Here is a 56,564-nt window from a genome sequence, read left to right as displayed (position 1 = left end):
GTGCTCCTTGGTCTGCGGCATCGGGCCGTCGGTGGCGGCGACCACCAGGATCGCGCCGTCCATCTGCGCGGCACCGGTGATCATGTTCTTGATGTAGTCGGCGTGGCCGGGGCAGTCCACGTGCGCGTAGTGGCGCGACGCGGTCTGGTACTCGACGTGTGCGATCGAGATCGTGATGCCGCGGGCCTTCTCCTCCGGCGCCTTGTCGATCTCGTCGAACGGGGTGTACGGGTTCAGGTCCGGGTATTCGTCGTGCAGGACCTTAGTGATGGCCGCAGTCAGCGTCGTCTTACCGTGGTCGATGTGACCAATGGTGCCGATGTTGACGTGCGGCTTAGTCCGCTCGAACTTAGCCTTCGCCACTGGTGTCCTCCTGTGGACTTGGTTTCTTCTCGCCCGGCACGCCCGGTCAGGCGATGGGGACTCTGTCGACTGCTCGTGCGCGTGCGGCCCTCGACGGACCGCACGCGCCTCACCGCATCAGGCGCCAGTGGCCTTCGCGATGATCTCCTTCGCCACGTTCGCGGGAACCTCGGCGTAGGAGTCGAACTGCATGCTGTAGCTCGCCCGGCCCTGAGTCTTCGACCGCAGGTCGCCGACGTAGCCGAACATCTCCGACAGCGGTACCGAAGCCTTGACGACGCGAGCGCCGGAGCGCTCCTCCATCGACTGGATCAGACCACGGCGGGAGTTCAGGTCGCCGATCACGTCGCCCATGTTGTCCTCGGGCGTCGTCACCTCGACCGCCATCATCGGCTCGAGCAGCGCGGGGTCGGCCTTGCGGGCCGCCTCCTTCATCACCATCGAGCCGGCGATCTTGAACGCCATCTCGGACGAGTCGACCTCGTGGTACTGGCCGTCCACCAGGGTCAGCTTGACGCCGACCAGCGGGTAGCCGGCCAGCACGCCGTACTGCAGGGCGTCCTGGGCGCCCGCGTCCACCGAGGGGATGAACTCCTTGGGGATGCGGCCACCGCTGACGGCGTTGACGAACTCGTAGGTCGGGCCGTCGGCCTCGAGCGGCAGCGGCTCGACCGTGACGACGACCTTCGCGTACTGGCCCGAGCCACCGGTCTGCTTCTTGTGCACGAACGTGAGCTTCTCGACCGTGCCGCGAATGGTCTCGCGGTACGCGACCTGAGGCTTACCGATGTTCGCCTCGACGTTGAACTCACGCCGCATGCGGTCGACGAGGATGTCGAGGTGGAGCTCGCCCATGCCGGCGATGACGGTCTGACCGGTCTCCTCGTCGTTCCAGACGCGGAAGGTCGGGTCCTCCTCGGCCAGCCGCTGGATCGCGACACCGAGCTTCTCCTGGTCGGACTTGGTCTTCGGCTCGATGGCGACCTGGATGACCGGCTCCGGGAACGTCATCGACTCCAGGACGACCGGGTTCTGCGGGTCGCAGAGCGTGTCGCCGGTGGTGGTCTGCTTCAGACCCTGCACCGCGATGATGTCGCCGGCCTGCGCCGACGAGCGCTCCTCACGCTTGTTCGCGTGCATCTGGTAGATCTTGCCGATCCGCTCCTTGCGGTCCTTGGTGGAGTTGACCACCTGGGACCCGGTCTCCACCGTTCCGGAGTAGACCCGGAAGTAGGTGAGCTTACCGAGGTGCTTGTCGGTCTGGATCTTGAAGGCCAGGCCGGAGAACGGCTCCGAGTTCGACGGCTTGCGCAGCAGCGGCGTCTCGCCGTCGGTCGCGAGGCCCTCGATGGCCGGGATGTCCAGCGGCGACGGCAGGAACTCGACCACCGCGTCGAGCATGGGCTGAACGCCCTTGTTCTTGAACGCCGAACCGCACAGCACCGGGTTGGCCTTGCTGGCGATCGTGGAACGCCGGATGGCGGCCCTGATCTCGGCCTCGCTGAGCGTCTCACCGTCGAGGTACTTGACCATGACCTCGTCGTCGACGTCGGCCAGGGTCTCGATCAGCTTCTCGCGCCACTCGGTCGCGGAGTCGACCAGCTCGGCCGGGATCTCCTCGATCGCGTAGTCGTCACCCTTCTGGGTCTCCCCACGCCAGGTGAGCGCGCGCATGCCGATCAGGTCGACGACGCCGATGTGGTCGCCCTCGAGGCCGATCGGGATCTGCAGCACGAGCGGCGTCGCGTTCAGCCGGTCGATCATCATCTGCACGCAGCGGAAGAAGTCCGCGCCGGTGCGGTCCAGCTTGTTGACGAAGCACATGCGCGGGACGTTGTACTTGTCGGCCTGCCGCCAGACGTTCTCGGTCTGCGGCTCGACGCCGGCCACACCGTCGTACACCGCGACGGCACCATCCAGAACACGCAGCGACCGCTCCACCTCGACCGTGAAGTCGACGTGGCCCGGCGTGTCGATGATCTGGATCGTGTGACCCTTCCACTCGCACTTGGTGGCGGCGGAGGTGATCGTGATCCCGCGTTCCTGCTCCTGCTCCATCCAGTCCATGACGGCAGCGCCCTCGTGGACCTCACCGATCTTGTACGTGATGCCGGTGTAGAACAGGATGCGCTCGGTCGTCGTGGTCTTACCAGCGTCGATGTGCGCCATGATGCCGATGTTGCGTACGTTGGCGAGCGCGTCTGCGGCGGCCACTTCAATCCCTCTTCGTCTTCGTCGTCGTCAGGTGGTGGTTGACTACCACCGGTAGTGCGCGAAGGCCTTGTTGGACTCCGCCATCTTGTGGGTGTCCTCGCGACGCTTCACCGCGGCGCCGAGGCCGTTGCTGGCGTCCAGCAGCTCGTTCTGCAGCCGCTCGATCATGGTCTTCTCGCGGCGGGCCTTGGAGTACTGAACCAGCCAGCGCAGGCCCAGGGTGGTCTGCCGAGGGGTACGAACCTCGACCGGCACCTGGTAGGTCGCGCCACCGACGCGGCGGCTGCGGACCTCGAGGGTCGGCTTGACGTTGTCCATGGCGCGCTTGAGCGTCACCACGGGGTCGGTGCCGTTCTTCTCCCGGCAGCCCTCGAGAGCGCCGTAGACGATGCGCTCGGCGAGCGCACGCTTGCCGGCGACCAGGATCTTGTTCACCAGCTGGGTGACCAACGGCGAGTTGTACACCGGGTCAGCGACCACCGGGTGGCGCGGAGCGGGGCCCTTACGAGGCATGTCAGCTCTTCTCCTTCTTCGCGCCGTAACGGCTGCGGGCCTGCTTGCGGTTGCGGACACCCTGGGTGTCCAGCGAACCACGGACGATCTTGTAGCGGACGCCCGGGAGGTCCTTCACACGACCGCCACGCACGAGCACGATCGAGTGCTCCTGCAGGTTGTGGCCGACGCCCGGGATGTACGCCGTCACCTCGATCTGGCTGCTCAGCTTCACACGAGCGACCTTGCGCAGCGCAGAGTTGGGCTTCTTGGGGGTGGTGGTGTAGACGCGCGTGCACACGCCGCGCCGCTGAGGGCTCCCCTTCAGCGCCGGCGTCTTGGTCTTGCTCGTCTTAGCCTGGCGGCCCTTTCGGACCAGCTGCTGGATCGTGGGCACCGGGTTTCTCCGCTCCCTTCGGCCGCATTCCTCACGGCCGCACCGTCTTCGTATGCGTTATGTGTCGAACGACCCAGGGGGATCGTCCGACACCCGCGGTCGGGCGTGTCGTCCGGCTCACGGTCCCGCCGCGCGTTGCGATAACGCGCGGCGAGTCTTGTTCTTGTTCGGGCGCCTGGCCCGAGCCGTGCTGCTGCCCCGGTCTTGCCTACGACTCTGGGCGCACGCACGACTTGCCCGGGCAAGCCCAGGCACGAGGAGGAAGATTACCCACCTCAGGCTCAGCGGTCAAAACGAACCCCGCCAGCCATGATGGATATCTCCGCACGGTCAAGTGTACCGGGTGTCCTGATTCCGCGAGCGGGCACCGTCAGGAGACTTGCACCAAGAGGGAGAACCCCAGGGCGAGCAGGGCTATTCCCACGCCCGTGGCGCCACAGGAAATGCCCGCGATGGCCTGGCCACGGCCGGTGAAACGAAGCATGCCATCGCGCCCTGACCTGTGGATCTGTCGGCTGGCGACCAGTCCGACGGCCACCGCGCCGCCGCCGATCAGCACGGCCAGCAGGGTGAACGCCCCGGCCACCAGCCCGCCCCAGCCCGCGGACGCGCCGGCCGAGCCGAAGCAGAAGACCAGCAGCGAGACGACGATCGAACCGATGCCGGCGATCATCGCGCCGGTCGCCTGCCCGGAGACCACCGGGGGCACCTGGATCTGAACCAGTCCGTACTCGGTGCCGCCGACCGGATCGATGCGGGCCGGCTGCCAGCGACCGTCCTCAGGCGGAGGCGGCGGGCCCGGCGGCCCCTGCGGCGGCCCAGCTTGAGGGTAAGGATGGCCCGGGTACGTCATACCCCAAGCTTGTCACCCGAACGTGAGAGGGCGCAGCCCGCCTCAGTCGGTCGTGGTGTCGAAGTCTTGCCCGCCCGGACCGGCCAGGTGGAGCAGGCCGGCGATGACCGCCACGACCAGGGCCGTGAGGGCCAGCACGATGCCCGCCCAGGCCAGTCCGCGGCCGCGGCGCACCCACTTGTTGCCGGTCAGGTAGCCCGCCGCGGCGAACTGCTGGCGATGCGTCTGCCGGGCCATCACGAGCGCGATCGTGGCCGGGATCACCCCACCGACCAGCGGACCGGTGATCAGCGCGGTCAGGCCGAGCGCGAAGACCGCGCGGGCCTTGGTGGACGACGCCGGTTCCGGGTCCATCGGGTGCCGGGTGGGCACGGCGGCGGGAAGTGTCACGTACCCATTAAAGCCCGGAGGGCGGCCACGCTCACACGTGGCCGCCCTCCGGTATCGATCAGACCTAGCGGTACGACCCGAAATCGAAGTCGTCCAGCGGCACAGCCTGCCCGCTGGCCGGCCCGAAGCCGTAGTCGGTCTCCGGGTACCCGGTCATCGAGTACACCTTGGCCTTGGCCTCCTCGGTCGGCTCGACCCGGATGTTGCGGTACTTGCTGATGCCCGTACCGGCCGGGATGAGCTTGCCGATGATGACGTTCTCCTTGAGGCCCACCAGCGAGTCGCTGCGCGAGTTGATCGCAGCGTCGGTGAGCACCCGGGTGGTCTCCTGGAAGGAGGCCGCCGAGAGCCAGGAGTCGGTCGCCAGCGAGGCCTTGGTGATACCCATGAGCACCGGACGACCGGCGGCGGGCTCGCCACCCTCGCCGACGATCCGGCGGTTCTCCGACTCGAAGAGCGCCCGGTCGACCAGGATGCCCGGCAGGAACTCCGCGGCGCCCGAGTCGATGACCGTGACCCGCTTGAGCATCTGGCGGATGATGATCTCGATGTGCTTGTCATGGATGAGCACACCCTGCGAGCGGTAGACCTCCTGGACCTCCTGGGTCAGGTGGACCTGGACCGCCCGCGGACCCATGATCCGCAGAAGCTCGTGCGGGTCGATGGTGCCCTCGGTCAGCTTCTCGCCGACGCCGACGTGCTCGCCGTCGTGGTACCGCAGCTTGACGCGCTTCGAGATCTTGTCGTACACGATCTCTTCGCTGCCGTCGTCCGGGACAACCACGATCTTGCGGGACCGCTCGCCGTCCTCGATCCGCACGCGGCCCGGGGTGTCGGCGATGGGCGCCTTGCCCTTGGGCACACGGGCCTCGAAGATCTCCTGGACCCGCGGCAGACCCTGGGTGATGTCCTCACCCGCGACACCACCGGTGTGGAAGGTACGCATCGTCAGCTGCGTGCCCGGCTCACCGATGGACTGGGCCGCGATGATGCCGACCGCCTCGCCGATGTCGACCGCCTTGCCGGTCGGCAGCGAACGGCCGTAGCAGGCCGCGCAGACGCCCAGCTTGGACTCGCAGGTCAGGACGCTGCGTACCCGCACCGTCTCGGTACCCACCGCCACCAGCTTGTCGACCAGGATCGAGTTGAGATCCTCGCCCCGGGCTACCACCACGTTGCCGTCGGCATCGGTGATGTCGTCGGCGATGGTCCGCGCGTGGATGCCGGTCTCGGCGTGCGTGTCGAGCTCGAGCTCGCCCGCCTGGTTCCGGCTCAGCACCGTCATCGGGATCGCCCGGTCGGTGCCGCAGTCCTCCTCGCGGATGATGACGTCCTGCGACACGTCCACCAGACGCCGGGTCAGGTAACCCGAGTCGGCGGTACGCAGCGCGGTGTCGGCCAGACCCTTCCGTGCGCCGTGCGTGGAGATGAAGTACTCCAGCACGGTCAGACCCTCGCGGTACGACGACGTGATCGGCCGCGGGATGATCTCGCCCTTGGGGTTGGCCACCAGACCACGGATCGCGGCGATCTGCCGGAGCTGGAGGAGGTTACCGCGGGCGCCGGAGTTGATCATCACCCAGAGCGGGTTCTCCTGCGGCAGCGCGGTCTCCATCTCCTTGGAGATCTCGTTGGTCGCCTTGGTCCAGATCTCGATGAGCTCGCCGCGACGCTCCTCGGCGGTCATCAGGCCACGCTGGTACTGCTTGTCGATCCGGTCGGCCTCGGTCTGGTACTTGGCCAGGATCTCCGGCTTGCGCGGGGGCCCGATGACGTCGCCCATGCCGATCGTCACGCCGGACCAGGTGGCCCAGTGGAAGCCGGCCTCCTTGAGCGCGTCCAGGGTCGCGGCCAGCGCGACCTTGGGGAAGCGCTCGGCGAGGTCGTTGACGATCGCCGACAGCTGACCCTTGCGGATCTCGTAGTTGACGTACCGGTAGCCCGGCGGCAGGGTCTCGTTGAAGATCACCCGGCCCAGCGTGGTCTCGACCAGCACCTGGTCGCCCGGCTGCCAGCCTTCCGGCTGCTCCCAGGCGGCGCCCTTGCCGTTGTCGACGCCGGCGACCTCCTGAAGGCGGATCTTCACCGGGGCCTGCAGGTGGAGCTCGCCGTTGTCGAACGCCATCCGCGCCTCGGCGTCCGAGCTGAACACCCGGCCCTCGCCCACGCCGCCCGGCGTGAGGTGGGTCAGGTAGTACAGCCCGATGATCATGTCCTGGGTGGGCATGGTCACCGGCTTGCCGTCGGCCGGCTTGAGGATGTTGTTCGACGAGAGCATCAGGATCCGGGCCTCGGCCTGCGCCTCGGCGGACAGCGGCACGTGCACCGCCATCTGGTCGCCGTCGAAGTCCGCGTTGAACGCGGTGCAGACCAGCGGGTGGATCTGGATCGCCTTGCCCTCGACCAGCTGCGGCTCGAAGGCCTGGATGCCCAGGCGGTGCAGGGTCGGCGCGCGGTTCAGCAGCACCGGGTGCTCGCTGATGACCTCTTCGAGGACGTCCCACACGACCGGACGCTGGCGCTCCACCATCCGCTTGGCCGACTTGATGTTCTGCGCGTGGTTCAGGTCGACCAGGCGCTTCATCACGAACGGCTTGAACAGCTCCAGGGCCATCTGCTTGGGCAGACCGCACTGGTGCAGCTTGAGCCGCGGGCCGACGACGATGACCGAACGGCCGGAGTAGTCGACGCGCTTGCCCAGCAGGTTCTGCCGGAACCGGCCCTGCTTGCCCTTGAGCATGTCGGACAGCGACTTCAGCGGACGGTTACCCGGGCCGGTGACCGGCCGGCCGCGGCGGCCGTTGTCGAACAGCGCGTCGACGGCCTCCTGCAGCATCCGCTTCTCGTTGTTCACGATGATCTCGGGCGCGCCCAGGTCGATCAGGCGCTTGAGCCGGTTGTTCCGGTTGATCACCCGGCGGTACAGGTCGTTCAGGTCGCTGGTCGCGAAGCGGCCACCGTCGAGCTGCACCATCGGGCGCAGGTCCGGCGGGATGACCGGGACGCAGTCGAGCACCATGCCCAGCGGCGAGTTGCGGGTGTTCAGGAACGCGGCGACGACCTTGAGCCGCTTCAGCGCACGGATCTTGCGCTGGCCCTTGCCGGTGCGGATGGTCTCCCGCAGCGACTCGGCCTCGGCGTCCAGGTCCATGTTCTGCAGCAGCGCCTTGATCGCCTCGGCGCCCATGCCGCCCTCGAAGTACTCGCCGAAGCGGTCCCGGAGCTCGCGGTAGAGCAGCTCGTCGGTGACCAGCTGCTTGGCGTCGAGCTTGCGGAAGGTGTCGAGCACCTCGTCGAGCCGGTCGATCTCACGCTGCGCCTTGTCACGGATCTGGCGCATCTCCCGCTCGCCGGCCTCCTTGACCTTGCGGCGGACGTCGGCCTTGGCGCCTTCGGCCTCCAGCTCGGACAGGTCCTGCTCGAGCTTGGCGGCGCGACCCTCGATCGTCGAGTCGCGGCTGTTCTCGGACTGCCGCTTCTCGGCGAAGATCTCGTTCTCGATCGTCGACAGATCGCGGTGACGCGCCTCGGCATCGACCTTGGTGACCACGTACGACGCGAAGTAGATGATCTTCTCGAGGTCCTTGGGCGCCAGGTCGAGCAGGTAGCCCAGCCGGCTCGGCACACCCTTGAAGTACCAGATGTGCGTGACCGACGCGGCCAGCTCGATGTGACCCATGCGCTCACGGCGGACCTTGGACCGGGTCACCTCGACGCCGCAGCGCTCACAGATGATGCCCTTGAACCGGACCCGCTTGTACTTGCCGCAGTAGCACTCCCAGTCCCGCTGCGGACCGAAGATCTTCTCGCAGAAGAGTCCGTCCTTCTCGGGCTTGAGCGTGCGGTAGTTGATCGTCTCGGGCTTCTTGACCTCGCCGTGCGACCACTGGCGGATGTCGTCAGCGGTAGCAAGGCCGATGCGCAACTCGTCGAAGAAGTTGACGTCGAGCACTTGGACTATCCCTCGTGTTTCGTTGCTCGGATAAATTCCAGGCCGGCGGGGCGGCGTCCGGCGGCCTCAGGCCACCGGACGCCGCACTCCGTCAGATCTCTTCGACGCTGCTGACGCCCTCGTTCGGGCGGCGGGACAGGTCGATGCCGAGTTCCTCCGCGGCCCGGAAGACCTCGTCGTCGGTCTCGCGCATCTCCAGGGCAACACCGTCGCTGGACAGCACCTCGACGTTGAGGCACAGCGACTGCAGCTCCTTGAGCAGCACCTTGAACGACTCCGGGATTCCCGGCTCCGGGATGTTCTCGCCCTTGACGATGGCCTCGTAGACCTTCACGCGGCCGAGCACGTCATCGGACTTGATGGTGAGCAGTTCCTGAAGCGCGTACGCCGCGCCGTAGGCCTGCATCGCCCAGCACTCCATCTCGCCGAACCGCTGTCCACCGAACTGCGCCTTACCACCCAGCGGCTGCTGCGTGATCATCGAGTACGGGCCGGTCGAGCGAGCGTGGATCTTGTCGTCGACCAGGTGGTTCAGCTTCAGGATGTACACGTAGCCGACCGCGATCGGGTCGGGCAGCGGCTCGCCGGAACGACCGTCGAACAGCTGCGCCTTGCCGTCGCCGTTGACCAGCCGCTTACCGTCGCGGTTGACCAGGGTCGACTCGAGGAGACCCTTGATCTCCTCCTCCTGGGCGCCGTCGAAGACCGGGGTGGCGACATTGCTGTCCTTCGGCGACTCGTGGGCCTCGATGGCCCGGAGCTGCCGCTTCCACTCCTCGTCCTCGCCCTCGACCGACCAGCCGGTCTTGGCGATCCACCCGAGGTGGGTCTCCAGGACCTGGCCGATGTTCATCCGGCTCGGCACGCCGAGCGGGTTGAGCACGATGTCGACCGGGGTGCCGTCCTCGAGGAACGGCATGTCCTCGACCGGCAGGATCTTCGAGATGACGCCCTTGTTGCCGTGGCGGCCGGCGAGCTTGTCGCCGTCCTGGATCTTGCGCTTCTGGGCCACGTAGACGCGGACCAGCTCGTTCACGCCCGGGGGCAGCTCGTCGCCGTCCTCGCGGGAGAACGTGCGGACGCCGATCACCGTGCCGGTCTCGCCGTGCGGAACCTTCAGCGAGGTGTCCCGGACCTCCCGGGCCTTCTCACCGAAGATGGCGCGCAGCAGCCGCTCCTCCGGGGTCAGCTCGGTCTCGCCCTTGGGCGTGACCTTGCCGACCAGGATGTCGCCGGGCACGACCTCGGCGCCGATCCGGATGATGCCGCGCTCGTCCAGGTCGGCGAGCATCTCCTCGCTGACGTTGGGGATGTCGCGGGTGATCTCCTCCGGACCCAGCTTGGTGTCGCGGGCGTCGACCTCGTGCTCCTCGATGTGGATCGAGGTGAGCACGTCCTGCTGCACGAGGCGCTGCGACAGGATGATCGCGTCCTCGTAGTTGTGGCCCTCCCAGCACATGAACGCGACGAGCAGGTTGCGGCCGAGGGCCATCTCCCCCTCGTCGGTGCACGGTCCGTCGGCGACGACCTGGCCGGCCTCGACCCGGTCACCCTCGAACACGACCGGCTTCTGGTTGACGCAGGAGCCGGCGTTGCTGCGGCGGAACTTGTGCAGCAGGTAGGTGCGGCGGTGGCCGTCGTCCTGGTGCACCGTCACGTAGTCGGCGCACAGGTCTTCCACCACGCCGCCGACCTCGGCGACGACCACGTCACCGGCGTCGACCGCCGCGCGGTACTCCATGCCCGTACCCACCAGCGGCGACTCCGCCTTGACCAGCGGGACCGCCTGACGCTGCATGTTCGCACCCATCAGGGCGCGGTTGGCGTCGTCGTGCTCGAGGAACGGGATCATCGCGGTGGCGACCGAGGTCATCTGCCGCGGCGACACGTCCATGTAGTCGACCTCCGTGCCCGGCACGTAGTCGACCTCACCGCCCTTCCGGCGGACCAGGACGCGGTCGTCGGCGAAGGTGCCGTCGCTCTTCAGCGTGGCGTTCGCCTGCGCCTTGATGAACCGGTCTTCCTCGTCGGCGGTGAGGTAGTCGACGTGGTCGGTGACCGTTCCGCCGTCCACCCGCCGGTACGGGGTCTCGATGAATCCGAACGGGTTCACCCGCGCGAACGTCGAGAGCGCACCGATCAGGCCGATGTTCGGGCCTTCCGGGGTCTCGATCGGGCACATCCGGCCATAGTGGGACGGGTGGACGTCACGGACCTCGAAGCCCGCCCGCTCACGGGACAGACCGCCCGGGCCGAGCGCGCTCAGCCGGCGCCGGTGGGTCAGGCCCGCCAGCGGGTTGGTCTGGTCCATGAACTGCGAGAGCTGCGACGTGCCGAAGAACTCCTTGATCGCCGCCACGACCGGGCGGATGTTGATCAGGGTCTGCGGCGTGATCGCCTCGACGTCCTGGGTGGTCATCCGCTCACGGACGACGCGCTCCATCCGGGACAGGCCCACGCGGACCTGGTTCTGGATGAGCTCGCCGACGGTGCGCAGGCGACGGTTGCCGAAGTGGTCGATGTCGTCGGCCTCGTAGCCCTCCTCACCGGCGTGCAGCCGGCAGAGGTAGTCCACGGTCTTGACGATGTCTTCCTCGGACAGCGTGCCCCGGACGATCGGGACGTCGATCTCGAGCTTCTTGTTGAACTTGTAACGGCCGACCTTGGCGACGTCGTACCTCTTCGGGTTGAAGAAGAGGTTGTCGAGCAGGGTCTGCGCGTTCTCCCTGGTCGGGGGCTCGCCAGGGCGGAGCTTGCGGTAGATGTCGAGCAGAGCCTCGTCCTGCCCGGCGATGTGGTCCTTCTCCAGCGTCGTCATGAGCAGCTCGGACCAGCCGAACCGCTCGCGGATCTGCTCCGCGGACCAACCGATCGCCTTGAGCAGGACGGTGACGGCCTGCCGGCGCTTGCGGTCGATCCGGACGCCGACCGTGTCGCGCTTGTCGATGTCGAACTCGAGCCAGGCACCCCGGCTCGGGATGACCTTCACGCTCGACAGGTCGCGGTCGGAGGTCTTGTCCGGCTCCTTGGTGAAGTAGACACCGGGAGAACGGACGAGCTGACTCACCACGACGCGCTCGGTGCCGTTGATGACGAACGTCCCCTTGGGGGTCATCATCGGGAAGTCACCCATGAACACCGTCTGGCTCTTGATCTCGCCAGTGGTGTTGTTGGTGAACTCCGCGGTCACGAACAGTGGCGCGCAGTAGGTCAGGTCCTTCTCCTTGCACTCCTCGATAGAGGCCTTGACCTCGTCGAAGCGGGGCGCCGAGAAGGACAGCGACATGGTGCCGGAGAAGTCCTCAATGGGACTGATCTCTTCAAGGATCTCTGCGAGGCCCGAGTGGGCGTGCGGGTCGTCCGTCGATCGGGCCTGCCAGGCCTCGTTGCCCACCAGCCAGTCGAATGACTCGGTCTGGATGGCCAGGAGGTTGGGAACCTCAAGTTGCTCGGTGATCCTGCCGAAAGAGATACGGCGGGGAGCGTAGGCGCTCGACGTACGGCTGGTCTTCGCAGGGCGGGAAGCTGCCAAGATGCGTCCTTCCGAGGACCGGTGCTGCTGATGCGGCTTTGAGCTGCGGGTGTCTGCGTGCACTCCAATGGACCCCCCGGCAACTATCCAGATGGATATGCCGGCAGGGATCCAGGCAGAAGGCAGCGCAAACTAGCAGTGTAGCCGCTCGGCCAACCGCTGTCCAGCCCCAACCTCAGGACGCTGCGGAGCGTGCCTCCCGGGGCCTCCGACCTGCGGTTCTTTGGTCGGTGCCACTCCAGGGGCCGCTCGGAACGCGAGCGTTTGTCCCTCGGTGCCCGGATGGAACCCGTTGTCTCCGAGTTACCCATCGGTGGGCGGTCGCAAGCGCGGAACTTGCTGATAGTCAGCGTGCCCGTCGTCGGACACTCAGTCAAGGGTTGCGCCGCGTGCCGTCGTCCATCGGACGCGGCATAGCGACCATAGCGCACGATTGGCGGATCTTGCGGTGGTTTGCCACAGCCCTGTCGGCCAGGGCTTTCACCTGGGAAAAGACGGTGGCGGAGACCCCTGAGGGTCCCCGCCACCGCGAGCCTGGGGCTCAGATCACTTGAGGGTGACCTTGGCGCCCTCGCCCTCGAGCTTGGCCTTGGCCTCCTCGGCCTTCTCCTTGTTGACGCCCTCGAGGATCGCCTTGGGGGCGGCCTCGACGGTGTCCTTCGCCTCCTTGAGGCCCAGGCCGGTCAGCTCGCGCACGACCTTGATGACCTGGATCTTCTTGCCGCCGTCGGCCTCGAGGACGACGTCGAAGGAGTCCTTCTCGGCCTCGGCCTCGGGGGCCGCACCGGCCGGGCCGGCCGCCGCGATGGCAACCGGCGCCGCGGCGGTGACCTCGAAGGTCGTCTCGAACTGCTTGACGAACTCGGACAGCTCGATCAGCGTCATCTCCTTGAACGCGTCGAGCAGCTCGTCGGTGCTGAGCTTCGCCATGTCTGGCAACCTTTCGTTGTTTCTGGTCTGTGGTGGTCTGTCCGCGCGACGGGCCTAGCCCTCGGCGGAACCGTCCTTCTCGCGCTTCTCCTGCAGGGCCGCGGCAAGCCGCGCGACCTGCGACAACGGCGCCTGGAACAGGCCCGCCGCCTTGGTCAGGTTGCCCAACATGGCGCCGGCCAGCTTGGCCAGCAGCACCTCACGGGACTCGAGGTCGGCGATCTTGCTGACCTCGTCGGCCGAGATGGCCTTGCCCTCGAAGACGCCGCCCTTGATCACCATGGCGGGGTGGGTCTTGGCGAAAGCCCGGAGGCCCTTGGCCGCCTCGACCGGGTCACCCTCCACGAAGGCGAGCGCGGTAGGACCGGTGAACAGCGCGTCAAGGCCCTCGATGCCCGCGTCTGAAGCGGCACGCTTCGCGAGCGTGTTCTTCGACACGGAGTACTTGGTCTGCGTGCCGAGCGAGCGCCGCAGCTCCGTCAGCTCCGCGACGGTGAGGCCGCGGTACTCGGTCAGCAGCGTCGCCGACGAGCTCCGGAACTGCTCCGTGAGCTCAGCGACAGCGGTGGCCTTGTCGGCCCGGACCGGCTTGTCCGCCATGTCCCTCCTCTCAATGCTCGAAACGCTGATCGGTTCCGAACATGAGAAACGCCCCGGGCGCAGGGCCACGGGGCGGTATCGGGCGCTTTTCACGGCGGCCGGGCGCATCCGTTCGCTCCCTGCGCGGGCCGCCCGCATGTGCGGGACTTTCGACCGCGGCGTCCGTCGTCAAACGGGCACTGCGGCGACCAGCGGTCTTTGGGTGGAACTTCGCAGGCAACAGTACGCGTCCCGCCCGTCACGTCCAAATCGCGACCTCCCGCCCGGCCCGCGACCTACGTCACGGTGCCGGCCGGGTGCCGCGCCCACCTCGGTGGTGGGTGGGTTGCGCGCGCCGACGTGCCGCCGCCTCCCCCACCCCGGCACTGGGTGGGTCGGACGGTAGCGGGCCGAGGCGGTGATCTTGGCGGGTTGTCCACAGGGAGCGGGACTGTGGATAACCGGGGATCAGGCGCGGCGGGATCTCAGGCGCGAATAGCCGGCGAGGACGACCAGGCACCAGGTCAGGGACCAGGCCGCGAGGAAGGCGTAGCGGCCGGCGCCGGGGAGGGTGTCGGCGTTGAGGGCGCGGGCCACGGCCATGACCGGCGGGACCAGCCAGGGCGCGATCGAGTGGGACAGACCGAAGATGATCGTCAGGATGGCCCCGCCGACCAGGATCAGGAGGCCCTTGGCCAGGCTGCCGGCCACCACCCGGCTGGACAGGGCGCCGAGGGCCAGGGCGGCGGCCAGGGCGAGCAGATGCGCTACGACGCCGAGCAGGATGCCGCCCAGCAGGTCCGGGCCCTGGATGGCGCCGACCAGCAGCGGAGCGGCCATCGCGAAGAGGCAGAGGACGAGGCCGCACAGGGCGGCGGCGAGCAGGCCGGCCAGGGCCTCACGGCGGGCGCCGACGACGATGCGGGCCAGGCGGCGCTGCACGTCGGGCTCGGTGTCCAGGACCAGCTTGACCATCCACGCCAGCACCGGGAAGAAGACCGTGGCGGAGTAGCCGTAGGCGGGGGCGGCCTCGGACGCGCCGCCGCCGTAGAGCACGCCGAGGACGGCCAGGGCGAGGATCGCCGGCGCCGCGATGCGGCCGCTGCCGAGGAAGGCGGTCACGCGCATGCGTACCAGTGCGGTCATCGCTTTCCTTCCGCGCGTACCCCCAGCACACGGTGACCGGAATCGCGCAGCTCAGCCATGGTCTGGTCGGCGTGCGCGCGGCGGGCGACGACCTCGATGACCACCTCGTCATCGTCGTCGTCCGGCTCGGGGTCGGGCTCGCCGGGCCGCACCCGGCCCTCGGCGACCGTCCAGCGGATCGCGTCGGGCAGCCGGGCGATCTCGCCGCGGTGGTCGCTGACCAGCACCGCTCCCCCGGCCGCGGTCACCTCGGCGACGATCTCGGGGATCAGCTCGCGGGCCACCGCGTCGAGGCCCTCCCACGGCTCGTCCAGAACGAGCAGACCGGGTCGCAGCAGCAGCGCCTGGACGACGCCGACCTTCTGCGCGGTGCCCTTGGAGAGGTCGGCGAGCCGGGTGTGCCGGTGCTCGGCGAACCTCAGGCGCTCGAACCACTCGTCGACGCCGGAGCCGCCGCGGATCTCGGCCATCCGGCGCAGGTACTGCTCGGCGGTGAACGGCTGGTCGGCGGGGAACCGCTCGGGCACCCAGCCGACCACGGCGGGACGGTCGGTCACCCGGCCCTGGACCGGGCTCAGCACACCGGCCGCGAGCTGGAGCAACGTGGACTTGCCCGCGCCGTTGCGGCCCAGGACGACGACCGTCTCACCGGGATTGATCACCGCGTCGACCTCGGCCAGCGTCCACTCGGCCCGCTGGCCGTACCGGAACCACACCCCGTCGAAACGCACGGCCGGAAGCCTGCCACAACAGAAAGACCCCCGGGAATCCCCGGGGGTCTTTTCTCAGACGATCGTCAGGCGGCCGCGTTCTCGCGGAGGCCCTTGACCACCTTCGGGTCGACCGGGACGCCCGGGCCCATGGTGGTGGCGACGGTGACCTTCCGGAGGTAGGTGCCCTTGGCCGCGGACGGCTTGGCCCGCAGGACCTCCTCGAGCACCGCACCGTAGTTCTCGACCAGCTGCTCGGCGCTGAACGACGCCTTGCCGATGATCAGGTGCAGGTTCGAGTGCTTGTCGACCCGGAAGGTGATCTTGCCGCCCTTGATGTCGGAGACGGCCTTGGTCACGTCCATGGTGACGGTGCCGGTCTTCGGGTTCGGCATCAGGCCACGCGGGCCGAGGATGCGGGCGATACGGCCGATCTTGGCCATCTGGTCCGGCGTCGCGATCGCGGCGTCGAAGTCGAGCCAGCCACCCTGGATCCGGGCGACGAGTTCGTCGGTGCCGACCTCGTCGGCGCCGGCCGCGACGGCCTCCTCGGCCTTGGCGCCCTGGGCGAAGACGATCACCCGGGCGGTCTTGCCGGTGCCGTGCGGCAGGTTGACGACGCCGCGGACCATCTGGTCGGCCTTACGCGGGTCGACACCGAGGCGCATGGCGACCTCGACGGTGGCGTCGAACTTGGTGGACGTGCCCTCCTTGGCCAGGGCGATGGCCTCGGCGGGCTCGTAGAGCTTGGAGAGGTCGATCTTCTCGGCCGCCTTGCGGTAGCCCTTGCTGCGCTGCATTTCCGTTAACTCCTGTGGTAGTTGGCGGGGCGGCGCCGTTCGCCGCCCCTCCCACGCGAACTCAGATCTTGGCGACCTGGTTGAAGTTCAGCTCGACCGGCGTCTCCCGGCCGAAGATGGAGACCAGCACCTTGAGCTTCTGCTGGTCGGCGTTGATCTCGCTGATCGAGGCCGGCAGGGAGGCGAACGCGCCGTCGGTCACCGTGACCGAGTCGCCCACCTCGAAGTCGAGCACCTTGATCTCGGGCTTCGCCTTCTTCTCCTCCTGCTCGACGGCCGGTGCGAGCCACTTGAGCACCTCGTCGAGCGAGAGCGGCGCCGGCCGGTCGACCCGGTCGGTGGCGCCCACGAAGCCGGTGACCCCGGGGGTGTTGCGCACGCAGGAGTAGGACTCCGGCGTCAGGTCCATGCGGACCAGGATGTAGCCGGGGAACACCTTGTTCTGCACCTGGAGGCGCTTGCCGTTCTTGACCTCGACCTCTTCGCGGGTCGGCACCTCGACCTGGAAGATGAAATCCTCCATGTCGAGGCTGGTGATGCGGGTCTCGAGGTTGGTCTTGACCTTGTTCTCGTAACCGGCGTACGAGTGCACCACATACCAGTCGCCGGGCGCGTACCGCAGCTTCTGCCGCAGTTCCGCGACCGGGTCGAAGTCTTCGTCGTCTTCCGTCGGGGCGGGGTCGTCGCCCGTCGAGGCTTCGGCGTCCGCCGGGACGTCATCGCCCGCCGGGACGTCATCGCCCGTCGAGGCGTCGTCGCCCGCCGGAGCGTCATCGCCCGTCGAGGCATCTTCGTCCGCCGTGGCGGCAGGGGCGGCGCTGGCGGCCTCGACCGACTCGTCGCTCGCCGCCGTTGCCACCGCGGACTGCTTGCCCGTGGTCTCGGCGGTCTCGTCGTCGTACTCAGGCACGCTCGCTCACTTCCACTAAGTGCTAGTTGCCGAAGGCGAAGAGGATGCCCTTGGCGAACAGAAAGTCCAGTCCGGCGACGATCGCGGTCATCACGACGACGAAAGCGATCACGACGCCCGTATAGGTCAGCAGCTCCTTGCGCGTCGGCCAGATGACCTTACGCAGCTCGCTGACGACCTCGCGGAAGAAACCACCGATGCGGCCGAAGAAGCCGCCGCGGCGGACATCCTTCTTCTTCGAGGTCGGGCTGTCCGAGTTGGCCTTGCGCTCCTTGACGGCGGTGCCGCCACGGGAGACCGGCTCGTCATCGATCTCATCGTCCTCGACGTCGTCGTCGACGATCTCGTCCCGGAGTTCGTCCTCGGGGCGGTCGTCGGCCGGATCGTCGCCGGGTCGCTTCCTCTCGGCCACTTCGCCCTCTTCCGTCGGTTGGTGGGGTGGGCTACGCGCTGACCACCGGTGCCGACGGTCGGCGCGTCGCTCGGGTTGTCGCAGGGGTGACAGGACTTGAACCTGCAGCCTGCGGTTTTGGAGACCGCTGCTCTGCCAATTGAGCTACACCCCTGTGCGGGTCCTGCAAACCCGCCCGCCGGACAGGCGCACGAGAGAAGCAGGGGTCACTTACCCCACGGCGCACCAGTGTACGGGTACCCCGCCTGGTTGCCCAACCCGCCCCTACTTCTTACGGATCGTGGCCTGCGCCAGTTTGAGCACCGTCTCGCCGTTGCAGGTGGCAGTGACGGCGATCGTGGTGCGGCCCTCGTCGTCGGTGCTCTTGACCCGGCCGGTGAATACCACCTCGGCGCCCTCGTCGTCATCGGGCACCGGGACCGGGCGGCTGAACCGGACGCTGAAGTCCTCGACCGCGTCGGCCGCGCCCGCCCAGGCGGTCACCGCCCGGCCGGCCAGGGCCATCGTGAACATCCCGTGGGCGATCACCCCGGGCAGACCCACGTGGCGGGCCAGCCGGTCACTCCAGTGGATCACGTTGAAGTCGCCCGAGGCGCCGCAGTAGCGGACCAGGTCGGCCCGGGTGATCCGGAACGTCTGGGGCGGGAACTGGTCGCTCACTGCTCGGCCCCTCGCTGCACCAGCTTGGACCAGCCGGTGACGACGGGCTCGCCGGCCTCGGTGGTGACGTCGGTGCGGGTGGTGATGAAGTGGTGGCCGCCGCGCTCGAGGATCTCTTCGACCGTGTTGACGCAGACCAGGGTGTCGCCGGCCACGATCGGGCGGGCGAACGCGAAGCGCTGGTCGCCGTGCACCACACGGGAGTAGTCGAGCCCGAGGTCGGGGTCGTCGATGATCTGGCGGCTGGCCTTCATCGTCACCACGGTCGGGAAGGTCGGCGGGGCGACCACGTCGGCGTAGCCGGCCGTGCGCGCAGCCTCGGGATCATGGTGCAACGCGTCGGTCGCGCCGATCGCCGTGGCGAACTCGCGGATCTTCTCGCGGCCGACGAGGTAGACATCGGTGGGCGGCCACGAGCGGCCGATAAAGGAAGTATTTATTCGTTTGTTGGGTGGTGGTGGGGCTGCGGATGGTTGATCCAAGGGCATGCCTAGAAACTACTCTGCGGCGGCCCGCTGAACCGGACCGCCGCAGGGCGTTGAAGCTGGATGCTGAAGGTCAGCGGGTTTCGCGGTGCAGGGTGTGCTTACCGTCCCGGGGGCAGAACTTCTTCAGCTCGATGCGGTCCGGGTCGTTGCGGCGGTTCTTACGGGTGATGTAGTTCCGCTCCTTGCACTCCGTACACGCCAAAGTGATCTTCGGACGGACGTCGGTCGCCTTGGCCACGGCGGGGTGCCTTCCTGCTAAAAGCTGAATTTAACGACGCTCCAGCGTAACGGCTGGGGTCGCCAACATGCAAAACCGTGCAGTAGCGGTGGCCGGACTTGAACCGGCGACACAGCGATTATGAGCCGCTTGCTCTGCCATCTGAGCTACACCGCCGAGCCAGGCTCATAGCCCGTGAGAGCTGGGCCCGGTTGGAGCCCCCTTACGGAATCGAACCGTAGACCTTCTCCTTACCATGGAGACGCTCTGCCGACTGAGCTAAGGGGGCGCGCACGAACTCTCTTGTTGCGCAGGGAGTAGCTTACACGGCCGCCACGCCTCGGTGAAACCGGATACCCGATCGAGCATCCGCCCAGGTCAGGGCCTCGTCAGATGACTGCCCGGAGGCGACGAACCTCACCGGTCGGCGTGGACTCGGGCTCGGTCTGGGCGCTGAACCAGGCCTCGAGACGCTCGTACGGCAGCGGCCGGCTGAAGAGGTAACCCTGGCCGATCTCGCACCCCATCTCTTCCAGCAGATCGAGGGTCAGCTCGCTCTCCACGCCCTCGGCGACCACGGTGAGGCGGAACTCACGCGCGAGGCTGATCACGGCCCGCACGATGGCCAGATCGCCGCTGTCGGTCGCCATTCCCTGCACGAAGGAGTCGTCGATCTTCACCTCGTGCACGGGCAGCTGACGGAGATAGGACAGCGAGGACGCGCCGGTGCCGAAATCGTCGACGGAGAGGCGTACCCCCAGATCTCGCAGTTGATAGAGGACCGGCAGGGTGCGCTCGATGTCGCCCAGCATGCCCGGCTCGGAGATCTCGAAGGTGACCTGCTCGGCCGCCACGTGATGGTGCTTGAGCAGCTCGTGGACGGAGTTGGGGAAGCGCGGGTCGAGCAGGGTACGGGCCGAGAGGTTGACCGCGATGGCCAGCGGCCGATCGGCGTCCTGCCACTGCCGGCAGCGCCGCAGGCCCTCGGTGAGCACCACCTCGGTGAGCCGGGACAGCTGTCCGGTGTGTTCGGCCACCGCGATGAAGTCTTCCGGCGCCACCTCGCCGTGGGCCGGATGGTTCCAGCGGGCCAGACACTCCACACCGACCAGATGGCGGTCGCCGATCGTGACCTTGGGCTGGAAGTAGACCTCGAGCTCGCCGTCCTCCAGCGCCTTGCGCAGCTCGCCGGCCAGGCCGAGGCGGCGGACCGCCCGCGACTCCAGGGCCGGGTGGAACAGCTGGACGCCGTACGGAACCAGCTTGGCCGCGTTGGCCGCCAGCTCGGCCCGGCGCAGCAGGGCCTCGGGGTCGTCGCCGTGGTCGGGCTGCACCGCGACCCCGACCGCGGTGTCCACGTCGAGCGTGAGCGTGCCCACGACCATCGGGCCGCGCAGCTGCTCACGCATCTGGGTGGCCAGCTGGACGGTCGCCTCGGTGCTCTCCGAGCGCATCGTCACCACGAACTCGTCGCCGCCGATCCGGCCGACCAGCGAGCCCGGCCCGGCGATGGCGAGCAGCCGCTTGGCCACCTCGGTCAGCAGCTTGTCGCCGGCGGCGTGGCCCATCGACTCGTTGACGTCACGCAGACCGTCCACGTCGAACGCGAGGACCGCGACCACCTCGCCGGGCGCCCGCACCTTGACCGACTCGGCCAGCGCGTCGGTCAGCCGGCGGCGGTTGGGCAGCGAGGTCAGCCGGTCGTGGTAGGCGTCGTAGCGCAGCCGGTCGACCAGGCGGCTGTTCTCGACCGCCACCGCGACATGCGCGGCCACCGTCTCCATCACCCGGACGTCGGCGGCGCGGTAGGTGAGCTGGCTGCCCAGCCGGTTGACCACCTCGAGCGTGCCGATCGTCACCTGGCCGGAACGCAGCGGCACGATCAGCAGGTCTTTCAGCCCGGCCTCGCGGGCCAGCAGGCGAAGGTCCTCGGACTCGCCGAACCGGTCGCCGACCCCCACCGCGTGTTGCGTGGCGATCGCCCGGTCGCGCACCTCGGCCGGGGTCGGTGAGATGTCCAGCAGACCGGCGTCGTCCACCCGGGCGGTGAGCAGCACCTCGGGGTGCCGGCCCTGGGCGGGCAGCCAGAGGGTCGCGTACTCCGATCGCATGAGCCCGCGCACCCGGTCGAGCAGCACGTCTTCCAGGCCGTCGCCGGCGCCGCGCTCGCGGACGGCCAGGGTCAGCTCGTAGACGTCGGCGAGCGTGCGGTGCTGCCGGAAGAACTCGGCGAACGAGCGCAGCACCACGAACAGCGCCGCGATCAGCGCCGCCAGCAGGACGGCCGCCCACGGCGAGGCGTTCAGCACGATCAGGAAGATCAGGCCGACCACGGTGTTGGCCGCGGTGGTGATCAGCATGGCGGTGCCGGTGCTCAGCGTCTCTTGCGCCGACCGCCGGCCCTGCAGGATGGAGATCACCCCGCCGAGGGCGAGCAGGCTGAGGACGGCGCTGGCCAGCACGGCCGCGAACAGCGTGCCCCAGGTGCCCGGGCCCGCGTCGGTGATCGGCGGCAGCACCTCGATGACCAGCACCGCCGCCGACGTGGCGGCGGCGGCCTTGGCCACGTTGAAACACAGCTTGATCGGGTCGAGTCGCTGGTAGAGCAGCACGGCCAGGGTGGCCAGCGCGCTGACCAGGATCACCATCACCGGCGGCAGGAAGAACAGCGAGAGCACCAAGGGGATCTCGGTGACCACGACCGTGACGCCCTGCCGGTGGACGACCACCGTGAAGACGCTGAAGTTGGCGATCGTCAGGAAGACGAACGCGATCAGCCCGCCCAACCAGGAATGGAACCAGCCTGGCTCTTTCACCCAGTAGGCGACGACAACCAGCAAGGCGAAGAAGGCGAGAGGATTGGTTATCAGCCACGCGTATTGCGGCGATCGCCGCGGCGCGGGTCGACCGGCCATCTCACCCCCTCAATCTGTTCCACCGCTGAGGTCCACAGGTGAGGCTGGGACCTCAGGTCCAGATGACCTCGCCCTGGGTGGAGAGAACCGTGACTGTCGGTTCGGGGGCCGCGCTGGCGGCCGACGCGCTTGCCGCGCCGATGCCCCCGAACACGGCGGCGAGCACGAACGCGAAGCCGGCGAGGCGGCTCAGCTTCCTTGCGGACATCTAGGACTCCCGGGCGAAGAGTTGGTTCCGTTGGGGGGTGTGATGATGGTGCCACACACGATGTGCGTCGAACATCGTCCTTCGGTGGGTCAGGACCGCACATACCGAAATCCTGGCTGAACGGCTGAGTTACTTACGAAACTCACGCCCGCAGTATTGAGAGCTTTGAGTCCGATTTAACGGGATACGTGAGGCCAATTCACACGCCTGCGTCAGGTCTTCTTGACGTCAGGACGCCTTGACGCTTGAGTGGTCCCATGAGTACTCCCGACGAACTCGAACGCGGTCACACGCTCTCCACCGCCACAACGCGTTACGACGAGCTGAGGATGCGGGAAGCGCTCGCCGCAATGGACAACGACGGCGAGTCGCCACTGTCCAAGGACGAGTCACTGGAGCTGCTCGCGCTCAGCGAGGTCGTCATTCGCAAGGCCGGGTACGGGCGGCAGGCCATGGTGCGCAGTGCCCGCGCGGCCGGCGCCACCTGGACGCAGATCGGCGCCGCGCTCGGCAGCAGCAAACAGGCGGCGTGGGAGGCGCACAACCGCTGGATCGAGGAGCAGACCCGCCAGCACGAGCTCTCCGGGTACGAAGGGTTCGACCCGGGCGAGGCCCAGACGGCCCGCGGCCTGGCCGGCGAACCCGACTAGGGCAGGTCCTACACGGTCGCGGCCGGGCGCCCGGTGTTGCTGTAGGCGCTCCACGAACCCGGGTAGAGCCGGCCGACGCCCAGGCCGGCGTGCTCCATCGCGATCAGGTTGTGGCAGGCCGTCACGCCGGAACCGCAGTAGGAGATGACACCGGCGCCGGCCTCGATCCCGGCCGCGGCGAAATTGCCACGGATCTCGTCCGCGCTCCGGAACCGGCCGTCCGCGCCGACATGGTCACGGCAGGGGACATTCCGGGCGCCCGGGATGTGGCCGGCGCGGGGGTCGATCGGCTCGCTCTCGCCCCGGAACCGCTCGGGCGCACGCGCGTCGACCACCACGTTGCCGGTGTCGGCGGCCTCGTCGATCGTCGCCAGGCGATCGGCCGGCCAGGGCCGCGGAGCGAAGACCGCCGGGGCCCGGCCAGACGGTTCGGTCTCCAGACTCCCCTGGTACGCCGCCAGCCCGCCGTCGAGCAGCGCGGCCTCGTGGCCGGTGGCCCGGAGCATCCAGACCAGTCGGGCGGCCATCACGCCGCCGCTGTCGTCGTACGCGACAACCAGATCTTGATCGCCGACCCCGAGGGCGGACATCCGCGCGGCGAACACCTCCGGATCGGGCAGCGGATGGCGGCCCTCGGTCGGCGGCGCCCCGTGCGCGGCCAGGTCGTCGTCCACGTCCACGAAGATCGCGCCCGGCAGATGACCCCGGTCGTAGGCGTCCCGGCCCCGGCGGCCGTCCAGGTAGTAGCGGACGTCGGCGAACACCACCCGCTGGCCTTCTTGCTGGGCCGCCGCGAGATCGAGCACGGGAGGGATCATCGGGGCTCGTCGACCTCTTTCCGCTTCTTGGGGCGGTACTTCAGGATCGCCCACATCGCGAGGACCACCGCGAGAACCGCGGTGACGATGCCGGTCCGCTCCCCCGGCAACCTGGTGCCCGCCACGAGCAGGATCAGCGCCACCCCGAAGAGCAGGTGGTAGAGCCCCGCCTCACGGACGTTGCGGAAGGCGCGCGAGGTGCTGGCCGGAGCGCGCCCGGTGACCAGCACCTTCACCCCGAAGACGGCCAGGGCCAGACCGATCGCGCCACCGATGACGAGCGTCCACGTACTCGTGTCCATGGTCCGATTTTGCGGCCCCCGGCACCGATTTACCGGTAGTTGGTGAACTGGAGCGCGACGCCGAAGTCTTCCTGCTTGAGCAGGGCGATGACCGCCTGCAGATCGTCACGCTTCTTGCCGGTCACCCGGAGCTGATCACCCTGGATCTGCGCCTGGACACCCTTCGGCCCCTCGTCGCGGATCTTCTTGCTGATCAGCTTGGCCTTGTCCGACTCGATGCCCTCGATCACCTTGCAGTCGATCTTGTAGGTCTTCCCCGACTGCCGCGGCTCGCCGGCCTCCAGCGACTTCAGCGAGATGTTCCGCTTGACCAGCTTCTCCTTGAAGACGTCCAGGGCGGCATTGGCCCGCTCCTCGGTCTCGGAGGTGATCGTCACGCCGTTATCACCCGTCTGGGCGACCTCGGTGCCGGTCCCCCGGAAGTCGAAGCGGGTGCTCAGCTCCTTCTCGGCCTGATGGAACGCGTTGTCGACCTCCTGCCGGTCGACCTTGCTGACGATGTCGAACGACGGGCTGGCTGCCATGATCAAACTCCGTGGGGTCTTGTCTCGCGGGCGCGGTCGGCGCGTCGGTTGCGGCTGTCCGACATGCCGACCGTACCCGGTTGTGGACCGCCCTTCGAGGTTGGCTATCCTGTTCTCCGCTGCTGCCGCTGAGTGCGTCAACAGCAAGGCGGGTTGCCCGAGCGGCCAATGGGAGCGGACTGTAAATCCGTCGCGAAAGCTTCAGAGGTTCGAATCCTCTACCCGCCACGAGCGTCGGTGGCCTCTGTCTGCGGAATGCGCAGACCGGGGCCGCTCGTCATTTTGCTCCGGGGGCCGAGCCCCCGGAAGCCCCGCGCTGTAATCGTTGCGCTTCGCCTTATTCGTGCGCCCGTTCGTGACGGTTCAGCGGCGCTTCGCGCGCTGGGCGGTTGAGGACCTTTCGCCAATGCCATCTCGTCACTGGGCGCGTGGTGATTCCGGCGACATCGGCCGGATTTGCGCGTGAGTTCGACGACCCCTGCCGGTTAGGGTCAGATCGTCGTCTGCTCGTTACCCCGTAACAACCGGCCCGGGGGGTGTGTCCGTGACCGCGCTGCGCCAATATCTGGTGGTGTGGGGGCTGCCGGGCGCGCGGACCCTGTGGATCGTCGGCATCCTCGCCCGCCTGGGTATCGGCATGACGCCGCTCGCTCTGCTGCTTCTGGTGCAGAACGCCACCGGGCGGTACGCCGCGGCGGGGCTGGCCGGCGCCGTCTACGCCATCGCGGGGGCCGCGCTCAGCCCGTTCGCCGGTCGGCTGGCCGACCGCGCCGGCTCGCGGCCGGTGCTGATCGTGACGGCCGTTCTGCATCCGCTGGCGCTGGCCGGTCTGCTGGTCGCCTGTCGTGGCGGAGGGGATGCCCTTCCGCTGATCGTGGTCGCCTCGGGCGTGGCCGGGGCCACCTTCCCGCCGGCCACCGCCGCGATCCGGCGCGCCTGGACCGACATGACCGAGGTCGGCTCCGGGCAGCATGAGCTCCGGCAGGCCGCGCTGGCCGCCGAGACCTCGCTGTTCGAGCTGGTGTTCGTGCTCGGGCCGACGCTGGTGTCCGCGTTCATCGTGGTCACCGGCGGGCCGGCCGCGGCCATCGTCGCCGCGGGAACCGCGACGCTGATCGGCACGCTGCTGATCGCCCGTCTGCCGGTGATGCGGCGCGGGCACAAGCGTGGCTCCGGCGATCAGACCCGTGGGCTCGGTCCGCTGCGTACCCGGGGCTTTCCGGCCTTGCTGGCCTGTGTTTTCGCGCTGGGCATCGCGTTCGGCGCCGGTGGGGTGGTCGTTCCGGCGTACGCCGAGCAGATCGGCGGCGGTGACAGCCTGGGCGGCATCCTGCTCGGCATCTGGGGGCTGGGCAGCGCCATCGGGGGCTTCTGGTTCGGCACGCGGCGCCCGGCGATGGCCCTGCCGAAGCAGTTCGCCGGCCTGCTCGCCCTGGTCGGCGTGAGCTTCGCCGGGCTGGCGGTGCTGTCGCTGTGGTCCAATCCGGTGGCGCTCGGCTTCGCCATGGTGATCGCCGGCACCACCATCGCACCCGCGCTGACCGTGGAGAACAACCTGGTCGGCCGGATCGCCCCGGCGTCGATGCTGAACGAGGCCTTCACCTGGATCGTCACCGTCTCGGTGGCGGGCAGCGCGGCCGGCGGCGCCCTCTCCGGCGTGATCGTCGACCTGCCGGGGGGCCTGCCGTGGGCCTTCGTGATGGCCGCCGTCTCGCTGTTCGTGGGCGCCGCGATCGCCGGCTTCCCGGCCGGCCCGATGGCCCGCGCCGACGAGCGGGCCGCCGCCCGGCTGCGAGAGGCTCTGGGCCAGGAGGAAGCGGTAGCCTGATTCCCGATTCGGGGGTGGGGAAGATGGCGAAGGAAGTCGCCCGGTCCGGCGGGCACGATCCGGCCCGGATGCGTGCCTCTGACGCCGACCGGCAGGTGGTCGTCGAACGCCTCAAGGCCGCCCTCGACGAGGGCCGGCTGTCGCTTCACGAGTACGACGACCGGGTGAAGCAGACCTACGTCGCCGCCACCTACGCCGATCTTCAGCCGCTGGTGTCCGACCTGCCGGCGCCGGGACTGAGCGCGGCCGATGTCGAGGGCCGCCGCCGCGCCGACCTCCGCCGCCAGGCCCGCCGCCTGCCCACCGCGCTGTCGGTGCTGTGGATCATCTGGGGTTCGCTGATGGCGGTGAACCTGGTGGCCTGGGTTCTGGTCGCTGCCCGGGCCGACGAAGACGTGTACCCATGGCCGGTCTGGCTGCTCCTGCCGGGTGTTGCGTTGCTGGTCACGACCCTTGGCGTGCAGGCGGTGCGCCGAGGCAAGATGCAGGAATGACGCGCGTACCGCTGAGTGTCCTTGATCTTGCCACCGTCCGCGCCGGCCATTCGAGTGGCGACGCGCTGCGAGGCACCGTCGAGATCGCCAAGACCGCTGACGAGCATGGGTACGCCCGGTTCTGGGTCGCCGAGCACCACAACATGCCGGCCGTCGCCTCGACCAGCCCGGCGACGCTGATCGGGGCGGTGGCCGCGCAGACCAGCCACATCCGGGTCGGCTCGGGCGGGGTGATGTTGCCCAACCACATGCCGTTCGTCGTGGCCGAGCAGTTCGCGCTGCTGGAGGCGCTCTTCCCGGACCGCATCGACCTGGGCATCGGCCGCGCCCCGGGCACCGACCAGGCCACCGCCGCCGCGCTGCGTGGCGTCTCGCCGTACCTCACCGTCGAGCAGTTCCCCGAGCACCTTCGCACCGTGCTGGCCCTGCTCAGCGACGAGAACACCACCCACCTGAAGGCGACGCCGGCACCGGCCTCGTACCCGGAGGTCTGGATGTTGGGGTCGAGCACCTTCGGCGCGCAGATGGCCGCGGCGCTGGGTCTGCCGTTCTGCTACGCCTACCACTTCGCGATGACCTCCGATGTGGACAACGCGCTGCGGCTCTACCACGACGGTTTCCGGCCGGGCGTGCTGGCCGAGCCGCACGCGATGGTCAGCGCCTCGGTGATCGTGGCCGAGACTACTGAGGAGGCGCGGTTCCTGGCCGGGCCGAGCCGGATGATGGCGCTCAGTCTGCGTACTGGTCGTCTCGGGCCGATCGTCTCGCCGGAGACCGCCGCGACCGCCGCCGACGACCTCACCGAGCTCGACCTCAAGGTGCTCGACCAGTTGCCGGGCACCCAGTACGCGGGCACGGCCGAGGAGGTCGTGGCCGATCTGGACGCGCTGGTCGAGCGCACCGGCGCCGACGAGCTGATGATCGCCGGCACGGTCTTCGAGGCGGCCACCCGGCAGGACTCGCTAATCCGCTTGGCAAAGGCCTGGCGCGGATAACAGGCTGTCCGGATGAGCTGGCACATTTCCGGCGCCGTGGAAGACTTCATCGACCGGGCCGGGCCGTTCCTCCGGTCCCACCCGGTCGAGAACACGGTGCCGCTGACCATCGCCGGGGCGCTGAAGAGCCGCGGTCCACACATCTACGGCCCGGCGGACCCGATCTTCGGCTGGTGGACCGACGCCGGCGGCCAGGTCACCGGCGCTTTCCTGCGTACGCCGCCGCACCCGCTGCTGCTGACGTCGACGCCGCCGGATTCGGTCGTCGCGCTCGCGAACGAGCTCGAGACCCCGCTGCCGGGCATCAACGCCCGGGCCGGCGACGCCGACCGGTTCGCCGCCGCGTGGCAGGAACGCACCGGCGCGACCCTGACGGTCGGCCGCCGCGCCCGCCTCTTCCGGTTGGACGCGCTCACGCCGCCGACGCCACCGCCCGGGGCCGCACGAGTGGCCGGCCGGGCCGACCGTGACCTGTTGATCGACTGGTTCGGCGGATTCCACCGCGAGATCGGTGAGGCGGTGAACGCCGATCTGGTCGACGACAAGCTGGCCTACGGCGGCCTCACGCTGTGGGAGGTCGACGGGGAGCCGGTGTCGATGGCCGGCGTCACCCGCCCCGACTCCGGGATGGTCCGGGTGGTGGCGGTCTACACCCCACGCCGGCACCGTGCGAAGGGCTACGGCGGCGCGGTCACCACGGCCGTGACCCGGGCGGCACTGGACGCGGGCGCCACCGACGTGGTGCTCTTCACTGATCTGACCAACCCGACCAGCAACGCGCTCTACCAGCGACTGGGCTACCGCCCGGTGGAGGACCGGAAGGTGGTGCAGTTCCAGTGAGCAGGGTGCTCTCCGTGAATGTCGCCGTGCCGATGCGCAGCACGGCGAAGAGTGTCGGCATCACCGGCATCAACAAGGTCCCGGTCGACCACCCGGTGGCGGTGCGCGCGCCCGGCCCCAAGCGGACCGGTCTGCACAGCGGTCTCGTCGGCGACCAGATCTTCGACGTGAGAAGCCACGGCGGCGACGACCAGGCGGTCTACGCGTACGCCCGGGAGGACTACGCCTGGTGGGAGCGCGAGCTCGGCCGCGAGTTGCCGGGCGGCCTGTTCGGCGAGAACCTCACCACCGAGGGCGTGGCGGCCAGCACCGCGGTGGTGGGCGAGCTGTGGCACGTCGGCGAGGGTGGCCTGGTCCTCGCGCCGACCTATCCACGCGTCCCGTGTGCCACGTTCCAGGCCCGGATGGGCGAGAAGCAGTGGACGAAGCGCTTCACCCAGGCCAACCGCACCGGCGCGTACCTCCGGGTGGTCGCTCCGGGCGAGGTGCGGGCGGGTGACGCGATCGTGGTGACCGACGTCCCCGCGCACGGCGTGACGGTGGCCGACGCGTTCCACGCCTACATGACCGAGCACATCGAGGTCGAAGAGCTGATCGCGCGGCGCATGACATCGGCCTAGTTTTGTCATATGACAAGACATCTGATCCGCTACTCCGGGGCGGGCAGCTTCTCGCCCGAGATCATCGCCCGCGCCGAGGGCAGCTACCTCTGGACCGAGAGCGGCCGCCGGCTGCTCGACTTCACCTCGGGCCAGATGAGCGCCATCCTCGGCCACAGCCACCCCGAGGTGGTGGCGACCGTGCGGCGGCAGGTGGCGGAACTGGACCACCTGTTCAGCGGCATGCTCAGCCGTCCCGTGCTCGACCTGGCCCGCCGGCTGGCCGAGTCGCTGCCCGACCCGCTGGACAAGGTGCTGCTGCTGACCACCGGGGCCGAGTCCAACGAGGCGGCGATCCGGATGGCCAAGCTGGTCACCGGCAAGCACGAGATCGTCTCGTTCGCGCGCAGCTGGCACGGCATGACCCAGGCTGCCGCCAACGCCACGTACAGCTCCGGCCGGAAGGGCTACGGCCCCACCGCGCCCGGCAACTTCGCCATCCCGACGCCCAACCCGTTCCGTCCGGATTTCGTCGACGCGACCGGTACGTTCGACTGGCAGCGCCAGCTCGACTACGCCTTCGACCTGATCGACGCCCAGTCGGTGGGCAGCCTGGCCGCGTGCATCGTCGAGCCGATCCTCAGCTCGGGCGGCGTGATCGAGCCGCCCCTGGGCTACCTGGCCGCCCTCCAGCAGAAGTGCCGCGAGCGCGAGATGTTGCTGATCCTGGACGAGGCCCAGACCGGTCTGTGCCGCACCGGCCAGTGGTACGCGTTCGAGCGCGACGGCGTGGTCCCCGACATCCTCACCCTCTCCAAGACGCTCGGCGCCGGCCTCCCGCTGGCCGCGGTGATCACCAGCGCCGAGATCGAGGCCGAGGCCCACGCGCGCGGTTTCCTCTTCTTCACCACGCACGTCTCCGATCCGCTGGTCGCTGCGGTCGGCAACACGGTCCTCGACATCCTCGAGCGCGAGAAGCTCGACCGGGTCGCGGCCGAGTCGGGCGCCTTCCTCCAGGACGGTCTCCGAGAGCTCGCGGCCAAGCACGAGACCATTGCCGATGTACGGGGCAGAGGACTCCTCGTCGGCCTGGAGCTGGTCTCCGACGAGCTGGGGGCCGAGGTCACCCGCCGCTGCCTCGAACTGGGCCTGCACATAAACGTCGTCCAGCTCCCCGGCATGGGCGGCGTCTTCCGGATCGCGCCGCCGCTGACCGCCACCCGCGAGGAGCTGGCCGAAGGCCTCGACATCCTGGCCCAGAGTATTAGCTCTAGCGAATATTAGCCTTCGCTTGTATTGTGGCGGCGTGAGAGACCTCATCGCCGAACTTGCCGAAGTCCACCGTTCCGTCGGCCGCGAGCCGGCCGACGACGGGGAGATCGTCCGCGTGGTCATGAAGCGGACCTACGCCACCACTCCCGCCGACCTGTGGGCGGCGATCACCGAACCCGACCGCGTCCGCCGCTGGTTCATGCCGATCACCGGCGAGCTCAAGGAGGGCGGTCACTTCCAGCTCGAGGGCAACGCCGGCGGCGACATCCTGGGCTGCGACCCGCCCCACCGCCTGCGCACCACGTTCGGCGGCCCCGAGAGCCTCCTCCAGCTGACCCTGGCCGAGCAGGCGACCGGCCAGACCGAGCTGACCCTCGACCACACCGTTCCGGTGGCCATGGCCGGCAGCGTGGCCGGCGCCCTGTTCGTCGGCCCCGGCTGGGACGGCGCCTTCCTCGGCCTGGCCCAGTACGTGGCCGGCGACGCCATCGGCGACCCCCAGGAGGCGGCCCTCTCGCCCGAGCTGCTGCCCTTCACCCGCGCGTCGATCAGCCGCTGGACCGAGGTCGTCCGCGCGGCCGGCGCCACCCCCGAAGAACTGGAGGGCGCCCTGGCCGCGGCCAACGCCCAGTTCGACCCGCAGCCGGAGTAGCCCTTTCAGCCGGCCGGCCCCGTCAGCCGGCCGGCGGGCGGCCGGCCGCGCCCGCCCCAGTGGCTCAGCCGACGAAGCGATCCGCCGCGGCGCCGGTAAGCCGCCCCGCCGGCAGCCGCCGGCCACACACCGCCAGCAAGAGATCCTGCGCGGTTCCGTCGACCGGCTGCCCGTCCCCGAACCGCCAGTCCAGATCGGTGGCCCGCAACTCCACGCCGGTCAGATCGACCCCGAAGAACGCCACGTTCCGCGGTCGCAGCCCGCTCAGCACCAGACCGACCCGCTCCACCGCGTTCGAGAGCCACGACGTGACGGGCCTGGTGGCCCTGCTCCACGAGGACGCCACCATGACCATGCCGCCGTTCCGCTGGTGGCTACGCGGCCGCGACAACCTGGCCGCCGCCTTCGCCGCGGGCGGCTGCGAGGGCGCGACCCTGATCCCCACCGAGATGAACGGTTCCCCAGCCTTCTGGCAACACCGCAACGGCGAGCCTTTCGGCCTGGTGATCCTCACCATCCACGAGTCCCGGATCACCAGCGTGACAACGTTCCTGAGGACGGATGGCAGATGACCGATACCGCTGCGGCGTGGGCCACGACCGTTTGTGCCAGTTATCGCTTGTTCGGGCTGCAGGACCCCAACTGCGAGGAGAGCCAGAACCGCGCCGAGGCCTTTCCCAACGTGAACCGGAATGCGTGGGCTGGCTCTCCTGGTGGAGTCGGCGACCGACCTGGTGGCGTTCGAGGTGCGGGTGGAGGTCGTTCGAACCGTGCGGGGGCGGCCCGGCACGCGAAAGGCGCGTTCACGGCCTTGACCCTCGCTCTGCTCGCGGAGTGGGGACGGGAGCTCGGTGTTGCGGTTGGGGACCTTTGTTGGGCGTACCTCAGCATCGGTTGTGACCGACTACCTTCAGCGACTTCACAGCTACTACCGGATGAATTCCACGGTTGGCGATGTTCCATCGGAGTGCGAGCCCACCCCGCTCGCATGTCGAAGGAGTGTCTGTGCACCGCCATCACAACGGCCTCAAGACGGCCGCGCTGCTGGGTCTGCTCACCGCGCTGATTCTTGGCCTGGGCTACTGGCTCGGTGGCAGCGGCGGACTGGTGTTCGCCGTCGTCCTCTCGCTGGCCATCAACGCCGGTAGTTACTTCTTCTCGGACAGGCTGGCGCTGCGGGCCATGCGCGCCCGGCCGGTGACCGAGGCGGAGTTCCCCGCCCTTCATCAGGTCGTGCGCGAACTGTCGGCCGACGCCGGGCAGCCGATGCCGCGCCTCTACGTGTCGCCGTCGCCGCAGCCGAACGCGTTCGCCACCGGGCGCAACCCGGAGCATGCCGCGGTCGCGGTGACGGTCGGGATCACCCAGATCCTGGACCGCCGCGAACTCCGCGGTGTGATCGGGCACGAGCTGTCACACGTCTACAACCGCGACATCCTGATCTCCAGCGTCGCGGCCGCCCTGGCCGGCATCGTCACCATGGTCGCGCAGCTGGCGATCTTCCTGCCGCTCGGCGGAGGCGACGACGAGGACTCGCCGAACCCGGTGAGCCTGCTGCTCATGCTGATCCTGGGCCCGCTGGCCGCGACCATCATCCAGCTTGCCATCAGCCGCAACCGCGAGTTCCAGGCCGACGCGTCCGGCGCGACGTTGACCCGCGACCCGCTGGCCCTGGCCAGTGCCCTGGAGAAGATCCACTATGGCGCCCAGCGTCTGCCGCTGCCCGCTCAGGGTCAGCTGACCAGCGCCGCCCACCTGATGATCGCCAACCCGTTCACGGCCCGCGGGCTGGCCGGCCTGTTCTCCACCCATCCGCCGATGGGCGAGCGCATCGCCCGCCTCCACCAGCAGGCCGCCCTCATCGGGCCCCGCTGACGCCGCGCTCCCCCGACAAACGAACTACCGCAAGATCGAATGCTGGGGTACGCGCGACAACGTCCCCAACCGCAACACCGGCTCCCGTTCCCGCTCCGCGGCGCCGGCCGCGGGTCAAGGCCGTGAACGCGACTCTCGCGTGAGTGGGCGGCGCAGAGCCGCGGCCGGGGTACCCGGTTGCCACTCGTGCCCGCCGTTCGAGACCGGCGTCGGCGGAGGTCTGCGCTGACGCTCTTCCAGCCGGCATCGCTCGCGCCGGTCCTGAGTGGAGCTTTGGGGAGCACCAAGCGCCCGAGCTGCTCTCTCGCTTTCGCCGCCGCCACTCACGCCCGCTGCCGGGCGTGAGTGGCGGCGATCGGCGTGCCGTCTGGATCTACCACGTCGCGAACAGCGGTAGAGCAACACGGCAAAGCGGCCCGGAATACCGTCCGGACCTACCACTGCCACGACCAGTGGTGGGGCAGCACGGCATCGCCCGCCCGGACACCGCCACGACCCACCACCGCCGCGAACAGTGGTGGCGCAGCACGGCATCGCCCGCCCGGGCACCGTCAGGACCTACCACTGCCGCGGGGCCGCTAGCGTGAGGGGCGGCAGCAAGGGTGAGTGGGCAGCCGGGCGCCTGGCAACCCAGCTCTGCCGACAACCAGCGCGAGGGCCGGCACGCCGCGAGAGCGGGCACCACCGCAAGAGCCGACCAAACGAGGGTCGGACACCAGCGCGGCTCGGCCGGCCAAGCCTTCACCCGGAAAGCTGTCGAGTGGTAGAGCAAGGCGGTATCGGAGACCGGATACCGCCTTGCTCTACCACTGTCGCGGACGCCGGTAGGGCGGAGCGGTGTCGCGAGCCGGTCGGTGCTGCCACTGTTCTGTGGGTCGGTGGAGTGAGGGGCGGCGGACAGGATAGGCAGCTCGGGCGCGGGTGATCCAGGCCGCTGGGCTGACGACCTGCGAGGGCGGGCCAAGCGGGACCGGGCGCAACGACCGCCTGCCGTGATGAGTCGCGGCCCGGCCTGGCGAGACGAGGCCCGGCGAGACGAGGCCTGGCGAGGCGAGGCGGCACGACTTTGGACGCGGGACTCGACGAGCGGCTTGGCCGTGTTTGTCGGCGGCGCGACGGCGCGGTGGCAGGTTGTTGCGCCGCCTGGCTGGGGCATTGGCCGGACCACAGTGGTCGGGGGCGGGCGAGGGTCAGCGTGACAGGAGAGGCACGAACTCGGTGTAGCCGAGGGCGGTGAACAGAAGTTGTGGGGCGAAGCCGAGGATCACGGCGATCACCGCGGCGCCGATCAGGCTTGCGGCGACCGGCCAGCGGATGGGCAGTTTGGGGAGGCGCAGGTCGGCGACGGCGATGCCGGGTGGGGAGGCGTAGAGGATCGCGGCGGTTCGGATGTAGTAGGCCAGGGCGATCACGGCGTTGATGGCCACCACGCCGGCCAGCCAGCCCCAGCCGGTGTTGATCAGGGTGTCGATGATCGTGACCTTGGCGAACAGGCCGGCCAGGCCGGGGGGCAGGCCGGCCAGGCCGGACAGGGCCAGGACGAAGGCGGCCGCGGGCCACGGTGAGCGGCGGGCGACGCCCCGGTAGGACGCGATGTCGCCGCCGTGGGCGTCGGGGGGCAGCAGGGCCACGATCACCGCGAACGCGATGAACTCGAGGGCCACGAAGAAGGTGGCGTACGCCAGGGCGGCGGTCACCCCGGACCCGCCGGCCACCAGGGGGGCCAGAATGTAGCCCGCCTGGGCCACCGAGGACCAGGCCAGCAGGCGGACCATGCGGGTCTGGCGCAGGGCCACCAGGTTGCCCACGGTCATGGTCAGGACGGCCAGGACGGCGATCAGCGGGCCGGTGTCGAGGCGGGACGTGATGGCCGCCAGGGCGACCACGCCGCCGAGCTTGGAGGCGGTCGAGAGGTAGGCGGCGACCGGCAGGGGGGCGCCGTCGTAGGTAGCGGGCGCCCAGGCGTGCAGGGGCACCGCGGCGACCTTGAAGGCGAAGCCGATCACGATCAGGGCCACGCCGACCGAGGCCAGGGGGGCCATCGCGCCGGCGCCGGGGGTCAGCGCCGACAGGTGCAGGGCGCCGGTGGCGGCGAAGAGCAGGCCCGCCCCGAGCAGGGCGATCGCCGTGGAGACCACGCTGACCAGGAAGAAGGTCACGGCGGAGGAGGCTCCGGCCGTGGTGCGGCGGAGTCCGGTGAGGACGTACAGGGGAAGGGTCAGGGTTTCCAGGCCGACGATCAGCGTGACCAGATCGCCCGCGTAACCGATGACGACGCCGCCGGTCATCGAGCAGGTGAGCAGGAAGCAGAACTCGCCGGGGGGCGCGGGAACGCGGGTGGACAGGCCGAGGACGCCGAGGGTGAGGGCGGCGAACAGGACGGCGATCAGCGCCGACGACGGACCGGCGGCCCAGGAGCAGTTGGCGCCGACGCAGAGGGTCGGGTCGGTCGAGGCGACGACGGGGGCGAGCGCGGTGATCAGGGCGCCGGCGGCGGCCGTACCGAAGATCGCGGAGCGCCGGCCGACCGCGAGGTCGACGATCAGGACGAGCACCGCCGTGCCGGCCGCGGCGTAGAGCGGCAGCAGCGCCAGGTGGTTGATGGACTGGGTCATCGGAGCGCCTCCGTCATCGCGCCGATCGGGTCGCCCGAGCCGATGAGCACCAGCGACGGGATCAGGCCGAGCAGCAGCGCCAGGATGATCAGCGGCGCCCAGGCGACCCATTCGGTCCGGGAGACGACCGGCAGGGCATCCACGGGAACCGGGGCGCCGTGGGTAACGCGGCGGAGCAGGCGCAGGAAGTACGCCGCGGTCAGGGCACCGCCCACGGCGGCGACCGCGGCCAGCGTCATCCACAGGGGACCGCCCCGTTGCACCGCGGCCACGACCGCGAACGCCTCGCCCCAGAAACCGGCCAGCCCGGGCAGCCCCAGCGACGCGATGGCCGCGAACGCGAACATCCCGGCCAGCCGCGGCGCCGTCTCCCGCAGCCCGCCCAGCTCGGCCAGGTCACCGGTGTGCGTGCGGTCCTTGACCGCCCCGGCCAGGAAGAACAGCAGGCCGGTGATGACGCCGTGGGCGATGTTGCCGATCAGCGCCGCCTGTAGGCCGGTGACCGTGAGGGTGGCGATGCCGAGCAGCACGAAGCCCATGTGCCCGACGCTGGAGTAGGCGATCAGCCGTTTCAACTCGGTCTGCCGCAGACAGATCAGCGCGCCGATGACGATCGCGGCCACGGCCAGGACGGCCAGCACGGGCGCGGCCCAGGCGGCGCCGGTCGGGGTGACGCCGACGCCGATCCGGATCAGTCCGTACGTACCCATCTTGAGCAGCACCCCGGCCAGCAGCACGCTGCCGACGGTCGGCGCCTCGGTGTGCGCGTCGGGCAGCCACGTGTGCAGCGGCCACAGCGGCGCCTTCACCGCGAAGGCCAGCGCGAACAGGGTGAACGCGGCGTACTGGGTGGTGCGGGAGAGCCCGAGGCCGCCGGTGAGCGCGTAGATGTCGGCCGTGCCCGCCGCCACGATCACGGTGACCACGCCGAGCAGCAGGAGCACCGAGCCGAACAGCGTGTACAGCACGAACTTGCGGGCCGCGCGCCGCCGGTCCGGTCCGCCCCAGCCGGCGATCACGGCGTACATCGGCAGCAGGGTGATCTCGAAGAACAGGAAGAACAGCACCAGGTCGAAGGCGAGGAAGGTGCCGAGGATGCCGACTTCCAAGACCAACAGCAGGGCCATCAGGGTACGGCCGGAGGGCGGCCGCCACATGGTGTACGCGCAGCAGAGCAGCGTCAGCAGCCCGGTGAGGACGACCAGCGGCCCGGACACCCCGTCCACCGCCAGGTGGAAGTGGACGTCGAGGGCCGGGATCCAGGAGTGATCGACCTCCAGCCACGGGACGATCGGCCCGCTGGCGCCCCGCGGCAGCGCCACCACCACGGTGAGCAGGAAGGTGACCGCGGCCGCGACCAGCGCCGCCACGCGGCCGGCCCGTTCCGGCAGCAGCGCCGCGACCAGGGCGCCCAGGGCCGGCGCCACGAGCACGGCGATCAGCACCTCGTTCATGCGGACGCTCCGTAGATGGCGGCGACCACGCCGAGCAGCAGCGCCCCGGTCAGGACGGCGACCGCCGCGCGCGGCAGGGCGGCGCGGTGGGCGGCGCTGAGCAGCGTTCCCAGGCCGGTGGCGGTCTTGCCGGCGCCCTCGACGGTGCCGTCCACCACCCGCTCGTCGGTCCACTTGACGGCCCGTGCGAGCGCCTTCACCGGCCGGACGATCGCGCGGTCCTGCACGGCGTCGAGGTAGAAGGCGTTGGCCAGCACCGGCTGGACGCGGCCGAGGGCGAGCACCGGGTCGGCGCCGGGCACCGCCCGCCACAGCCACCAGGCCGTGCCGGCGCCGGTGACCAGCAGCAGCATCGGCAGCGCGATAGCCACGTCGAGGTGGGGTTGTTCCAGTTCGAGAGCGGTGCGGAAGCCGGGCGCGAACGCCGCCAGCCCGAGCAGCGCGGCCGGCACGGCCAGCACGAGAACCGGCCAGCGCATGACCCGCGGCGGGTCGTGCGCGACGCCCGGCCGGTCGTACCGCGCGTCGTCGAAGCCGACCTCCCAGTCCGGTCCGTCCGGCCCGTACGCGCGGGACGGCCCGAAGAACGCCCGCAGCAGCAGCCGGGTCGAATACCACGCCGTGATCAGCACCCCGGCCAGCGCCGCGATCCAGACGACCCAGGCGGTCCAGGCCGGCACCGCCTCGCCGCCCTCGGTGGCGTGCGCGGCGGCGACCAGAACGTTCTCCTTCGACCAGAAGCCGGCCAGCGGCGGCAGCCCGGCCAGCGCGCCCAGCCCGATCACGAACGACCAGAAGGTGGCCGGCATGACCCGGCGCAGCCCGCCCATCCGGGACAGGTAGTTGGTGCCGACCGCGTGGATCACCGCGCCGGCCGCGAGGAACAGCAGCGCCTTGAACGCGGCGTGGGTGAGCAGGTGGAACAGCGCGGCGGCGGGCGAGCCGACGGCCAGCGCCCCGGTCATGTAGCCGATCTGGGACACCGTCGACCAGGCCAGCACCCGTTTCAGGTCGTCCTGGGCCATCGCCGACAGCGCGCCGAGCAGCAGCGTGACGGCGGCCATCACCCCGAGCGTGGCCAGCGCCGTCGGCGACTGGGCGAAGAGCGGGTAGAGCCGGAACACCACGTACACCCCGGCGGCGACCATCGTGGCCGCGTGGATCAGCGCCGAGATCGGCGTCGGGCCGGCCATCGCGTCGGGCAGCCAGGTGTGCAGCGGGAACTGGGCGCTCTTGCCGGCCACGCCGGCCAGGATCAGCAGCAGCCCGGCGGTCAGCGTGGTCGCGCCGAAATCAGAAGCGAGCACGTCGGCGATCCGGAACGAGCGGGCCGACCAGCCGAGCAGGGCGATGCCGAGCAGGAAACCGACGTCGCCGACCCGGGTGACCAGGAACGCCTTGACCGCGGCGGCGGGCGCCTCGTGCAGCCGGCGGTCGTGGCCGATCAGCAGGTACGAGCAGACGCCCATCACCTCCCAGCCGACCAGCAGCAGGATCAGGTCACCGGCGGTCACCACGAGCAGCATCGCGCCGGTGAACAGGGAGATCTGTGCCGCGTACGGTGCGTAGCGGGGGTCGTCGTGCAGGTAACCGATCGAGTAGATCTGGACGGCCAGGGCGACCACGGTCACCGCGAGGGCGACGTAGAGCGCGGCGGGGCCGGCCGAGAAGCTCAGCGTCACATCGAGGTCGCCGAGGCGTACCCAATCGAGGTGGATCTCCTCCGGATCATCGGTGGTCACCAGCAGGAACACGGTCAGCGCCAGCGCCAGCACCGCGCCCGTGACACCGAGCGCGGCGGCTCTCTTCCGCCCGGCCCGATCGGCCGGGCTCAGGAGCAGACCCAGAAGACCGAGCAGCAGGGGTACGCCGGGAAGCGCCGCGATCATTCGGCGACCCCTTCGAGCTGCACCTCGTCGAGCGCGACCGCCTTACGCAGGCGGTAGTACTGCAGGACGATGGCCAGACCGACGCCCACCTCGGCCGCGGCCAGCACGATGATGAACAGCGTGAACACCGCCCCGGCGTGGTGCGTCGCGCCGCGGGTCGTCACGTCGGCGGTGACGAAGACCAGGTTGACCGCGTTCAGCATCAGCTCGACGGCCATCAGCACCAGGATCGCGTTACGCCGGCGCAGCACGCCGTAGACGCCCAGCCCGAAGAGCAGGGCCGCGATCACGTACGGGATCACCGCGTGCACCTATTCACCCCGCCCCTTGATGTCGGGCCGGGACAGCACGATCGCCCCGACCAGCGCGGACAGCAGCAGGATGGAGATCACCTCGAACGGGAGCACCCAGCTGCCGAAGATCTGCTCGCCCATCCGGCCCGCGGTGCCCGCCTCGGGCAGCGGGAAGATCGCCCAGCGGAAGGCGTCGGCCAGCAGCACGGCCAGGCCCAGTCCCACCCCGGCGCCGACCAGCAGGGCCGGCCAGGCCGGTCGGTCCAGGTCGTCCGAGGCCCCGATCGGCGCCCGGGTCAGCATCACCGCGAACAGCAGCAGCACGACCACCGCGCCGACGTAGACCAGCACCTGCACCCAGGCCACCAGCTCGGCGCCGAGCACGAGGTAGAGCCCGGCGATCGCGCCCAGGCTGACCACCAGGTAGAGGCCGGCGCGAACCAGGTGCTTGGAGGTGACCACGAGCGCGGCGGCGCCGACCGCAACCACCCCGAGCGCGAGCAGAAGAGCGTCGGCGACGGTCACGGGCCCGGTTCCCTGCGTGGCCGCGCCGGGACGCTCTTGGCCGTGGTCGCCGCGCCCGGGCCGGCCGCCTTCTTGGCCGCGGTGGCCTCCTCCTTGGACGGCTCGCCGAGCACGTCGTGGGCGGGCGGCGGCGGCACGGTCGGCATCCAGGCGGCGAGCCGGTCCTTGTCGTGCAGCAGGTTGAGCACGTCGGTCTCCGCGTACTCGAACTCGGGCGTCCAGTGGAGCGCGTCGAACGGGCACACCTCGATGCAGATGCCGCAGTACATGCAGAGCGAGAAGTCGATGTCGAACCGGTCGAGCACGTTGCGCTGCCGGGGCCGGGCCGCCCCCGGGACGACGACCTCTTCCTTGTGCGAGTCGATGTAGATGCACCAGTCCGGGCACTCCCGCGCGCACAGCATGCAGACCGTGCAGTTCTCTTCGAGCAGGGCGATCACACCCCGCGAGCGCGGCGGCAACTCGGGCTCGACATCCGGGTACTGCTGAGTCGTGCTGCGCTGGGTCATCGTGCGCAGCGTCACCGCGAGCCCGTTGATGAGGCCCGCTCCCGGCGTGCTCTTCTCCCCGTTCTCACTCACAACGACACATCCTGCCCTCTTGACCACTCCGGTGCGAGCACACCCCCGGCAGATCTTCCGATACGGTCGCGCCGAAGGGTGAGCGACCCATTCCCGGAGGACCGATGTGACCGCCGAAGACAACCGTCCGCCGCCGGACGGCTCGAGATGTCGATCGGCCGCCTGACGCTCCCGCGGCCGTCCGAGGACGGTTGACTCTGACACCGTGTCAGGTCGTTGAGTGGTCGGCATGACGGATTACATCAAGCCTGGGCGGATGACCGACCCGGGTGAGTTCACCGGGCTGCTGGACGGGTTGCCGACGGACGTGGCCGGGGTGGCCCGGGTGGTTCAGGGGCTGCTGGTTCATGAGTTTCTGGGTGACCTGTACGGGGTGGAGCTGAGCGACGAACGGAAGCAGACCGTGCACCTGCGGAAGGTGTCCGACATGCTCGGCGGCATCGTGGCGCTCGACGGCCGGCCGCTGGATGTCGCTCGGAGCCCGGACAAGCGGCTGGTCACCAACTGCCGGGGGTTCACCGTCCTGGCCGTGACGCTGCTGCGGCGGGCGGGGGTGCCGGCTCGGGCGCGGTGCGGGTTCGGTACCTACTTCGGGGACGGGATGCGCGGGGACCACTGGGTGGTCGAGTTCCATGACGGCGAGCGGTGGCGGCTGTTCGACGCCCAGCTCGACGACGTGCTGACCCGCGAGCTGAAGATCGGGTTCGACGTCACGGACATCACGCGGGACGAGTTCGTCATCGCGGGTGACGGGTGGCGGCGCTGCCGGGAAGGGCGGGACGATCCGGAGAAGTACGGGCTGATCAACGTGGGTCAGGGGTGGTGGTGGATCGCCGGGAACATGATCCGGGACGCCGCCGCGCTGGACGGTGTCGAGATGCTGCCGTGGGACTGCTGGGGTGCGATGCCGGACCGGGACCGGGAGCCGGACGACTGGGAGTTCTTCGACCGGCTGGCCGCCGGCGAGATCAAGACGGCCGACGACGATCGTGTCCGCGTACCCGACAAGGTCTGGAACGCCCTGCGGGAGCGCACCGAACCGCTCAGGTGAGGACCTTGACCACCGCGGTCAGCACCAGCTGGCCCAGCGCGACCGGCACGAGGACCAGCCAGCACAGGCGTTGCAGCTGGTCCTCGCGCAGACGCGGGAAGGTCACCCGCATCCAGATGATCACGAAGGACACGGCGAACGTCTTGGCCAGCGTCCACAGCCAGCCCAGCTGGTCGCTGAACGGGCCGTGCCAGCCACCGAGGAACAGGATCGTGGTCAGCGCGGCGATCACCACGATGCCGACGTACTCGGCCAGCAGGAAGAACGCGAAGCGCAGGCCGGTGTACTCGGTCATGTAGCCGAAGACCAGCTCGGAGTCGGCGATCGGCATGTCGAACGGGGGGCGGCGGATCTCGGCGACGCCGGCGATGAAGAACACGATCGCCGCGGGCAGCTGCCAGAGCAGCCACCACGGGCGCCACGCCTCGATGATGCCGGGCAGGCTGAGCGTTCCGGCGGCCATGGCCACGCTGGCCGCGGCCAGCACCAGCGGCAGCTCGTAACCGAGCAGCTGGGCCGCGCCACGCAGGCCGCCGAGCAGGCTGTACTTGTTGGCCGAGGCCCAGGCCGACATCAGCACGGCCACCACGCCGACGCCGAGCACGGCCAGCACGAAGAACAGACCGACGTCGAGGGCCTGGGCGACCAGACCGCCGGGCCCGAGGGGGAGGGCCAGAAAGACCAGCAGGTACGGGAAGAGTGCGACCAGGGGCGCCAGGCGGAACACCGTGCGGTCGGCGGCCCGGGGCGTGATGTCCTCCTTCTGCACGAACTTCACGCCGTCGGCGATCAGCTGGGCCCAGCCGTGGAACGCCCCGGCGTACATCGGGCCGAGCCGGGCCTGCATGTGGGCCATCACCTTGTGTTCGGTCTGGCCCACGACCAGCGGCAGGACCAGGAAACCGAGGACCACCGCGACCACCCGGATCGCGAGGTCGAGCCAGAGCGGCATCAGCGCGGACCCCACTCGCCCGGGGCGGGCACGCCCGGCGGACGCATCGGGGCCCGCTTGGCCGGCCCGCCGGCCTCGGACTCCCCCGGCTCCTTCGCGCCCGGCCAGGCCTTGGCCACCCGCGCGGCCAGCACGAACTCCTTGCGCAGCGGGTGCCCCTCGAACTCCGGCGGCAGCAGCAGCGGCCGCAGGTCGGGGTGCCGGGCGAAGGCGATGCCGAACATCTCGTGCGTCTCGCGCTCGTGCCAGGCGGCGCCGGGATAGAGGTCGGTGAGCGTCTCCACCACCGGGTTTTCCTTGGGCACGCGGGCGCGCAGCAGGAGACCGTGCTTGCGCCGGGTCGACCACAGGTGGGCGACCACGGTGAAGCCGTCGTCGAGCTCGTCCACGGCGGACAGCCAGTCGAAGAAGTCGCAGCCCAGCGCGCCCTGGTCGAGCGCCGCCCGGGCCGCCTGCCACCAGCGGGCGACCGGCACGTCGACCACCGCACGCGCATGACCCTCGCCGCCGCCGGACACGCTCGCGGTGACCTCGCCGGCCTCCGAAGCGGCTTCCGCGGCGGCCGCGTCGGCGGCCGGCGCGGCGATCGCCGTGGTGACCACCGGGGCCGGCGCGGGTTCTTCCGCCAGCAGTGCGACGAGTCGCTCGCCGACCTCTTCGGGCGTCATGGACGCATCCTAAACGCCCCGCTCGCGGCCCAGTGGTAGGCCGGGGCGGTATCCGGGGCTCGGACACCGCCCTGGCCTACCACTGTTATTCGAGTCCGGGGAGCCGTCCGTTCCGGAAGACGTCGACGAAGTCCTGGTGGTCCTCACGGGCCTGGTCGCCGTACTTGTGGGCGAACTCGACAAGATGGGTCAGGAAGCCCTCGGGGTCCTTGTCGACCACCTCGACGATCGCCTCCTCGGTCGAGAAGTCGACCAGGTCGTGCGACGACTCGTCGTCGGCGACCGAGTGCATCCGGGCGACCGCGCGGCCCAGGTCGCCGACCACGCCGGTCAGCTCCTCGGGCTCGTTCACGTCGGCCCAGTCCAGGTCGGCCGCGTACGGCGACACCTCGGCCACCAGCTGACCGACGCCGTTCAGCTCGGTGTAGCCCACCCACGGGTCGGCGTGGGCCTGGAGCGCGAGCTGCGACTCGGCGGTGCGGTGGCCCTGGTGCTTGAAGTAGGACCGGACCCGGTCGTCGTCGATCCAGCGCGCGACGGCCGGCACCTGGGCCTGCTTCATGTAGATGACCACGTCGTTCTCGAGCGCCTCGGTGTGCCCCTCGAGCAGCAGGTTGTACGACGGCAGGCCGGCCGACCCGATGCCCACGCCCTTGCGCAGCTTGATGTCCTTGATGTTGGTGGACAGCGGCCGGCTGGCGTCGGGCAGCGTGGTCAGGTATCGGTCGAACGCCTCGCGCACCGCCGCCGCGGTCTCGTCGTCGATCTCGAAGACGCCGTCGCCGACCGAGAACCGCCGCTCGTAGTTGTCGATCGTGGTCTGCTGGGAGAGCAGGTCGACGCGGGTGTTCAGCCGCGCCTCCTGAAGCACCTCCCGGAGTACGCCGTCGGCGGTCTTCAGCGTGATCGAGCCGATCGCGTCGTCGCCGCCGGCCGCGATCGCCCGCAGCTCGGTCAGGTACGACTCGGCGAACGTCCGGACCAGCGCGGTGATGTGGTCGTCGGAGAGCGCCTTGGCGTACCCGATCAGCGCGACGCTGGCGCAGAACCGCTTCAGGTCCCAGGAGAACGGGCCGACGTACGCCTCGTCGAAGTCGTTGACGTTGAAGACGAGCTGGCCGGTGGCGTTCATGTAGGTGCCGAAGTTCTCGGCGTGCAGGTCGCCGTGGATCCACACCCGGCTGGTCCGCTCGTCGAGGTAGCGGTCGTCGGCGTAGGAGCCGGTCAGGTCGGCGTAGAAGAGCGAGGCGCTGCCCCGGTAGAACGCGAACGGCGAGGCCGCCATCTTGCGGAACTTGCGCCGGAACGCCGCCGGATCTTGCGCCATCAGGTCGCCGAACTCCCTGATCAGAACCTCGATGATGAAGTCGGCGCGTGACTGCTCGCTCATGAACCGGAGATTAGCCCCCGGATGCCACCGGCGGGACGACCATCGGGGCAGACAACGAGGCCGAGTCGCGCCGGTTCACCCCGCCGACGCCGGACTGCTCGCCGGCGATCTTCTCCTGGAGACGCAGGATGCCGTGCAGCAGAGCCTCGGGCCGGGGCGGGCAGCCGGGCACGTACACGTCCACCGGGATCAGCTGGTCGACGCCCTTGGTCACCGAGTACGAGTCCCAGTACGGGCCGCCGCAGTTCGAGCAGGAGCCGAACGAGATCACGTACTTGGGTTCGGGCATCTGGTCGTACAGCCGCTTGATCGCCGGGGCCATCTTGTCGGTGACCGTGCCCGACACCACCATCAGGTCGGCCTGTCGTGGGCCGTGCGCGAAGGGGATGACGCCCAGCCGCATGAAGTCGTGCCGGCCCATGCTGGACGCGATGAACTCGATCGCGCAGCAGGCCAGGCCGAAGTTGAAGACCCACAGCGAGTAGCGGCGCCCCCAGTTCAGCACGAACCGGATGGGCTCTCCGAGAACTCCAGGCAAGGCCACGCTCGTACGCTACGCCTCAACGGGTCGGGCGCTGCAAGAGGCTCAGGAACCCCGTCAGCAACGCCTCGCGCAGGGCCGGCGGCGCGGCGTTGAGCAGCGTGTTGACCGCGGCCATCGGACCGGCCGCCCCGTCGGCCAGGCCCAGGCCGGCGGCCAGCCCGGCCACCAGCTGGGGTGTCACGGCGGCCGGGGTCAGCGCGCCGGCCGTCGCCACCAGGTCGGCCGGCAGCTCGACCGGGCCGCGGGCCCGGGTCGCGGCCACGGCGTCGGCCAGGTCGGACACGAACGCCCCGGTGGTCGGGCGGACCGCGGCCGTCACGGTCAGGTGGATGGTCGGCGGGAGTTTGCCGTACCCCATCTGCGGCTGGGTGTGCCAGCCCCGGGCGGCCAGCTCGTCGGCCAGCACGAACGGGTCGACGCCGTCCTCGGTGGTCAGGCAGACGACCGTGGTCTCGGTCGGCGCGTACAGGCGTACCCCATCGGTGGCCTGCACCGCCGCGGCCAGGGTGACCACCGCCTCGCGGGTCTCCCGGGCCAGGTCCAGGTAGCCGGCGTCGCCCAGGTGGCGCAGCACGGCCAGCGCCGCGGCGATCGGCCCACCGGACCGGGTCGACGCCACGCCCGGATTGATCATCGTGTAGCCCGGCCAGTCCGCGTGGGCGAAGTACTGCGGCAGCCGTAGCGCCTGGTCGCGGTGCAACAGGACCGAGACACCCTTCGGCGCGTACGCGTACTTGTGCAGGTCGACCGAGATGCTCGTGACACCCGGCACGGACAGGTCGAACGCGGGCAGCTCGGCGCCCAGCCGGCGCAGGTAGGGCAGCACCCAGCCGCCGAAGCAGGCGTCCACGTGACAGCGCACGTCCAGGCCCGCGGCGGCCTCGGCGATCTCCGTGACCGGGTCGATCACCCCGTGGGCGTACGAGGGCGCGCTCGCCACCACGAGCACGGTCTCGTAGCGGATGGCCGCCCGCATCGCCGCCGGGTCGGCCCGCAGGTCCGGTCCGACCGGCACCACGTCCAGGTCCACCCGCAGGTAGTGGCCGGCCTTGGCGAACGCGGCATGCGCCGTGGAGGGCATCACGATCCGCGGCCGGTCGATCTCGGGGCGGGCGTCGCGGGCCGCCTTCACCGCCAGCAGGATCGACTCGGTGCCGCCGCTGGTCACCGTCCCCACCGTCTCGCCGGTGCCGCCGAGCAGCCGGGCGGCCGCGCCGACCAGGGCGTTCTCCATGGCCAGCAGGCTCGGGAAGGCGGTCGGGTCCAGGCCGTTGACGTGCGACGACAGGGCGTACGCGGCCTGGGCCAGCTCGTCCAGCCCGGCGACGTCGGCGTCATAGACGTACGCGAACAGCCGCCCGCCGTGCGTCGGCAGGTCGGCGGCCCGCAGCTCGCGCAACTCAGCGAGCACCTGAGCTGCGGAGACGCCGGTGGCCGGCAGCGCATCGATCATGCCAGGACGCTATCCCAAACCTCCGCTCCCACGTCCGGTGTACCGGGCCGGACCGGTGGCCACCGCCTCGGTCGCCTCGTGGGAACAGTCCCGTCGCGCGTACGCGGCGGCCCGGCAGCGGGTCGCGGCAGCCGCACTGCGCGGTCGGTCCGTCGGGGCCGCACGCGCGCTGCGGCTGGCGCTCGGGACGCCGCCTCTCGACCGGCTCGAGCCCGCCCTTCACCGCGTCCGCTCGGCGGTCGCCGCCATCCCGCCCTGGCCGCTTTTGCTCTGAGCGCGTATAGGCAACGGCCCCTGACCTGGGTTTGGATCGCGCGCACGCTCGGGCCGGGTGGTGCCTATACGCGCTCAGAGCTGTGGGGTTCGGGCGCGCTTCGGGGTGTTGTGCCTGTTCACGGCGGAGAGCATGTGGTGCCTATACGCGCTCAGAGCAAAGGGGGGCGGTCGGGGTAGCGGCGCAGGAGGAGGACGGCGGTGGCCACGAACAGGGCCGGCAGGACGGTGAAGCCGAGCAGGACGCCGAGGCGGGCGGTGCCGGTCTGGGTGGCGGCCTCGCCGGTTGACGAGGACACGTAGCCGAAGAGCTGGAGAACGGCGGCGTAGAGGCCGGGGCCGAGAGCAAGGCCGAAGGTTTCGCCCGCGGTCCAGACGCCGGTGAAGACGCCGGCCTGGCGTTTGCCGGTGCGGGTGGTCTCGGCGGCGATGCAGTCGGGCAGCATGGCCATGGCGAAGACCTGCTGGCCGGCGTAGCCGATGCCGACCAGGGCGACGACCAGGTAGATCGCCAGGGGCGGGCCGGCCGACGCGGGGATCAGCAGCAGGGTGCCCAGGGCGTAGAGGAGGCTGGCGGCGATCAGGCTGCGGCGCTTGCCCAGCCGGGCGCCGGCCCGGCTCCACAGCGGCATGACGAGCAGGGCGGGGCCGACAAACGCGGCGAACAGGAACGTGGCGGCGGAGTCGCGGGCCACGATGTGGTCGGCGAAATACTGCACGCCGGCCAGCATGGTGGCCACCCCGGCCGACTGGATCACGAAGCAGAGCAGCAGGGCCCGGAACGGGCCGCTGGCCGCGGCGATCCTGAGCTGGGTACGCAAGCTCGGCTCAGTCTGCTCGGGCGCTCGGGACCGGGCTGTGCGCGTACCCCAGAAGACGCCCAGCGTGCCCACGACGATGAGCGCGCCGACGAACACGCCCGACCACCGGTGGCCGGTCAGGCCGCCGCCGGTCTGCTCGACGACCAGCGGGGCCAGCGCGCCGGAGATCAGGATGGCCAGGGCCAGGACCGCGACGCGCCAGGTCATCAGGCGGGTGCGCTCGGCGTAGCCGTCGGTGAGCTCGGCCGGCATCGCGACGTAGGGCACCTGGAAGAAGGCGTAGGCGGTGGCCGCGACGAGGAAGGCGACCGCGACGTACGGGCCGGCGGCCGGACCGGCGCCGAACGGGCCCGCGAAGATCAGCGCGAACAGCACGGCGAGCAGCAGGCCGGCGCCGAGCAGGAACGGGCGGCGGTCGCCGCGACGGTCCGAGACGCGACCGGCGATCGGGTTGAACAGGACGTCCCAGGCCTTGGGCAGGAGCACCAGCAGACCGGCCAGGCCGGCCGTCACGCCGAGGGTGTCGGTCAGGTATGGCAGCAGGAGCAGCCCGGGGACCGTGCCGAAGGCGCCGGTGACCAGCGAACCGAGGGCATAACCGGCCCGGGTGCGCGTGGTTAATTCCTCCGGGGGACGGGCGACCGTCATGGACGCGGATGTTATCGATCATGTAGTCGATACGCCTACAGTTCGTCCGATGAGCGTGCTGAGTCCGGCCTCGCCGGGAGTGGCGGCGGCCCATCCGGTCACCGCCGAGGTGGGCCTGCGGATCCTCCGCGAGGGCGGCACGGCGGCGGACGCGGCGGTCGCGGCGGTGCTGACCTGCTGCGTCGCCGAGACGATCTACACCGGGCTGGGCGGCGGCGGGTTCGCCACCTACTTCGACGCGGCCACCGGCGAGGTCACCTGCCTCGACTTCTTCGTCGCGGTGCCGGGCACCGACGGCGACGCCTCGGCCGGGCCGATGGTCAAGGTGGACGTGTTGTTCGGCGGCGTTCCCCAGGTGTACGAGATCGGCGGCGCCAGCGTGGCCGTGCCGGGGGTGCCCGCGGGCTGCGGCGAGGTGCATCGGCGGTGGGGACGGCTGCCGTGGGCTTCGGTCGTCGAACCGGCTCGGCGCCTCGCGGAAACAGGCGTCGTGCTGCCCGCCGCGCAGGCCCGCACCCTGGTGTCCTGTGCGCCCGCGCTGGCGTACGGGGAAGGGGCTGCTTATTACACCCCGAACGGAAAGCTGCTCGAAGGCGGCGACCTGCTGTTCCACCCGGGCCTGGCGACAGCGCTGGAAGGATTGGCCGACGAGGGGCCGGCGGCCTTCTACACCGGGGCGTTCGCCCGGCCGATGGTGGACGCGGTGCGATCGGCGGGCGGGGCGCTCGGTCTGTCCGACCTGTCGGCCTACCGGGTGCATGAGACCTCGGTCGACCACGCTTCCCTCAACGGCTATCGGGTGCGGGCGCGGCACGACCTGAGCCGGACCGTGGACACGATCGCGGCGCTGCCACCGGACGTGACGCCGGTGGCGCTGGCCACGGCGCTGCGGGACCAGGGACGGCAGAAGATCGGCGACACCACGAACGTGTCGGTGGTCGACGCCGACGGCAACGCCTGCGTGATCACCACGACGCTCGGGCTGGGCGCCGCGGTCTGGCTGCCGGGGCTGGGCGTCAACCTGAACTCGATGCTCGGCGAGGGCGAGCTGATCACCGCGGACCTGGCCCCGGGGCGGCGCATGTCGTCGAACATGTGCCCGCTGGTGGTGATCGACGACCAGGGGCGGCTGATCGTGGCGGCGGGGTCGGCGGGCGCGTCCCGGATCCGGACCGCGCTGATCGACACGCTGCTCGGGGTGCTGGTGGACGGGCTCGACCTGGCGTCGGCGATCGCCCGGCCGCGCTTCCACGTCGTCGACGGCACCGTGCACGCCGAGCCCGGGCTGCCCGAGTCCGATCTGTCGGCTCTGACCGACGCCGGCTGGGCGATCAACCGGTGGCCGGAGATGAACCACTACTTCGGCGGGGTGACCGCGGTCGGCGCGGGCGGGGCGGCCGGCGACCCACGGCGCGGCGGGGTGGGTCTGCTCCTCTAGGGGATCCAGTGGGCTCGCTTCATGTCGACGCGGTCGCCCTTCAGGGGTACGCCCTCGGCGAGCAGACGCTGGCGGGCCTCCTGCTCGTGGCCCGGGACCAGGCGGCCGGAACTGGCCACCACGCGGTGCCACGGGACGGCGCCGCCGTGCCGGGACATGATCGTGCCGACCTGGCGGGCGGAGTTGCGGCCGGAACGATCGGCCAGCACGTCGGCGATGGCGCCGTACGACATCACGCGGCCCTCGGGGATGCGCTCGACGAGTGAGAGCACCTCTTCGACGTACTCCTGCGGTGTCACCTGGGCCACGATATGGGATCTCGCGGCGGGCCGGCGGTGGCGGGCGAGCAGAATGGGCGGGTGCGCGAAGCGGTGACCGAGGCGCGCCGGGTCGTGGTCAAGGTGGGGTCGTCCTCGCTGACCACGGCGTCCGGCGGGATCGACGACCAGCGCGTCGACGCTCTGGTCGACGTGCTGGGTGGGCTGGCCACCGGCGGGCGTGAGGTGGTGCTGGTCTCCAGTGGCGCGATCGCCGCCGGGCTGAGCCCGTTGAATCTTCCCCGGCGTCCGCGCGACCTGGCCACCCAGCAGGCCGCGGCCTCGGTGGGGCAAGGGCTGTTGATCGGCCGGTACGCGGCCGGCTTCGCCCGCCACGGGCTGACGGTGGGCCAGGTGCTCTTGACCGTGGACGACGTGACCCGCCGGGCGCATTATCGGAACGCCTACCGGACCCTGCGCAAGCTGCTCGACCTGGGCGCGCTGCCGATCGTCAACGAGAACGACACGGTGGCGACCGACGAGATCCGGTTCGGCGACAACGACCGCCTGGCCGCGCTCGTCGCCGCCCTGGTGCAGGCCGACCTGCTGGTGCTGCTGTCCGACGTGGACGCGCTCTACACCGGCCGCCCGTCCGACCCCTCGTCCCGCCGGGTCGCCGTCGTTCGCGATGAATCCGACCTGTCGGAAGTCTCGGTCAGCGGCGCGGGAAAATTGGGCACCGGCGGCATGGTCACCAAGGTCGAGGCGGCGCGGATCGCCACCGGGTTCGGCATTCCGGTCGTGCTCACGTCGGCCGCGCTGGCCGCGGAGGCGACGTCCGGCGCCGAGATCGGCACGTTCTTCGAAGCCGCGGCCCACCGGCCCACAGCCCGGCTGTTCTGGCTGGCCCACGCCACGGCGCCAAGGGGACGGCTCCACCTCGACCCGGGCGCGGTCGCCGCGGTGGTGGCCCGCCGCAAGTCGCTGCTGCCGGCCGGGATCACCGCGGTCGACGGCTCCTTCGCGGCCGGGGACCCGGTCGATCTGGTCGACGCCGGCTCCGGCGCGCCGGTGGCCCGAGGCCTGGTCAACTACGACGCCGTCGAGTTGCCCGCGCTGCTCGGCCGGTCCACGCCCGAGCTGGCCGCGGCGCTCGGCCCCGGCTACGAACGTGAGGTCGTCCACCGTGACGACCTCGTACTCCTCTAGAAAGGTCTCATCATGACCACCGTGCAGCAGCAGGCCTCGGACGCCCGGGTCGCCTCCATCGATCTGGCCGCGGCGACGCGCGCCGAGAAAGACGCGGCGCTGCTGCTCATGGCGTCCCGCCTCCGCCTCCGGGCCGACGAGATCGTCGAGGCCAACCGGGTCGACGTCGACAACGCCCGCTCGGGCGGCCTGTCCGAGGCGATGATCGACCGGCTCACGCTGACCACCGAGCGGGTCGACGCGATGGCCGGCGGGCTGGAACAACTGGCCGCGCTCCCCGACCCGGTCGGCGACGTCGTGCGCGGCTCGACCCTGGCCAACGGGCTCGAGCTGCGGCAGGTGCGGGTGCCGTTCGGCGTCGTCGGCATCATCTACGAGGGCCGGCCCAACGTGACGGCCGACGCGGCCGGCATCTGCCTCAAATCGGGCAACGCGGCGCTGCTGCGCGGCTCCGGCTCGGCCTTCAGCTCCAACGCGGCCATCGTGTCGGTGCTGCGCAAGGCGGTCGTCGACGCCGGGCTGCCGGCCAACGCGATCCAGCTGCTCGACGCGACCACCCGCGACTCGGTGAAGGAGCTGATGCGGGCCCGCGGGCTGGTCGACGTGCTGATCCCGCGCGGCGGGGCCGCGCTGATCAAGGCCGTGGTCGAGGAGAGCACGGTTCCGGTGATCGAGACCGGGGTCGGCAACTGCCATGTGTACGTCGATGAGCACGCCGACCTGGAGAAGGCGCTCGCGGTCGCGGTCAACTCGAAGACCCAGCGGCTCTCCACCTGCAACACGGCCGAGTCGCTGCTGGTGCACGCCGCGATCGCCGACTCGTTCCTGCCGCTGGTCCTGGCCGAGCTGATCGACCGCGGCGTCACGATCCACGGCGACGCGCGGGTGCAGCAGACGTCCTTCGACGTGGTCCCGGCGACCGACGAGGACTGGGGCAAGGAATACCTGTCGGCCGACCTCTCGGTCGCGGTGGTCGACTCCATCGACGACGCGCTCGACCACATTCGCCACTACGGCTCCGGGCACACCGAGGCCATCGTCAGCGAGTCCCTGGTCGCCACCCGGCGCTTCGCCGCCCGGGTCGACGCGGCCGCCGTGATGATCAACGCGTCGACCCGGTTCACCGACGGCGGGGAGTTCGGTTTCGGGGCCGAGATCGGCATCAGCACCCAGAAGCTGCACGCCCGCGGCCCGATGGGGCTGCCCGAGCTGACCTCGACGAAGTACATCGTGACCGGCAACGGGCACACCCGCTGAGCTTCAGCCCCTCGGCGGCAGGCCCGGAAGCTTCTCAACCGGCAGGCCCGGATCTTTCTTAACGGCAGGCCCTGATCGCGATCAGGGTCGTGTTCACGTCGAAGCTCGGGCCCTCGTCGCTGTCCCAGCCGCCGTCGGTGCGCTGGGTCTCGGCGAGGCGCTTGCGGGCGCTCTGCACCAGCCAGTCGTCGCCCAGGTTGAGCCGGCGCAGGGTGGCGGCCATCGCGGCCACGTCGGCCGGCGACATGTCGGCGAGGCGGTCACCCAGCACCAACTGGACCCGGGCCGACTCGTAGAAGAACTGTTCGCCGTGCAGCAGCCCGGCCAGGTGCCAGCCGGCGGCCAGGAAGGACGGCCAGGTGCCGTCCGGGCGTACCTGGGAAGCCGCGAAGCGGGCCGCCGCCGTGAGCACCGACGCGTGCCGGGCCGGCGCCTCGAAATGGGGATGGGCCCCAGCCTCGGCCACGGTCAGCCAGAACCCGGCCACCGCGGTGAGATAGAGCGTCGCCTCCGGGTCGCCCGGCATCGCCCACTCGGGGGCCTGGTCGGCCAGCGAGGCGTCTTCCTGCCAGGAACCGTCCGGCCGCTGGGCGGTGGCCAGCCAGGTCAGCGCCTTCTCGACCTCGGGACCGTGCAGCCCACCAAGGTCGTCGAGCTCACCCAGCCGGAAACAGGTGGCGTCCACCGACGGCACCACACCGTCGCCCGACGCCGGCCAGCCGCCACTCGCGGTCTGGCCGGCGGCGATGCGCTCGATGATGTGCGGCGGAGGCGGCGCGCCGCTACGGAGGAACGACAACCGGGCGCGTTCCACCGCATCGCCGTGCCCCACCACATAGCCGATCGCGGCATCGAGGTCCACCACGGGGCTGACGCTACTGCTTTGCGGCCGTTTTTAATATGACGGAAGTGACGGGTCGACCGTGTTTACCCAGGACACGACCCCGCCCTGGACGTGCACGGCGTCCTTGAAACCGGCCGCCTTGAGGGCCGCGAGCGCCTCGGCGCTGCGTACCCCCGACTTGCAGTGCAGCACGATCTGGCGGTCTTGCGGGAAGCGGGACAGGGCCTCGCCGGACAGGATCTCGCCCTTCGGGATCAGCGTCGAACCCGGTATGCGGACGATCTCGAACTCGGCGGGCTCGCGGACATCGACCAGGAACACGTCCTTGCCGGAGTCCTGCCAGTCCTTCAGCTCACGGGCCGTGATGGTCGCGTTGAGCGTCGCCTCCTGCGCCTCCTCGGAGACCGCGCCGCAGAAGTCGTCGTAGTCTTCGAGCAGCTCGGTCTGGGTGGCGTTCGGGCCGCAGAGCACGCAGTCGGGGTCCTTCCGGACCTTGATCTTGCGGTATTCCATCTCGAGGGCGTCGTAGACCATCAGCCGGCCGACCAGCGGCTCGCCGATGCCGGTGAGCAGCTTGATCGCCTCGTTGACCTGGATCGACCCGATCGACGCGCAGAGCACGCCCAACACGCCGCCCTCGGCGCAGCTGGGGACCATGCCGGGCGGCGGGGGCTCGGGGTAGAGGCAGCGGTAGCACGGGCCGTGCTCGGCCCAGAAGACCGACGCCTGGCCGTCGAAACGGTAGATCGAACCCCACACGTACGGCTTGCCGAGCAGCACCGCCGCGTCGTTGACCATGTAACGCGTGGCGAAGTTGTCGGTGCCGTCGACGATCAGGTCGTACTGGCTGAAGATCTCCATCACGTTGTCGCGGTCGAGCGACGTGTTGTGGATGACCACGTTCACCAGCGGGTTGATCTCGCGGATGCTGTCGGCCGCCGACTCGGCCTTGGGCCGGCCGATGTCGGACACACCGTGGATGATCTGGCGCTGGAGGTTCGACTCGTCGACCGTGTCGAAGTCGATGATGCCGAGCGTGCCGACACCGGCCGCGGCCAGATACATCAGAGCGGGCGAGCCGAGGCCACCGGCGCCGACGGCGAGCACCTTGGCGTTCTTCAGGCGCTTCTGACCGTCCATCCCGACGTCCGGGATGATCAGGTGGCGCGAGTAGCGGCGGATCTCATCGACCGAGAGATCAGCGGCGGGCTCGACGAGCGGGGGCAAGGACACGGTTCACTCCCCGGGTGGGCGGTAAGGTGCTCGGCCCATTGTTGCTCGTTTGCCGCGCCGAAGGGGCATGACGTGGGCCACGGGCCCGACATGCGGGATTCAGGCGGCCGGCGGGCCGGCGTACCGCTTGCCGTCGACGTACGGCCAGGCGTTCGCGACACAGCCGTTCAGGCCGTACGTCTGCTGCAGCATCACCGGGGCCGGCTGACCGCGGCCCGGGCAGGCCTCGTGGCCGTACCCCAGCTGATGTCCCACCTCGTGGTTGAGCGCGTAGGCCCGGTAGGTCTCGAGCGGCGCGTTGTAGTCCGGCACCGCGTCCTGCCACCGGGCGTCGTTCACGACCACCTGCCCCGGCAGCCGGCAGGAGGTGAACCCGTCCGTCTTCAGGCCGCCGGCGTTGCACATCCGCTGGGTGGTCGTCGCCGAGGCCAGGTAGATGGTGAACTCGCCGGCCGCCCCCGCCGGCACCCGCTGGAGCCGGAACTGCCGCCCGGCGGTCCACCCCCGTTCGTCACCGAGCGTACGGTCGATCTCGTCGGCGAAGTCACCGCCGTTGCCCTGGCCGATCGTCTTCTCGACGCTCACCTTGAACCGCCGCAGGGTGCCGGACGCGCCCAGGACCGGGCCGTATCCGGCAACAAACGTGAACCCGCTCGCGTCGGCCGCCGCCGCCCTGGTCGGCGCGGTGTTCGCGGTGTCGGCCGGCGCGGTGATGGCCGCCGCCGTCGTTGCCGCCGTTGTGCCGGTCGCACCGTTGGCCGTCGCCACTGGGGGCTCGACCTTGGGCTCGGTGGCCGGCCCGCCTATCCCCCCGCCCACCGCCGGCGCCACTCCCCCGGTGGCGGCCGGCCGGCTGGCCACCCGCCGGCCGTCGTCGCCCCGGACGAACTGGCCGATCAGCAGCACGATCACGGCCAGCAGCACGAACGCGATCAGGGCGACCAGGCGGCGGCGCTGCAGGGCCTTGCGGGCGCTCGGAGTGAGCGGCTGGCGACCGTAGCGAGTGCCGCGCGGCTGGGCCTCCGGGCCGGGGCCGGGGCCGCGGTCGGCCGGCGGCAGGATCAGCGGGGCGCCGGGTGAGGCGAAGACGAACCCCGGGACCGGGTCGGATTCCGGTTGGGCCTGGGGCTGGGTCTCCTCGATCGCCGGGCGGAGGGTGGCTGCCACCACGCCGCCGCGCCGCTCCTCGATGGGTTGCTCCACGCGAGGGATCTCGGCGGTGTCGGCCCTGAGGTCGGGCTGGGCGGCGGCGACCTCGGCCACCGGTCCGACGGGCTCCGCCGTCGGCGTCACCGAGGTGGGCGACTCCGGCTCGTCCTTGGGTACGGCCGGCGCGGGTGCCGCCGCGCTCCTGGGCGTGGGCGTTTCGGTCGCCGCGCTTCTGGTGGGCGCGGCCTCCGTCGTTGCGGCCTTGGTCGGTGTGCTCCTGGTCGACGTGGGCTTGGTGGCCGCCGGCTTGGCGGGTGCCGCAGCGATGGCGCCGGCCTTGCTCGGCGTGGTCTTCGTGCTTCCGCCGGTCGCTTTGCTGGCCGGCGCGGACCCGGTCGGCGTCGTCCCCGTTGACGTCGCCCTGGTCGGCGTCGCCTTGTTGGGCGTCGCCTTGTTGGGCGTCGCCTTCGTGGCCGCCGTCCTTTCGGACGTGGCCGTCGTCTTCGCAGGCGCAGCCCCCGTCTTAGCGGGCGCCGCCGACGTCTTTGTTTGCGTAGCAGGCGTCTTCGCAGGCGTCGCCGTCGTCTTCGTGGGCGCCGCCTTCGTGACCGCCGTCCTTGCGGGCGCAGCCTTCGTAGCCGCCGCCTTTGCGGGCGCTGCCGTGGTGGTCGCCGCCTTTGCGGTCGCCGCCGCCCTTGCAGGTGCCGCCTTGGTAGCAGCCGCCTTTGCGGGTGCCGCCTTGGTAGCCGCCGTCCTTGCGGGTGCCGCCTTCGTAGCCACCGACTTCGCGGGCGCCGCCTTCGTAGCCACCGACTTCGCGGGCGCCGCCTTCGTAGCCACCGACTTCGCGGGCGCCGCCTTCGTAGCCACCGACTTCGCGGGCGCCGCCTTGGTTGTCGCCGGCTTTGCGGGCGCCGCCTTGGTTGTCGCCGGCTTTGCGGGCGCCGCCTTGGTTGTCGCCGGCTTTGCGGGCGCCGCCTTGGTTGTCGCCGGCTTTGCGGGC

55 protein-coding genes, 4 tRNA genes and 1 pseudogene (1 of these 60 running past the window's edge) are annotated in these 56,564 nt (G+C 70.2%); 17 read left to right on the top strand and 43 right to left on the bottom strand.

Annotated elements, in window-relative coordinates; all coding sequences use genetic code 11:
• The 23 genes from tuf to AB0M54_RS25630 form a co-directional block, all read right to left on the bottom strand.
• Positions 1-363, bottom strand: the start of a protein-coding gene (gene tuf, locus AB0M54_RS25740) for an elongation factor Tu (RefSeq protein ID WP_364318460.1). The gene continues 831 nt to the left of window position 1, outside the view; the window shows 363 of its 1,194 coding nt (coding positions 1-363); its start codon is at positions 361-363; the stop codon falls past the left edge of the window.
• A 117-nt stretch (positions 364-480) separates the two neighbouring features.
• A complete protein-coding gene (gene fusA, locus AB0M54_RS25735; RefSeq protein WP_364474171.1) occupies positions 481-2,577 on the bottom strand; it encodes an elongation factor G in 2,097 nt (698 codons plus the stop codon).
• Positions 2,578-2,619: 42 nt separating this feature from the next.
• Positions 2,620-3,090, bottom strand: coding sequence for a 30S ribosomal protein S7 (gene rpsG / locus AB0M54_RS25730; RefSeq protein ID WP_364318456.1), 471 nt, complete (start codon positions 3,088-3,090; stop codon positions 2,620-2,622).
• Between the two features lies 1 nt (position 3,091).
• The gene (rpsL, locus tag AB0M54_RS25725) at positions 3,092-3,466 is read right to left on the bottom strand and encodes a 30S ribosomal protein S12 (protein WP_014440718.1); all 375 of its coding nucleotides are present in this window, start codon (positions 3,464-3,466) and stop codon (positions 3,092-3,094) included.
• Between the two features lie 370 nt (positions 3,467-3,836).
• The gene (locus AB0M54_RS25720) at positions 3,837-4,166 is read right to left on the bottom strand and encodes a hypothetical protein (protein WP_364474169.1); all 330 of its coding nucleotides are present in this window, start codon (positions 4,164-4,166) and stop codon (positions 3,837-3,839) included.
• Between the two features lie 195 nt (positions 4,167-4,361).
• Entirely contained in the window at positions 4,362-4,673 is a 312-nt protein-coding gene (locus AB0M54_RS25715) for a hypothetical protein (protein ID WP_364474241.1), read from the bottom strand.
• Between the two features lie 100 nt (positions 4,674-4,773).
• The gene (locus AB0M54_RS25710) at positions 4,774-8,661 is read right to left on the bottom strand and encodes a DNA-directed RNA polymerase subunit beta' (protein ID WP_364318452.1); all 3,888 of its coding nucleotides are present in this window, start codon (positions 8,659-8,661) and stop codon (positions 4,774-4,776) included.
• A gap of 91 nt (positions 8,662-8,752) precedes the next feature.
• On the bottom strand, positions 8,753-12,193 hold the full coding sequence (locus AB0M54_RS25705; RefSeq protein ID WP_364318450.1) for a DNA-directed RNA polymerase subunit beta: 3,441 nt from the start codon (positions 12,191-12,193) through the stop codon (positions 8,753-8,755).
• A 546-nt stretch (positions 12,194-12,739) separates the two neighbouring features.
• On the bottom strand, positions 12,740-13,123 hold the full coding sequence (gene rplL, locus AB0M54_RS25700) for a 50S ribosomal protein L7/L12 (RefSeq protein ID WP_364318448.1): 384 nt from the start codon (positions 13,121-13,123) through the stop codon (positions 12,740-12,742).
• Positions 13,124-13,177: 54 nt separating this feature from the next.
• Positions 13,178-13,723 (bottom strand): 50S ribosomal protein L10, encoded by a 546-nt coding sequence (rplJ, locus tag AB0M54_RS25695; RefSeq protein ID WP_364318446.1) that lies wholly within the window; start codon positions 13,721-13,723, stop codon positions 13,178-13,180.
• A 447-nt stretch (positions 13,724-14,170) separates the two neighbouring features.
• A complete protein-coding gene (locus AB0M54_RS25690) occupies positions 14,171-14,848 on the bottom strand; it encodes a hypothetical protein (RefSeq protein WP_364318444.1) in 678 nt (225 codons plus the stop codon).
• The gene (locus AB0M54_RS25685; RefSeq protein WP_364474167.1) at positions 14,845-15,579 is read right to left on the bottom strand and encodes an ATP-binding cassette domain-containing protein; all 735 of its coding nucleotides are present in this window, start codon (positions 15,577-15,579) and stop codon (positions 14,845-14,847) included. Before AB0M54_RS25685 ends, AB0M54_RS25690 begins: the two co-directional genes overlap by 4 nt.
• 65 nt (positions 15,580-15,644) lie before the next feature.
• A complete protein-coding gene (gene rplA / locus AB0M54_RS25680) occupies positions 15,645-16,358 on the bottom strand; it encodes a 50S ribosomal protein L1 (protein ID WP_364318441.1) in 714 nt (237 codons plus the stop codon).
• Between the two features lie 61 nt (positions 16,359-16,419).
• Positions 16,420-17,268, bottom strand: a complete 849-nt coding sequence (nusG, locus tag AB0M54_RS25675) for a transcription termination/antitermination protein NusG (RefSeq protein WP_364474165.1) — start codon at positions 17,266-17,268, stop codon at positions 16,420-16,422.
• Positions 17,269-17,290: 22 nt separating this feature from the next.
• Positions 17,291-17,680, bottom strand: coding sequence for a preprotein translocase subunit SecE (secE, locus tag AB0M54_RS25670; RefSeq protein ID WP_364318438.1), 390 nt, complete (start codon positions 17,678-17,680; stop codon positions 17,291-17,293).
• Between the two features lie 81 nt (positions 17,681-17,761).
• A tRNA-Trp gene (locus tag AB0M54_RS25665) sits at positions 17,762-17,834 on the bottom strand.
• Between the two features lie 110 nt (positions 17,835-17,944).
• Complete coding sequence (locus AB0M54_RS25660; protein WP_364318436.1) at positions 17,945-18,340, bottom strand: MaoC/PaaZ C-terminal domain-containing protein; 396 nt, start codon at positions 18,338-18,340, stop codon at positions 17,945-17,947.
• Positions 18,337-18,828, bottom strand: a complete 492-nt coding sequence (locus tag AB0M54_RS25655; RefSeq protein WP_364474164.1) for a MaoC family dehydratase N-terminal domain-containing protein — start codon at positions 18,826-18,828, stop codon at positions 18,337-18,339. The genes AB0M54_RS25660 and AB0M54_RS25655 overlap by 4 nt, the downstream gene beginning before the upstream one ends.
• A 70-nt stretch (positions 18,829-18,898) precedes the next feature.
• The gene (rpmG, locus tag AB0M54_RS25650) at positions 18,899-19,066 is read right to left on the bottom strand and encodes a 50S ribosomal protein L33 (protein WP_067495822.1); all 168 of its coding nucleotides are present in this window, start codon (positions 19,064-19,066) and stop codon (positions 18,899-18,901) included.
• 83 nt (positions 19,067-19,149) lie between these two features.
• A tRNA-Met gene (locus AB0M54_RS25645) sits at positions 19,150-19,222 on the bottom strand.
• A 36-nt stretch (positions 19,223-19,258) separates the two neighbouring features.
• A tRNA-Thr gene (locus AB0M54_RS25640) sits at positions 19,259-19,334 on the bottom strand.
• Positions 19,335-19,434: 100 nt separating this feature from the next.
• Positions 19,435-21,960 (bottom strand): sensor domain-containing phosphodiesterase, encoded by a 2,526-nt coding sequence (locus AB0M54_RS25635; RefSeq protein WP_364474162.1) that lies wholly within the window; start codon positions 21,958-21,960, stop codon positions 19,435-19,437.
• Positions 21,961-22,012: 52 nt separating this feature from the next.
• Complete coding sequence (locus AB0M54_RS25630) at positions 22,013-22,168, bottom strand: hypothetical protein (RefSeq protein WP_364318431.1); 156 nt, start codon at positions 22,166-22,168, stop codon at positions 22,013-22,015.
• Positions 22,169-22,425: 257 nt separating this feature from the next.
• Between AB0M54_RS25630 and AB0M54_RS25625 the strand changes: the two genes are divergently transcribed.
• Positions 22,426-22,818: a hypothetical protein gene (locus tag AB0M54_RS25625; RefSeq protein WP_364318429.1), complete on the top strand. Its 393-nt coding sequence runs from the start codon at positions 22,426-22,428 to the stop codon at positions 22,816-22,818.
• A gap of 8 nt (positions 22,819-22,826) precedes the next feature.
• On the opposite strand, the gene AB0M54_RS25620 is transcribed toward AB0M54_RS25625, so the two are convergent.
• From AB0M54_RS25620 to AB0M54_RS25610, 3 genes are read right to left on the bottom strand one after another with little or no spacing between them, the layout of a single operon-like run.
• Complete coding sequence (locus AB0M54_RS25620; RefSeq protein WP_364474161.1) at positions 22,827-23,636, bottom strand: sulfurtransferase; 810 nt, start codon at positions 23,634-23,636, stop codon at positions 22,827-22,829.
• A complete protein-coding gene (locus AB0M54_RS25615; protein ID WP_364318425.1) occupies positions 23,633-23,938 on the bottom strand; it encodes a hypothetical protein in 306 nt (101 codons plus the stop codon). The genes AB0M54_RS25620 and AB0M54_RS25615 overlap by 4 nt, the downstream gene beginning before the upstream one ends.
• A gap of 29 nt (positions 23,939-23,967) precedes the next feature.
• Positions 23,968-24,462: a YajQ family cyclic di-GMP-binding protein gene (locus AB0M54_RS25610; protein ID WP_364318423.1), complete on the bottom strand. Its 495-nt coding sequence runs from the start codon at positions 24,460-24,462 to the stop codon at positions 23,968-23,970.
• Positions 24,463-24,609: 147 nt separating this feature from the next.
• Here AB0M54_RS25610 and AB0M54_RS25605 point away from each other — a divergent pair.
• From AB0M54_RS25605 to AB0M54_RS25570, 8 genes are all read left to right on the top strand, one after another.
• Positions 24,610-24,690 (top strand) — tRNA-Tyr (locus tag AB0M54_RS25605).
• Between the two features lie 316 nt (positions 24,691-25,006).
• Positions 25,007-26,290 carry an MFS transporter gene (locus AB0M54_RS25600; RefSeq protein ID WP_364318359.1) on the top strand — a complete coding sequence of 428 codons (1,284 nt, stop codon included), beginning with the start codon at positions 25,007-25,009 and terminating at the stop codon, positions 26,288-26,290.
• Positions 26,291-26,313: 23 nt separating this feature from the next.
• On the top strand, positions 26,314-26,784 hold the full coding sequence (locus AB0M54_RS25595) for a DUF1707 domain-containing protein (protein ID WP_364474159.1): 471 nt from the start codon (positions 26,314-26,316) through the stop codon (positions 26,782-26,784).
• Positions 26,781-27,779 (top strand): LLM class flavin-dependent oxidoreductase, encoded by a 999-nt coding sequence (locus AB0M54_RS25590; RefSeq protein WP_364474157.1) that lies wholly within the window; start codon positions 26,781-26,783, stop codon positions 27,777-27,779. The genes AB0M54_RS25595 and AB0M54_RS25590 overlap by 4 nt, the downstream gene beginning before the upstream one ends.
• Before the next feature lie 12 nt (positions 27,780-27,791).
• A complete protein-coding gene (locus AB0M54_RS25585) occupies positions 27,792-28,619 on the top strand; it encodes a GNAT family N-acetyltransferase (protein WP_364474155.1) in 828 nt (275 codons plus the stop codon).
• Positions 28,616-29,239 (top strand): MOSC domain-containing protein, encoded by a 624-nt coding sequence (locus AB0M54_RS25580; protein WP_364474153.1) that lies wholly within the window; start codon positions 28,616-28,618, stop codon positions 29,237-29,239. The genes AB0M54_RS25585 and AB0M54_RS25580 overlap by 4 nt, the downstream gene beginning before the upstream one ends.
• Before the next feature lie 9 nt (positions 29,240-29,248).
• Positions 29,249-30,502 (top strand): aspartate aminotransferase family protein, encoded by a 1,254-nt coding sequence (locus AB0M54_RS25575; protein ID WP_364474152.1) that lies wholly within the window; start codon positions 29,249-29,251, stop codon positions 30,500-30,502.
• A gap of 22 nt (positions 30,503-30,524) precedes the next feature.
• Positions 30,525-31,142, top strand: a complete 618-nt coding sequence (locus AB0M54_RS25570) for an SRPBCC family protein (protein ID WP_364474150.1) — start codon at positions 30,525-30,527, stop codon at positions 31,140-31,142.
• Positions 31,143-31,206: 64 nt separating this feature from the next.
• Here the strand turns inward: AB0M54_RS25570 and AB0M54_RS25565 are convergent, their stop codons facing one another.
• Complete coding sequence (locus AB0M54_RS25565) at positions 31,207-31,431, bottom strand: hypothetical protein (protein ID WP_364474148.1); 225 nt, start codon at positions 31,429-31,431, stop codon at positions 31,207-31,209.
• Positions 31,432-31,450: 19 nt separating this feature from the next.
• Between AB0M54_RS25565 and AB0M54_RS25560 the strand changes: the two genes are divergently transcribed.
• Together AB0M54_RS25560 and htpX are read left to right on the top strand one after the other, a co-directional pair.
• Entirely contained in the window at positions 31,451-31,714 is a 264-nt protein-coding gene (locus tag AB0M54_RS25560) for a hypothetical protein (RefSeq protein ID WP_364474147.1), read from the top strand.
• Between the two features lie 382 nt (positions 31,715-32,096).
• Positions 32,097-33,017 (top strand): zinc metalloprotease HtpX, encoded by a 921-nt coding sequence (htpX, locus tag AB0M54_RS25555; protein WP_364318343.1) that lies wholly within the window; start codon positions 32,097-32,099, stop codon positions 33,015-33,017.
• A 1,190-nt stretch (positions 33,018-34,207) separates the two neighbouring features.
• On the opposite strand, the gene AB0M54_RS25550 is transcribed toward htpX, so the two are convergent.
• Genes AB0M54_RS25550 through AB0M54_RS25525 form a run of 6 tightly spaced genes read right to left on the bottom strand, consistent with a single transcriptional unit; the run spans position 34,208 to position 40,374 of the window.
• Complete coding sequence (locus AB0M54_RS25550) at positions 34,208-35,632, bottom strand: NADH-quinone oxidoreductase subunit N (protein ID WP_364318341.1); 1,425 nt, start codon at positions 35,630-35,632, stop codon at positions 34,208-34,210.
• Positions 35,629-37,086 carry an NADH-quinone oxidoreductase subunit M gene (locus AB0M54_RS25545; protein WP_364474145.1) on the bottom strand — a complete coding sequence of 486 codons (1,458 nt, stop codon included), beginning with the start codon at positions 37,084-37,086 and terminating at the stop codon, positions 35,629-35,631. Before AB0M54_RS25545 ends, AB0M54_RS25550 begins: the two co-directional genes overlap by 4 nt.
• Positions 37,083-38,975: an NADH-quinone oxidoreductase subunit L gene (locus tag AB0M54_RS25540; protein ID WP_364318338.1), complete on the bottom strand. Its 1,893-nt coding sequence runs from the start codon at positions 38,973-38,975 to the stop codon at positions 37,083-37,085. Before AB0M54_RS25540 ends, AB0M54_RS25545 begins: the two co-directional genes overlap by 4 nt.
• A complete protein-coding gene (gene nuoK / locus AB0M54_RS25535; protein WP_364318336.1) occupies positions 38,972-39,286 on the bottom strand; it encodes an NADH-quinone oxidoreductase subunit NuoK in 315 nt (104 codons plus the stop codon). The genes AB0M54_RS25540 and nuoK overlap by 4 nt, the downstream gene beginning before the upstream one ends.
• Positions 39,287-39,793, bottom strand: a complete 507-nt coding sequence (locus tag AB0M54_RS25530; RefSeq protein WP_364318335.1) for an NADH-quinone oxidoreductase subunit J — start codon at positions 39,791-39,793, stop codon at positions 39,287-39,289. It lies immediately after the preceding gene.
• A complete protein-coding gene (locus AB0M54_RS25525; RefSeq protein WP_364318333.1) occupies positions 39,790-40,374 on the bottom strand; it encodes an NADH-quinone oxidoreductase subunit I in 585 nt (194 codons plus the stop codon). The genes AB0M54_RS25530 and AB0M54_RS25525 overlap by 4 nt, the downstream gene beginning before the upstream one ends.
• Positions 40,375-40,603: 229 nt before the next feature.
• On the opposite strand from AB0M54_RS25525, the gene AB0M54_RS25520 reads away from it, so the two are divergent.
• Entirely contained in the window at positions 40,604-41,425 is an 822-nt protein-coding gene (locus AB0M54_RS25520; protein WP_364474143.1) for a transglutaminase-like domain-containing protein, read from the top strand.
• On the opposite strand, the gene AB0M54_RS25515 is transcribed toward AB0M54_RS25520, so the two are convergent.
• From AB0M54_RS25515 to AB0M54_RS25495, 5 genes are all read right to left on the bottom strand, one after another.
• Entirely contained in the window at positions 41,418-42,377 is a 960-nt protein-coding gene (locus AB0M54_RS25515; protein WP_364318329.1) for a complex I subunit 1 family protein, read from the bottom strand. The two genes, AB0M54_RS25520 and AB0M54_RS25515, sit on opposite strands and share 8 nt — an antisense overlap.
• Positions 42,377-43,045 (bottom strand): NADH-quinone oxidoreductase subunit C, encoded by a 669-nt coding sequence (locus AB0M54_RS25510; RefSeq protein WP_364318327.1) that lies wholly within the window; start codon positions 43,043-43,045, stop codon positions 42,377-42,379. The genes AB0M54_RS25515 and AB0M54_RS25510 overlap by 1 nt, the downstream gene beginning before the upstream one ends.
• Positions 43,046-43,130: 85 nt before the next feature.
• The gene (locus tag AB0M54_RS25505) at positions 43,131-44,435 is read right to left on the bottom strand and encodes a DUF2252 domain-containing protein (protein ID WP_364318325.1); all 1,305 of its coding nucleotides are present in this window, start codon (positions 44,433-44,435) and stop codon (positions 43,131-43,133) included.
• A gap of 10 nt (positions 44,436-44,445) precedes the next feature.
• Positions 44,446-44,979 (bottom strand): NADH-quinone oxidoreductase subunit B family protein, encoded by a 534-nt coding sequence (locus AB0M54_RS25500; RefSeq protein ID WP_364318324.1) that lies wholly within the window; start codon positions 44,977-44,979, stop codon positions 44,446-44,448.
• A 16-nt stretch (positions 44,980-44,995) separates the two neighbouring features.
• Entirely contained in the window at positions 44,996-46,432 is a 1,437-nt protein-coding gene (locus AB0M54_RS25495; protein ID WP_364474141.1) for an aspartate aminotransferase family protein, read from the bottom strand.
• Between AB0M54_RS25495 and AB0M54_RS25490 the strand changes: the two genes are divergently transcribed.
• Positions 46,431-46,706 carry a hypothetical protein gene (locus tag AB0M54_RS25490; protein WP_364474139.1) on the top strand — a complete coding sequence of 92 codons (276 nt, stop codon included), beginning with the start codon at positions 46,431-46,433 and terminating at the stop codon, positions 46,704-46,706. The two genes, AB0M54_RS25495 and AB0M54_RS25490, sit on opposite strands and share 2 nt — an antisense overlap.
• Positions 46,707-46,857: 151 nt before the next feature.
• Here AB0M54_RS25490 and AB0M54_RS25485 read toward each other — a convergent pair whose 3' ends face one another.
• Positions 46,858-48,174: an MFS transporter gene (locus tag AB0M54_RS25485; RefSeq protein WP_364318321.1), complete on the bottom strand. Its 1,317-nt coding sequence runs from the start codon at positions 48,172-48,174 to the stop codon at positions 46,858-46,860.
• A 49-nt stretch (positions 48,175-48,223) separates the two neighbouring features.
• Between AB0M54_RS25485 and AB0M54_RS25480 the strand changes: the two genes are divergently transcribed.
• Positions 48,224-49,612: a gamma-glutamyltransferase gene (locus AB0M54_RS25480; RefSeq protein ID WP_364318320.1), complete on the top strand. Its 1,389-nt coding sequence runs from the start codon at positions 48,224-48,226 to the stop codon at positions 49,610-49,612.
• Here AB0M54_RS25480 and AB0M54_RS25475 read toward each other — a convergent pair.
• Entirely contained in the window at positions 49,609-49,911 is a 303-nt protein-coding gene (locus AB0M54_RS25475; protein WP_364318318.1) for an MGMT family protein, read from the bottom strand. The two genes, AB0M54_RS25480 and AB0M54_RS25475, sit on opposite strands and share 4 nt — an antisense overlap.
• Positions 49,912-49,971: 60 nt before the next feature.
• On the opposite strand from AB0M54_RS25475, the gene proB reads away from it, so the two are divergent.
• A complete protein-coding gene (gene proB, locus AB0M54_RS25470) occupies positions 49,972-51,078 on the top strand; it encodes a glutamate 5-kinase (protein ID WP_364474138.1) in 1,107 nt (368 codons plus the stop codon).
• 12 nt (positions 51,079-51,090) lie between these two features.
• A complete protein-coding gene (locus AB0M54_RS25465) occupies positions 51,091-52,335 on the top strand; it encodes a glutamate-5-semialdehyde dehydrogenase (protein WP_364318314.1) in 1,245 nt (414 codons plus the stop codon).
• A gap of 58 nt (positions 52,336-52,393) precedes the next feature.
• Here the strand turns inward: AB0M54_RS25465 and AB0M54_RS25460 are convergent, their stop codons facing one another.
• The 3 genes from AB0M54_RS25460 to AB0M54_RS25450 all read right to left on the bottom strand — a co-directional run bounded on the left by AB0M54_RS25460 (position 52,394) and on the right by AB0M54_RS25450 (position 55,675).
• Complete coding sequence (locus tag AB0M54_RS25460; RefSeq protein WP_364318312.1) at positions 52,394-53,200, bottom strand: prenyltransferase/squalene oxidase repeat-containing protein; 807 nt, start codon at positions 53,198-53,200, stop codon at positions 52,394-52,396.
• A 30-nt stretch (positions 53,201-53,230) separates the two neighbouring features.
• On the bottom strand, positions 53,231-54,412 hold the full coding sequence (moeZ, locus tag AB0M54_RS25455) for an adenylyltransferase/sulfurtransferase MoeZ (RefSeq protein ID WP_364318310.1): 1,182 nt from the start codon (positions 54,410-54,412) through the stop codon (positions 53,231-53,233).
• 99 nt (positions 54,413-54,511) lie between these two features.
• A complete protein-coding gene (locus AB0M54_RS25450) occupies positions 54,512-55,675 on the bottom strand; it encodes a DUF3152 domain-containing protein (RefSeq protein ID WP_364474136.1) in 1,164 nt (387 codons plus the stop codon).
• Positions 55,676-55,769: 94 nt separating this feature from the next.
• Here AB0M54_RS25450 and AB0M54_RS25445 point away from each other — a divergent pair.
• Positions 55,770-56,564 (top strand): annotated as a pseudogene (locus AB0M54_RS25445) (hypothetical protein); the annotation flags it as partial.

The sequence above is a fragment of the Actinoplanes sp. NPDC051470 genome, assembly GCF_040682035.1.
Classification (GTDB): domain Bacteria; phylum Actinomycetota; class Actinomycetes; order Mycobacteriales; family Micromonosporaceae; genus Actinoplanes.
Note: the sequence above shows the minus strand (reverse complement) of the source record. Positions and strands in the feature narration are given on the sequence as shown.

Bases quoted from the DNA above. Each gene is read 5' to 3' on its own strand.
- AB0M54_RS25615 (WP_364318425.1), bottom strand. From the start codon at position 23,938: ATGGACACGAGTACGTGGACGCTCGTCATCGGTGGCGCGATCGGTCTG.
- AB0M54_RS25590 (WP_364474157.1), top strand. From the start codon at position 26,781: ATGACGCGCGTACCGCTGAGTGTCCTTGATCTTGCCACCGTCCGCGCC.
- AB0M54_RS25630 (WP_364318431.1), bottom strand. From the start codon at position 22,168: ATGTCCGCAAGGAAGCTGAGCCGCCTCGCCGGCTTCGCGTTCGTGCTC.
- AB0M54_RS25635 (WP_364474162.1), bottom strand. From the start codon at position 21,960: ATGGCCGGTCGACCCGCGCCGCGGCGATCGCCGCAATACGCGTGGCTG.
- AB0M54_RS25505 (WP_364318325.1), bottom strand. From the start codon at position 44,435: ATGAGCGAGCAGTCACGCGCCGACTTCATCATCGAGGTTCTGATCAGG.
- rplA (WP_364318441.1), bottom strand. From the start codon at position 16,358: ATGCAGCGCAGCAAGGGCTACCGCAAGGCGGCCGAGAAGATCGACCTC.
- AB0M54_RS25625 (WP_364318429.1), top strand. From the start codon at position 22,426: ATGAGTACTCCCGACGAACTCGAACGCGGTCACACGCTCTCCACCGCC.
- rplL (WP_364318448.1), bottom strand. From the start codon at position 13,123: ATGGCGAAGCTCAGCACCGACGAGCTGCTCGACGCGTTCAAGGAGATG.
- AB0M54_RS25575 (WP_364474152.1), top strand. From the start codon at position 29,249: ATGACAAGACATCTGATCCGCTACTCCGGGGCGGGCAGCTTCTCGCCC.
- rpsG (WP_364318456.1), bottom strand. From the start codon at position 3,090: ATGCCTCGTAAGGGCCCCGCTCCGCGCCACCCGGTGGTCGCTGACCCG.
- AB0M54_RS25715 (WP_364474241.1), bottom strand. From the start codon at position 4,673: ATGGACCCGGAACCGGCGTCGTCCACCAAGGCCCGCGCGGTCTTCGCG.
- AB0M54_RS25495 (WP_364474141.1), bottom strand. From the start codon at position 46,432: ATGATCGATGCGCTGCCGGCCACCGGCGTCTCCGCAGCTCAGGTGCTC.
- AB0M54_RS25595 (WP_364474159.1), top strand. From the start codon at position 26,314: ATGGCGAAGGAAGTCGCCCGGTCCGGCGGGCACGATCCGGCCCGGATG.
- AB0M54_RS25545 (WP_364474145.1), bottom strand. From the start codon at position 37,086: ATGAACGAGGTGCTGATCGCCGTGCTCGTGGCGCCGGCCCTGGGCGCC.
- AB0M54_RS25690 (WP_364318444.1), bottom strand. From the start codon at position 14,848: ATGACCGCACTGGTACGCATGCGCGTGACCGCCTTCCTCGGCAGCGGC.
- AB0M54_RS25610 (WP_364318423.1), bottom strand. From the start codon at position 24,462: ATGGCAGCCAGCCCGTCGTTCGACATCGTCAGCAAGGTCGACCGGCAG.
- AB0M54_RS25490 (WP_364474139.1), top strand. From the start codon at position 46,431: ATGCCAGGACGCTATCCCAAACCTCCGCTCCCACGTCCGGTGTACCGG.
- AB0M54_RS25510 (WP_364318327.1), bottom strand. From the start codon at position 43,045: ATGACGCCCGAAGAGGTCGGCGAGCGACTCGTCGCACTGCTGGCGGAA.
- rplJ (WP_364318446.1), bottom strand. From the start codon at position 13,723: ATGGCGGACAAGCCGGTCCGGGCCGACAAGGCCACCGCTGTCGCTGAG.
- AB0M54_RS25585 (WP_364474155.1), top strand. From the start codon at position 27,792: ATGAGCTGGCACATTTCCGGCGCCGTGGAAGACTTCATCGACCGGGCC.
- AB0M54_RS25655 (WP_364474164.1), bottom strand. From the start codon at position 18,828: ATGCCCTTGGATCAACCATCCGCAGCCCCACCACCACCCAACAAACGA.
- AB0M54_RS25620 (WP_364474161.1), bottom strand. From the start codon at position 23,636: ATGATCCCTCCCGTGCTCGATCTCGCGGCGGCCCAGCAAGAAGGCCAG.
- AB0M54_RS25515 (WP_364318329.1), bottom strand. From the start codon at position 42,377: ATGCCGCTCTGGCTCGACCTCGCGATCCGGGTGGTCGCGGTGGTCCTC.
- AB0M54_RS25540 (WP_364318338.1), bottom strand. From the start codon at position 38,975: ATGATCGCGGCGCTTCCCGGCGTACCCCTGCTGCTCGGTCTTCTGGGT.
- AB0M54_RS25485 (WP_364318321.1), bottom strand. From the start codon at position 48,174: ATGACGGTCGCCCGTCCCCCGGAGGAATTAACCACGCGCACCCGGGCC.
- AB0M54_RS25480 (WP_364318320.1), top strand. From the start codon at position 48,224: ATGAGCGTGCTGAGTCCGGCCTCGCCGGGAGTGGCGGCGGCCCATCCG.
- AB0M54_RS25465 (WP_364318314.1), top strand. From the start codon at position 51,091: ATGACCACCGTGCAGCAGCAGGCCTCGGACGCCCGGGTCGCCTCCATC.
- htpX (WP_364318343.1), top strand. From the start codon at position 32,097: ATGTTCCATCGGAGTGCGAGCCCACCCCGCTCGCATGTCGAAGGAGTG.
- AB0M54_RS25520 (WP_364474143.1), top strand. From the start codon at position 40,604: ATGACGGATTACATCAAGCCTGGGCGGATGACCGACCCGGGTGAGTTC.
- AB0M54_RS25550 (WP_364318341.1), bottom strand. From the start codon at position 35,632: ATGACCCAGTCCATCAACCACCTGGCGCTGCTGCCGCTCTACGCCGCG.